At 58.6% G+C, this 55,327-nt stretch carries 60 protein-coding genes, 3 pseudogenes and 1 riboswitch (2 of these 64 running past the window's edge); of the genes and pseudogenes, 40 read left to right on the forward strand and 23 right to left on the reverse strand.

Going from position 1 to position 55,327, the window contains the following annotated elements:
* From glnT to BLP23_RS16370, 13 genes are all read left to right on the forward strand, one after another.
* A protein-coding gene (gene glnT, locus BLP23_RS16310) for a type III glutamate--ammonia ligase (RefSeq protein ID WP_092586120.1) crosses the window boundary here: on the forward strand, positions 1–107 show its end. It extends 1,201 nt beyond the left edge of the window; only the last 107 of its 1,308 coding nucleotides appear in the window; the start codon falls outside the window, past its left edge; it ends in the stop codon at positions 105–107.
* A gap of 78 nt (positions 108–185) precedes the next feature.
* Complete coding sequence (gene purU / locus BLP23_RS16315) at positions 186–1,070, forward strand: formyltetrahydrofolate deformylase (RefSeq protein ID WP_092585824.1); 885 nt, start codon at positions 186–188, stop codon at positions 1,068–1,070.
* Between the two features lie 143 nt (positions 1,071–1,213).
* Positions 1,214–1,909 (forward strand): GntR family transcriptional regulator, encoded by a 696-nt coding sequence (locus tag BLP23_RS16320; RefSeq protein ID WP_092585825.1) that lies wholly within the window; start codon positions 1,214–1,216, stop codon positions 1,907–1,909.
* Positions 1,910–2,519: 610 nt separating this feature from the next.
* Positions 2,520–3,122, forward strand: coding sequence for an amino acid synthesis family protein (locus BLP23_RS16325; protein WP_092585826.1), 603 nt, complete (start codon positions 2,520–2,522; stop codon positions 3,120–3,122).
* Positions 3,123–3,179: 57 nt separating this feature from the next.
* Positions 3,180–3,977, forward strand: coding sequence for an alpha/beta fold hydrolase (locus tag BLP23_RS16330; RefSeq protein ID WP_407691794.1), 798 nt, complete (start codon positions 3,180–3,182; stop codon positions 3,975–3,977).
* Positions 3,974–4,909: a flavin reductase family protein gene (locus BLP23_RS16335; RefSeq protein ID WP_092585829.1), complete on the forward strand. Its 936-nt coding sequence runs from the start codon at positions 3,974–3,976 to the stop codon at positions 4,907–4,909. The genes BLP23_RS16330 and BLP23_RS16335 overlap by 4 nt, the downstream gene beginning before the upstream one ends.
* Positions 4,906–5,946: an LLM class flavin-dependent oxidoreductase gene (locus BLP23_RS16340; RefSeq protein WP_092585830.1), complete on the forward strand. Its 1,041-nt coding sequence runs from the start codon at positions 4,906–4,908 to the stop codon at positions 5,944–5,946. The genes BLP23_RS16335 and BLP23_RS16340 overlap by 4 nt, the downstream gene beginning before the upstream one ends.
* 5 nt (positions 5,947–5,951) lie before the next feature.
* Entirely contained in the window at positions 5,952–7,415 is a 1,464-nt protein-coding gene (locus tag BLP23_RS16345) for an aldehyde dehydrogenase (RefSeq protein WP_092585831.1), read from the forward strand.
* A 5-nt stretch (positions 7,416–7,420) separates the two neighbouring features.
* On the forward strand, positions 7,421–7,753 hold the full coding sequence (locus BLP23_RS16350; RefSeq protein ID WP_092586121.1) for an NIPSNAP family protein: 333 nt from the start codon (positions 7,421–7,423) through the stop codon (positions 7,751–7,753).
* A gap of 39 nt (positions 7,754–7,792) precedes the next feature.
* On the forward strand, positions 7,793–8,803 hold the full coding sequence (locus BLP23_RS16355) for a polyamine ABC transporter substrate-binding protein (protein WP_092585832.1): 1,011 nt from the start codon (positions 7,793–7,795) through the stop codon (positions 8,801–8,803).
* 118 nt (positions 8,804–8,921) lie between these two features.
* Entirely contained in the window at positions 8,922–9,794 is an 873-nt protein-coding gene (locus tag BLP23_RS16360; protein WP_092585834.1) for an ABC transporter permease, read from the forward strand.
* A 1-nt stretch (position 9,795) separates the two neighbouring features.
* Positions 9,796–10,596: an ABC transporter permease gene (locus BLP23_RS16365; RefSeq protein ID WP_092585836.1), complete on the forward strand. Its 801-nt coding sequence runs from the start codon at positions 9,796–9,798 to the stop codon at positions 10,594–10,596.
* On the forward strand, positions 10,593–11,669 hold the full coding sequence (locus BLP23_RS16370; RefSeq protein WP_092585838.1) for an ABC transporter ATP-binding protein: 1,077 nt from the start codon (positions 10,593–10,595) through the stop codon (positions 11,667–11,669). Before BLP23_RS16365 ends, BLP23_RS16370 begins: the two co-directional genes overlap by 4 nt.
* A 157-nt stretch (positions 11,670–11,826) precedes the next feature.
* Here the strand turns inward: BLP23_RS16370 and BLP23_RS16375 are convergent, their stop codons facing one another.
* A complete protein-coding gene (locus BLP23_RS16375; RefSeq protein ID WP_092585840.1) occupies positions 11,827–12,522 on the reverse strand; it encodes a GntR family transcriptional regulator in 696 nt (231 codons plus the stop codon).
* Between the two features lie 152 nt (positions 12,523–12,674).
* Here BLP23_RS16375 and BLP23_RS16380 point away from each other — a divergent pair, with 152 nt between their 5' ends.
* From BLP23_RS16380 to BLP23_RS16410, 7 genes are all read left to right on the forward strand, one after another.
* Entirely contained in the window at positions 12,675–13,679 is a 1,005-nt protein-coding gene (locus BLP23_RS16380) for an ABC transporter substrate-binding protein (RefSeq protein ID WP_092585841.1), read from the forward strand.
* 75 nt (positions 13,680–13,754) lie between these two features.
* Positions 13,755–14,573, forward strand: coding sequence for an ABC transporter ATP-binding protein (locus BLP23_RS16385; RefSeq protein ID WP_092585843.1), 819 nt, complete (start codon positions 13,755–13,757; stop codon positions 14,571–14,573).
* A 6-nt stretch (positions 14,574–14,579) separates the two neighbouring features.
* Positions 14,580–15,452: an ABC transporter permease gene (locus BLP23_RS16390; RefSeq protein WP_092585844.1), complete on the forward strand. Its 873-nt coding sequence runs from the start codon at positions 14,580–14,582 to the stop codon at positions 15,450–15,452.
* Positions 15,453–15,504: 52 nt separating this feature from the next.
* A complete protein-coding gene (araD, locus tag BLP23_RS16395; RefSeq protein WP_092585845.1) occupies positions 15,505–17,241 on the forward strand; it encodes an L-arabinonate dehydratase in 1,737 nt (578 codons plus the stop codon).
* 21 nt (positions 17,242–17,262) lie between these two features.
* Positions 17,263–17,988 carry a ribonuclease activity regulator RraA gene (locus tag BLP23_RS16400; protein ID WP_092585847.1) on the forward strand — a complete coding sequence of 242 codons (726 nt, stop codon included), beginning with the start codon at positions 17,263–17,265 and terminating at the stop codon, positions 17,986–17,988.
* A gap of 401 nt (positions 17,989–18,389) precedes the next feature.
* Positions 18,390–18,635: a type II toxin-antitoxin system prevent-host-death family antitoxin gene (locus BLP23_RS16405; protein WP_092585849.1), complete on the forward strand. Its 246-nt coding sequence runs from the start codon at positions 18,390–18,392 to the stop codon at positions 18,633–18,635.
* The gene (locus tag BLP23_RS16410) at positions 18,628–19,023 is read left to right on the forward strand and encodes a hypothetical protein (RefSeq protein WP_092585851.1); all 396 of its coding nucleotides are present in this window, start codon (positions 18,628–18,630) and stop codon (positions 19,021–19,023) included. The genes BLP23_RS16405 and BLP23_RS16410 overlap by 8 nt, the downstream gene beginning before the upstream one ends.
* 994 nt (positions 19,024–20,017) lie before the next feature.
* On the opposite strand, the gene BLP23_RS16420 is transcribed toward BLP23_RS16410, so the two are convergent.
* The 3 genes from BLP23_RS16420 to BLP23_RS16425 all read right to left on the reverse strand — a co-directional run bounded on the left by BLP23_RS16420 (position 20,018) and on the right by BLP23_RS16425 (position 21,957).
* A complete protein-coding gene (locus BLP23_RS16420; protein ID WP_092585855.1) occupies positions 20,018–20,428 on the reverse strand; it encodes a DUF4345 domain-containing protein in 411 nt (136 codons plus the stop codon).
* Between the two features lie 64 nt (positions 20,429–20,492).
* A complete protein-coding gene (locus BLP23_RS33185) occupies positions 20,493–20,699 on the reverse strand; it encodes a hypothetical protein (protein ID WP_139187072.1) in 207 nt (68 codons plus the stop codon).
* Positions 20,700–20,745: 46 nt separating this feature from the next.
* Complete coding sequence (locus tag BLP23_RS16425) at positions 20,746–21,957, reverse strand: MFS transporter (RefSeq protein WP_092586122.1); 1,212 nt, start codon at positions 21,955–21,957, stop codon at positions 20,746–20,748.
* Positions 21,958–22,080: 123 nt separating this feature from the next.
* Here BLP23_RS16425 and BLP23_RS16430 point away from each other — a divergent pair, with 123 nt between their 5' ends.
* The gene (locus BLP23_RS16430) at positions 22,081–23,037 is read left to right on the forward strand and encodes a LysR family transcriptional regulator (RefSeq protein ID WP_233426726.1); all 957 of its coding nucleotides are present in this window, start codon (positions 22,081–22,083) and stop codon (positions 23,035–23,037) included.
* Between the two features lie 576 nt (positions 23,038–23,613).
* On the opposite strand, the gene BLP23_RS16440 is transcribed toward BLP23_RS16430, so the two are convergent.
* On the reverse strand, positions 23,614–24,063 hold the full coding sequence (locus BLP23_RS16440; RefSeq protein ID WP_092585856.1) for a DoxX family protein: 450 nt from the start codon (positions 24,061–24,063) through the stop codon (positions 23,614–23,616).
* A gap of 282 nt (positions 24,064–24,345) precedes the next feature.
* Complete coding sequence (locus tag BLP23_RS16445) at positions 24,346–24,690, reverse strand: hypothetical protein (RefSeq protein WP_092585857.1); 345 nt, start codon at positions 24,688–24,690, stop codon at positions 24,346–24,348.
* Between the two features lie 367 nt (positions 24,691–25,057).
* Between BLP23_RS16445 and BLP23_RS16450 the strand changes: the two genes are divergently transcribed.
* From BLP23_RS16450 to BLP23_RS16480, 7 genes are all read left to right on the forward strand, one after another.
* Positions 25,058–25,927: a hypothetical protein gene (locus tag BLP23_RS16450; RefSeq protein ID WP_092585859.1), complete on the forward strand. Its 870-nt coding sequence runs from the start codon at positions 25,058–25,060 to the stop codon at positions 25,925–25,927.
* A gap of 135 nt (positions 25,928–26,062) precedes the next feature.
* The gene (locus BLP23_RS16455; protein ID WP_092585861.1) at positions 26,063–26,395 is read left to right on the forward strand and encodes a gamma-glutamylcyclotransferase family protein; all 333 of its coding nucleotides are present in this window, start codon (positions 26,063–26,065) and stop codon (positions 26,393–26,395) included.
* 399 nt (positions 26,396–26,794) lie between these two features.
* Positions 26,795–28,528, forward strand: a complete 1,734-nt coding sequence (locus BLP23_RS16460; protein ID WP_092585863.1) for a sensor histidine kinase — start codon at positions 26,795–26,797, stop codon at positions 28,526–28,528.
* A 171-nt stretch (positions 28,529–28,699) separates the two neighbouring features.
* Entirely contained in the window at positions 28,700–28,942 is a 243-nt protein-coding gene (locus BLP23_RS16465; RefSeq protein WP_092585865.1) for a hypothetical protein, read from the forward strand.
* Between the two features lie 293 nt (positions 28,943–29,235).
* Positions 29,236–29,538, forward strand: coding sequence for a hypothetical protein (locus tag BLP23_RS16470; RefSeq protein ID WP_092585867.1), 303 nt, complete (start codon positions 29,236–29,238; stop codon positions 29,536–29,538).
* A 72-nt stretch (positions 29,539–29,610) separates the two neighbouring features.
* Positions 29,611–29,826, forward strand: a complete 216-nt coding sequence (locus BLP23_RS16475; RefSeq protein WP_092585869.1) for a hypothetical protein — start codon at positions 29,611–29,613, stop codon at positions 29,824–29,826.
* Positions 29,827–29,908: 82 nt separating this feature from the next.
* Complete coding sequence (locus tag BLP23_RS16480; protein WP_233426727.1) at positions 29,909–30,238, forward strand: hypothetical protein; 330 nt, start codon at positions 29,909–29,911, stop codon at positions 30,236–30,238.
* A 154-nt stretch (positions 30,239–30,392) separates the two neighbouring features.
* Here the strand turns inward: BLP23_RS16480 and ribB are convergent, their stop codons facing one another.
* From ribB to BLP23_RS16515, 7 genes are all read right to left on the reverse strand, one after another.
* Positions 30,393–31,019: a 3,4-dihydroxy-2-butanone-4-phosphate synthase gene (ribB, locus tag BLP23_RS16485; RefSeq protein WP_022712637.1), complete on the reverse strand. Its 627-nt coding sequence runs from the start codon at positions 31,017–31,019 to the stop codon at positions 30,393–30,395.
* Positions 31,020–31,134: 115 nt separating this feature from the next.
* A riboswitch (FMN riboswitch) is annotated at positions 31,135–31,279 on the reverse strand.
* Between the two features lie 106 nt (positions 31,280–31,385).
* Entirely contained in the window at positions 31,386–32,168 is a 783-nt protein-coding gene (locus tag BLP23_RS16490; protein WP_092585873.1) for a glucose 1-dehydrogenase, read from the reverse strand.
* A gap of 66 nt (positions 32,169–32,234) precedes the next feature.
* Positions 32,235–32,513 carry a hypothetical protein gene (locus tag BLP23_RS34560; protein ID WP_233426728.1) on the reverse strand — a complete coding sequence of 93 codons (279 nt, stop codon included), beginning with the start codon at positions 32,511–32,513 and terminating at the stop codon, positions 32,235–32,237.
* A 4-nt stretch (positions 32,514–32,517) separates the two neighbouring features.
* Positions 32,518–33,306, reverse strand: a complete 789-nt coding sequence (locus tag BLP23_RS16500) for an SDR family oxidoreductase (RefSeq protein WP_092585875.1) — start codon at positions 33,304–33,306, stop codon at positions 32,518–32,520.
* Between the two features lie 22 nt (positions 33,307–33,328).
* Positions 33,329–34,807, reverse strand: coding sequence for a sugar ABC transporter ATP-binding protein (locus tag BLP23_RS16505; RefSeq protein WP_092585877.1), 1,479 nt, complete (start codon positions 34,805–34,807; stop codon positions 33,329–33,331).
* 28 nt (positions 34,808–34,835) lie between these two features.
* Positions 34,836–35,765 carry a sugar ABC transporter substrate-binding protein gene (locus BLP23_RS16510; protein WP_040115964.1) on the reverse strand — a complete coding sequence of 310 codons (930 nt, stop codon included), beginning with the start codon at positions 35,763–35,765 and terminating at the stop codon, positions 34,836–34,838.
* A 117-nt stretch (positions 35,766–35,882) separates the two neighbouring features.
* Positions 35,883–36,863, reverse strand: coding sequence for an ABC transporter permease (locus BLP23_RS16515; protein WP_092585879.1), 981 nt, complete (start codon positions 36,861–36,863; stop codon positions 35,883–35,885).
* 211 nt (positions 36,864–37,074) lie between these two features.
* Between BLP23_RS16515 and BLP23_RS16520 the strand changes: the two genes are divergently transcribed.
* From BLP23_RS16520 to BLP23_RS16535, 4 genes are all read left to right on the forward strand, one after another.
* Positions 37,075–37,887, forward strand: coding sequence for a transketolase (locus BLP23_RS16520; protein ID WP_092585881.1), 813 nt, complete (start codon positions 37,075–37,077; stop codon positions 37,885–37,887).
* Complete coding sequence (locus BLP23_RS16525) at positions 37,884–38,840, forward strand: transketolase family protein (RefSeq protein WP_092585883.1); 957 nt, start codon at positions 37,884–37,886, stop codon at positions 38,838–38,840. Before BLP23_RS16520 ends, BLP23_RS16525 begins: the two co-directional genes overlap by 4 nt.
* 65 nt (positions 38,841–38,905) lie before the next feature.
* A complete protein-coding gene (locus BLP23_RS16530) occupies positions 38,906–40,372 on the forward strand; it encodes an FGGY-family carbohydrate kinase (protein ID WP_092585885.1) in 1,467 nt (488 codons plus the stop codon).
* A gap of 21 nt (positions 40,373–40,393) precedes the next feature.
* A complete protein-coding gene (locus BLP23_RS16535) occupies positions 40,394–41,347 on the forward strand; it encodes a sugar-binding transcriptional regulator (protein WP_092585887.1) in 954 nt (317 codons plus the stop codon).
* A 127-nt stretch (positions 41,348–41,474) separates the two neighbouring features.
* Here BLP23_RS16535 and BLP23_RS16540 read toward each other — a convergent pair whose 3' ends face one another.
* The 3 genes from BLP23_RS16540 to BLP23_RS33715 form a co-directional block, all read right to left on the reverse strand.
* Positions 41,475–43,328: an ABC transporter ATP-binding protein gene (locus tag BLP23_RS16540; protein ID WP_092585889.1), complete on the reverse strand. Its 1,854-nt coding sequence runs from the start codon at positions 43,326–43,328 to the stop codon at positions 41,475–41,477.
* Positions 43,329–44,250: 922 nt separating this feature from the next.
* Positions 44,251–44,697 (reverse strand): hypothetical protein, encoded by a 447-nt coding sequence (locus BLP23_RS16550; protein WP_233426729.1) that lies wholly within the window; start codon positions 44,695–44,697, stop codon positions 44,251–44,253.
* Between the two features lie 17 nt (positions 44,698–44,714).
* Positions 44,715–44,867 carry a hypothetical protein gene (locus BLP23_RS33715; RefSeq protein WP_167363911.1) on the reverse strand — a complete coding sequence of 51 codons (153 nt, stop codon included), beginning with the start codon at positions 44,865–44,867 and terminating at the stop codon, positions 44,715–44,717.
* Positions 44,868–45,380: 513 nt separating this feature from the next.
* Here BLP23_RS33715 and BLP23_RS16555 point away from each other — a divergent pair.
* Positions 45,381–46,091, forward strand: coding sequence for a hypothetical protein (locus tag BLP23_RS16555; protein ID WP_139187073.1), 711 nt, complete (start codon positions 45,381–45,383; stop codon positions 46,089–46,091).
* Between the two features lie 272 nt (positions 46,092–46,363).
* On the opposite strand, the gene BLP23_RS16560 is transcribed toward BLP23_RS16555, so the two are convergent.
* The 3 genes and pseudogenes from BLP23_RS16560 to BLP23_RS16570 form a co-directional block, all read right to left on the reverse strand.
* Positions 46,364–46,960 (reverse strand): mobile mystery protein B, encoded by a 597-nt coding sequence (locus BLP23_RS16560; RefSeq protein ID WP_092585894.1) that lies wholly within the window; start codon positions 46,958–46,960, stop codon positions 46,364–46,366.
* Entirely contained in the window at positions 46,957–47,418 is a 462-nt protein-coding gene (locus BLP23_RS16565; RefSeq protein WP_092585896.1) for a mobile mystery protein A, read from the reverse strand. Before BLP23_RS16565 ends, BLP23_RS16560 begins: the two co-directional genes overlap by 4 nt.
* A 441-nt stretch (positions 47,419–47,859) precedes the next feature.
* A pseudogene (locus BLP23_RS16570) lies at positions 47,860–48,369 on the reverse strand (nucleotidyl transferase AbiEii/AbiGii toxin family protein); the annotation flags it as partial.
* 62 nt (positions 48,370–48,431) lie between these two features.
* On the opposite strand from BLP23_RS16570, the pseudogene BLP23_RS33190 reads away from it, so the two are divergent.
* Positions 48,432–48,990: pseudogene (locus tag BLP23_RS33190) on the forward strand (OB-fold nucleic acid binding domain-containing protein); the annotation flags it as partial.
* Positions 48,991–49,961: 971 nt separating this feature from the next.
* Here BLP23_RS33190 and BLP23_RS16585 read toward each other — a convergent pair.
* The 4 genes from BLP23_RS16585 to BLP23_RS16600 form a co-directional block, all read right to left on the reverse strand.
* Positions 49,962–50,219, reverse strand: a complete 258-nt coding sequence (locus tag BLP23_RS16585; RefSeq protein ID WP_092585899.1) for a DUF982 domain-containing protein — start codon at positions 50,217–50,219, stop codon at positions 49,962–49,964.
* A 358-nt stretch (positions 50,220–50,577) separates the two neighbouring features.
* Positions 50,578–50,853, reverse strand: a complete 276-nt coding sequence (locus tag BLP23_RS16590; RefSeq protein ID WP_092585900.1) for a hypothetical protein — start codon at positions 50,851–50,853, stop codon at positions 50,578–50,580.
* A 318-nt stretch (positions 50,854–51,171) separates the two neighbouring features.
* On the reverse strand, positions 51,172–51,888 hold the full coding sequence (locus tag BLP23_RS16595; RefSeq protein WP_092585901.1) for an SOS response-associated peptidase: 717 nt from the start codon (positions 51,886–51,888) through the stop codon (positions 51,172–51,174).
* A gap of 238 nt (positions 51,889–52,126) precedes the next feature.
* The gene (locus BLP23_RS16600) at positions 52,127–52,345 is read right to left on the reverse strand and encodes a DUF3072 domain-containing protein (RefSeq protein WP_092585903.1); all 219 of its coding nucleotides are present in this window, start codon (positions 52,343–52,345) and stop codon (positions 52,127–52,129) included.
* A 297-nt stretch (positions 52,346–52,642) separates the two neighbouring features.
* Here BLP23_RS16600 and BLP23_RS16605 point away from each other — a divergent pair, with 297 nt between their 5' ends.
* From BLP23_RS16605 to xth, 6 genes and pseudogenes are all read left to right on the forward strand, one after another.
* Complete coding sequence (locus tag BLP23_RS16605; RefSeq protein ID WP_092585905.1) at positions 52,643–52,933, forward strand: hypothetical protein; 291 nt, start codon at positions 52,643–52,645, stop codon at positions 52,931–52,933.
* Positions 52,934–52,967: 34 nt separating this feature from the next.
* Entirely contained in the window at positions 52,968–53,234 is a 267-nt protein-coding gene (locus BLP23_RS16610; protein WP_092585906.1) for a DUF1488 family protein, read from the forward strand.
* Between the two features lie 27 nt (positions 53,235–53,261).
* Entirely contained in the window at positions 53,262–53,522 is a 261-nt protein-coding gene (locus tag BLP23_RS16615) for a BON domain-containing protein (protein ID WP_092585907.1), read from the forward strand.
* Positions 53,523–53,658: 136 nt separating this feature from the next.
* Positions 53,659–53,792: pseudogene (locus BLP23_RS34565) on the forward strand (exonuclease); the annotation flags it as partial.
* A 1,325-nt stretch (positions 53,793–55,117) separates the two neighbouring features.
* Positions 55,118–55,297: a hypothetical protein gene (locus tag BLP23_RS16625; protein WP_092585909.1), complete on the forward strand. Its 180-nt coding sequence runs from the start codon at positions 55,118–55,120 to the stop codon at positions 55,295–55,297.
* A protein-coding gene (gene xth, locus BLP23_RS16630) for an exodeoxyribonuclease III (protein ID WP_092586126.1) crosses the window boundary here: on the forward strand, positions 55,294–55,327 show its beginning. 740 nt of this gene lie beyond the right edge of the window; only the first 34 of its 774 coding nucleotides appear in the window; its start codon is at positions 55,294–55,296; its stop codon lies off the right edge, out of view. Before BLP23_RS16625 ends, xth begins: the two co-directional genes overlap by 4 nt.

The raw sequence follows: 55,327 nt of genomic DNA on the forward strand, positions 1-55,327 counted from the left end.
TCGGCTCCGAGTTCTCGGCGGCCTATCTGAAGCTAAAGCGGGGCGAGTGGAACACCTATTGCTCGCAGTTTACCGCCTGGGAGCATGAAACGACCCTCGACGTCTGATCTTTTCCCCGCTGCCCTTTGCGGCCTTCCCCCACTGCGCCCGGGTGTCTTTTTGACATCGCTGCAAGAGAGCCTGCCATGACGCAATTCATCCTGACGGTCACCTGCAAATCAACGCGCGGCATCGTGGCCGCCTTGTCCGGTTACCTGGCGGACGCCGGCTGCAACATCGTCGACTCGTCGCAATTTGACGACCTCGATACCGGTCTCTTCTTCATGCGTGTCAGCTTCCTGTCTGAAGAGGGCCTCGGTCTTGCGGAGCTTACCGAAGGTCTAAAGCCGATCGCCGCAAAGTTCACGATGGAAGCTCATATCCACGATGGCGCGCGCCGCATGAAGGTCATGCTGATGGTCTCGCGCTTTGGCCATTGCCTCAACGATCTTCTCTATCGCTGGAAAATTGGCGCGCTGCCGATCGATATCGTCGGCGTCGTCTCCAATCATTTCGATTACCAGAAAGTGGTGGTCAATCATGATATACCGTTCCACCATATTCCGGTGACCAGGGAGAACAAGCCGCAGGCGGAAGCCAGGATCATGGACCTGGTGGAAGGAACCGGCACCGAACTTATCGTGCTCGCACGCTACATGCAGATCCTTTCTGATCGCATGTGCACCGAGATGTCGGGCAAGATCATCAATATCCACCACTCCTTCCTGCCGAGCTTCAAGGGCGCCAATCCATACAAGCAGGCCTATGGTCGCGGTGTAAAGCTGATCGGCGCGACGGCTCATTACGTCACCGCAGATCTCGACGAAGGTCCAATCATCGAACAGGACACGGTGCGCGTCACCCATGCCCAGAGCCCTGAAGACTATGTTTCGCTGGGCCGGGACGTCGAGGCGCAGGTTCTGGCGCGCGCCATACACGCGCATATCCATCGCCGAACCTTCATCAACGGCAACCGCACCATCGTCTTTCCGCCAAGCCCGGGGAGCTACGCGTCCGAGCGCATGGGGTAATATGCAGCGTGCGCGAATAACCGCGCCGCCAGTTGCAATCGTCCGACCCTGTCGATAAGTATTTGGTACGCCATAATATGGTGTGGCCGGTTTCATTCCGGGCGACGCCGGGCGAGCATGACATATCAAGACAGGGGCGGACAATGGCGGTTGGTTTGAAAGATTCGACGATCAAAGTGGAACGGCCCGCTAAAACCCTGCGCGAACTGGCGCTTGACAAGGTTCGCGAGGCAATCGACAGCGGCCATTTCAAGCCCGGTGATCGTCTGGTGGAGCGAGATCTCTGCGCCCAGCTTGGCGTAAGTCGGACGATTGTTCGCGAGGTGCTACGCCATCTCGAGTCGGAAGGCCTTGTTGCAAATCTTCCGAACAAGGGTCCGATCGTGGCCCGGCTCGATGCTGATGAAGCGCGACAAATCTATGAAATACGCGGAGCGCTGGAGGGCATGGCGGCGCGCCTGTGCGCCGAGCGTCGCGATCCTACAATCGTTGAGGCGCTCGAGGCGGCGCTGGATGATATTCGCCAGTGTTACCAAAAAAAAGACATGCCGGGCGTGCTGGCCAGTACCTCGGCCTTTTACCAGGCGCTCTTCAGCAAGGTCGATCGCCACGTTGCCTGGGGTGTTGTCAATCTTCTGACTGTCCGGATCAATCATCTCCGCTCGATGACGATCAAGACGGATAACCGCGACGTAGAGGGTCCCGCACAGATGGAGCGGATCATCGAGGCGATCAGGCGGGGGGATGGTGAAGGCGCCTATCGCGCTGCGATGGACCATGTAACAAGCGCGGCAGCCATCGCCGAGGCCGTAATTTCTGCCCAATCGCCGGCTGTCTGACATCTTCGTCGTTGACGTGAAGCACAGCGGTCATTGCCGGGTGCTGCTGCTGCTTACTGATGTTGCGGAAGCAAGAGATTTGACGCGTTCGATTGGCTCAATCTCACGCGCAAAGTACATTGTTTCCCGCAAATCGGTGCGGCGCTGCACGTTCAGTCAAAATCAGGACCACTTGCCGAACACGTGCGCCAGAATGAGCGCGGTCGGAGCTGTTACCGTGCCGCGACTGTTGCAAAGCGCGTTCGCGCAGTCATCACCACCTTGTCAACTCATCAACGTCGAGATTTCCTTGAACGTCTTGAAATGACGGCTTGGTGGGATCTTCGTGCCCCGAGTGAAGCTCTCATTGCCAATCATGAGGCGTTTGCGAAACGAGCAACTTGCAAGATCGGATGGAGACGCGCCGAGGAGCGAATCTGGCTCTAAACAAGGCGGAATGTCTCGCCTCTATGAACTCGCAAATGGGGCGTGATCAAGCATGAACTCTATAAGTAACTGATCTAAAAGCAAAATCTACTGGGAAGACGCTAGAGCCGCCTGTTCCGAACAAGGCTATTGACGAATTAATATTATGGCATACCATAACACCATATGTAGCTGAGGACGTCGCATGAGCATCCAGATTCGCAAGACGCTGTTGCAAGTTGAAACTACCCTGATCGAAGGCGGAAAAGCCGCGCCGCTGCCGCTGAAACTGTATTCGGCTTTCGCGGTGGTTAAGAATCCATGGGCAGGCAAAGGCTTTGTCGAGGACCTCAAGCCGGAAATCCATGCGGGCGCCCCTGTGCTCGGAGAATTGCTCACTCGCATGATCATCGAAGCCGTTGGTTCGGGCAAAGCCGTCGAAGGTTATGGCAAGGCCGCTGTCGTCGGTCTCGACGGCGAAATCGAGCACGCTTCAGCGCTCATCCACACACTGCGTTTTGGCAATCACTACCGCAATGCCGTCGGCGCCAAGTCTTATCTTGCCTTCTGCAATACCCGCGGCCCGGCCAATGCGCCGATCATGATCCCGCTGATGGACAAGAACGACGAGGGCCGCCGTTCGCATTACCTGACCATTCAGACAGCCATTGCTGATGCCCCGGCCGCCGACGAGATCGTCGTAGCACTGGGTGCGTCCGTTGGAGGGCGTCCGCATCATCGCATCGGCGACCGCTATCAAGACCTCAAGGATCTTGGTCACGACGTCACCAATCCTGCAGGCGTTTAAGAAAGGTCAGCTGGCGCCATGCAAACGAGACACTCCACATCGTTGCAAGAGGCATCGATGCAGTTCCAACGCCAGCAAACCATCAACGGCGTCTCATACTTCGAGGCCGGTGAGGGCGAACCGTTGGTTCTGATCCATGGCGTCGGCATGCGGGTCGAGGCTTGGGCCCCGCAGATCGCGATGTTTGCCAAGACGCATCGTGTCGTCGCCGTGGACATGCCTGGACATGGACAAAGCGCCAAATTGCCGACCGGAAGCAAACTTGAGGACTTCGTTGCCTGGTTCGGCCGCTTTCTCGACGAGTTGAACATCGATGCCGCCAATGTCGCCGGCCATTCCATGGGAGCTCTGATTTCCGGTGGAGCTGCTGCTACCTTCGGCAGGCGGATCCGGCGGGTCGCATATCTTAACGGCGTCTATCGCCGCAGTCCCGAGGCAAAAGCAGCGGTCATGTCTCGCGCAGCCGCAATCCGCGCCAACGGCGTTGACCGTGACGGCCCGCTGGAACGGTGGTTTGGCGACGATGACAATAGCCTTTCGGCGCGCGATCTCACGCGTGGCTGGCTGGGCATGGTCGATCCCGAGGGTTACGCCATCGCCTATTGCGCCTTTGCCGGCGGCGACGATACCTATGCGGAACGCTGGCGAGATGTCCGCTGCCCAGCTTTGTTCTTGACAGGCTCCGACGATCCCAATTCGACGCCGGAAATGGCGGCGCAGATGGCGGCGATTACCCGAAATGGCTGGGCTCGTATCGTCGACGGGCATCGGCACATGGTTAATCTCACCGCGCCTCATACCGTCAATAGGCTGCTTGCGGAATGGCTTGAACATCGAGAGGAGGAGCGGAGATGACGCCAGAGTCCATCGATCCACGCGCACTGAGAGACGCCTTCGGCGCTTTTCCGACCGGCGTAACGGTCGTGACCACCCGCGATTGCCACGACCGGCCGATCGGCTTTACAGCAAACTCATTTACGTCGGTGTCCCTCGATCCGCCTCTCCTGCTTGTCTGCTTGGCAAAGACCTCACGCAACTATGCGACGATGACGGGTGCGAGGCACTTTGCAATCAACGTCCTCTCGGAAAGTCAAAAAGATGTGTCGAACACCTTTGCGCGGCCAGTCGAGGACCGTTTCGCCGCAGTCGAATGGTCTGAAGGCAAGGCCGGCAGTCCAATATTCGCGAATGTCGCGGCGTGGTTCGAGTGCGCCATGGAGAAGATGGTGGAAGCTGGCGACCACGTCATCCTGATGGGACGCATCACGGCCTTCGAGAATACCGGCCGCAACGGATTGGGCTATGCCCGCGGCGGTTACTTCACCCCAATCCTTACAAGCCGGGCCGTTTCGGCCGCAGCGGAAGGCAATATTGAGCTAGGTGCCGTTCTGGAGCGCGACGGCGATGTTCTCCTTCTCGGCGATGACATGCTCTTTCTGCCTGGCTGTGACGGCAAGGAAGGCAGCCCGACCGAAATTCTGCGAGATTATCTTGAAGATCTGACCGGGCTGAAGGTTACGATCGGTTTCCTGTATTCGGTCTATGAAGACAAGAGCGAGGGAAAGCAGCACATTGTCTACCGTGCCTTTGCATCGGAAGGCGATCCGGCCGCTGGACGATTCCTGAAGCCCAAAACACTGACTGCCGATCAATTCAAGACAAGTTCGACCGCCGATATCATCGCGCGTTTTGCGCTGGAGAGTTCGATCGGCAATTTCGGGGTTTATTTCGGGGATGAGTCTGTTGGAACGGTCCGCCCGGTTGCAGCGAAGGTGGCGCAAGCATGAAGTTTTCTCTCTTCGTCCACATGGAACGCCTCGACGCAAGCCAGAGTCACAAAAGCCTGTATGACGAGTTCGTGGCTCTTTGCGAGATCGCTGACAAAGGTGGCATGCATGCGATTTGGACGGGCGAGCATCACGGCATGGATTTCACCATCGCGCCCAACCCCTTCGTGACGATCGCCGACCTGGCGCGCCGGACGTCGCAAGTGAGATTAGGCACAGGAACGGTGATCGCACCATTCTGGCATCCGATCAAGCTTGCCGGCGAGGCGGCCATGACCGACATCATCTGCGACGGCAGGCTCGATATCGGGATTGCCCGTGGCGCCTATTCGTTCGAATACGAGCGTCTGCTTCCCGGTCTGGATGCCTGGGCCGCTGGCCAGCGCATGCGCGAGCTCATTCCGGCTGTCAAAGGTATTTGGAAGGGCGACTACGCTCACGACGGCGAGTTCTACAAGTTTCCGTCAACCACGTCGGCGCCGAAACCGCTGCAAAAGCCCAATCCACCGATCTGGGTCGCAGCCCGTGATCCGAATTCCCACGAATTCGCCGTTGCCAACGGCTGTAACGTGCAGGTCACCCCGCTTTGGCAGGGTGATGACGAGGTGGAAGCGCTGATGGGGCGGTTCAATGACGCCTGCGCGAAGCATCCGACGATCGAGCGGCCCAAGATCATGCTGCTGCGTCATACCTATGTCGGTTCGTCGGACGCAGACATCGCACAGGCGGCCCATGAGCTCAGCCTGTATTACAACTACTTCTTCGCGTGGTTCAAGAACGAGAAGCCGGTCGCGCAAGGTCTCATTGAGCGAATTCCCGAAGCTGAAATCAGCTCAAACGCCATGCTGTCGGACGCCGTCATGCGCACCAACAACGTTGTAGGAAGTCCACAAACCGTAATCTCGCGCCTCAAGACCTATGAGGCCATGGGCTATGACGAATATTCCTTCTGGATCGATACGGGTATGAGCTTCGAGCGCAAGAAAGCATCGCTTCAGCGCTTCCTCGCCGAAGTGATGCCGGCATTTGCGGAGTAAAGCCTATGCAGCGTTTCCAGTATTATATCGATGGTCAATTCCTGGACGGTGAAGCACGCTTCCCAAGCGTTGATCCGGCCTCCGGGAAGGAATGGGCTGACTTGCCGGAAGCGCGCGAAGGTGATGTGGATCGGGCGGTCAACGCCGCCGAACAGGCACTCTATAACGGGGCCTGGTCAAAGATGACGGCCACGCAACGCGGCAAGCTCATCTACCGGCTCGCTGATCTGGTCGCAGCCAATGCACAGAAGCTCGCAGTGCTCGAGACTCGCGACACAGGAAAGATCATCCGGGAAACGTCGGCGCAGATCGCCTATGTCGCGGACTACTACCGCTATTACGCCGGCATCGCCGACAAGATTGAAGGATCTTATCTTCCCATCGACAAGCCTGACATGGATGTCTGGCTTCGCCGTGAGCCGATCGGTGTCGTTGCGATGGTCGTGCCCTGGAATAGCCAGCTGTTCTTGTCTGCCGTCAAAATCGGCCCGGCTCTTGCGGCCGGCTGCACGATGGTCGTCAAGGCCTCGGAAGACGGGCCGGCGCCGCTTCTGGAATTTGCGCGCCTCGTTCACGAGGCAGGCTTTCCTGCGGGCGTCGTCAATATCATCACCGGCTTTGGCGCATCCTGCGGGGCAGCACTGAGCCGCCATCCTAAGATCGCGCATGTTGCCTTCACCGGTGGCCCCGAAACGGCGCGTCATATCGTGCGAAACTCGGCGGAGAACCTTGCCTCCACCTCGCTCGAACTGGGCGGCAAGTCACCATTCATCGTTTTCGCCGACGCAGACCTTGAGAGTGCTGCCAATGCTCAGGTCGCGGGCATCTTTGCTGCGACGGGCCAAAGCTGTGTCGCCGGTTCGCGCCTGATTGTCGAGCGGCGTGTCAAGGAGGAGTTCTTGACCCTCTTGAAGGGCAAGGCTGAGGCGATCCTTATCGGGGCGCCGTTGGACATGGCGACCGAGGTCGGTCCGCTTGCAACACGGCGCCAGCAGGAGCACATAGCAGCGCTCGTCGACAAGTCCGTTCAAAGCGGTGCTCGCCTTGTCACCGGCGGCCACAGGCCCGGCGGTGAAGGCTATTACTTCCCGCCGACAATTCTTGACTGCGACGGCGTCAATTCCCCTTCGCTGGTCAACGAATTCTTCGGTCCGGTTCTGTCCGTCGTCTCGTTCGAAACAGAAGCCGAAGCGCTCGCGCTTGCGAACGATACGCATTATGGGCTTGCCGCTGGCGTGTTCACCCAAAACCTGACGCGGGCTCATCGCCTGATGAAGGGGATTCGCGCCGGTGTCGTTTGGGTCAACACCTATCGCGCCGTCTCGCCGATCGCGCCATTTGGCGGCTTCGGTCTGTCCGGGCATGGCAGGGAAGGCGGCATGGCCGCAGCGCTCGACTACACCCGGACGAAAACGATCTGGCTGAGGACGTCGGACGACCCGATTCCTGATCCTTTCGTGATGCGGTGATGGCGATGTTTTACGAGATCCGGACTTACAGACTGAAGAACGGTGCGATCCCGCAATATCTGAAGGTAGTGGAAGAGGAGGGGATAGCCATTCAAAAGAGCCATCTCGGCAACCTCGTCGGCTACTTCTATTCGGAGATCGGCACCATCAACGAGATTGTCCACATCTGGGCGTTCTCGAGCCTGGACGATCGTGAGGCAAGGCGCATGCGCCTTATGGCTGACCCTCGGTGGCAGGCCTTTCTGCCGAAAATTCGCGATCTGATCGAAGTGGCGGAAAACAAGATTATGAAGGCAACCAGCTTCTCTCCAAAAAGCGGGAACGGATTGCCGGCATAGGAATGCGCATAAGACACTCGAAAACAAGGAAAAGGGAACATGAAACACACAATTGCATTCACGGCCTTGGCGGCAATCATGGCAGTAGCCATTCCTGCGAAAGCCGAAACGCTCGTCTTCTCAAGCTGGGGAGGGACGACGCAGGACGCGCAAAAGGCAGCCTGGGCGAACCCATATACGGAAAAGACCGGACTGCAAGTGGTGCAGGATGGCCCCACTGATTACGGCAAGCTGAAGGCCATGGTCGAGGCGAACCAGGTAACCTGGGACGTCGTCGATGTCGAAGGTGACTATGCCGCGCAGGCAGGCAAAAACGGACTGCTTGAGAAGCTGGATTTCTCCGTCATCGACAAGTCCAAGCTCGATCCGCGTTTCGTAACGGATTATTCCGTCGGCAGCTTCTACTATTCCTTTGTGATCGGCTGCAATGCGGATGCGGTTGCTGCTTGCCCGAAGACCTGGGCCGATCTGTTCGACACGGCGAAGTTTCCAGGCAAGCGCACCTTCTATAAATGGTCGGCGCCCGGTGTGATTGAAGCGGCGCTCCTGGCTGACGGTGTTGCCGCCGACAAGCTCTATCCGCTTGACCTCGATCGAGCATTCAAGAAGCTCGATACGATCAAGTCGGAGATTATCTGGTGGTCCGGCGGCGCTCAGTCGCAGCAGTTGCTGGCATCCGCCGAAGCACCGTTCGGAAGCCTCTGGAACGGCCGCATGACAGCGCTCGCCAAAAGCGGCGTTAACGCCGAGACCTCCTGGGAGCAGAATATTACCGCTGCGGATTCGCTTGTCGTTCCGAAAGGCGCTGCGAATCTCGAGGCGGCCATGAAGTTCATCGCATTGGCAACCTCGGCAGAACCGCAGGCAGCGCTTGCAAAAGCCACTGGATACGCGCCGATCAATCTGGAATCGGCCAAGTTGATGGATGCCGAGACGGCCAAGACACTGCCGGATCAGCAAACGGCCAGCCAAGTCAATGCGGACATGAGCTATTGGGCAAAAAACCGGGATGCCATCGGCGAGCGGTGGTACGCATGGCAGGCAAAATAGGTTGAAATGCAGCGCAATGCACGGCGGACCCATGCCCGCCGTGCTGAAAGTGCAGCGTGCTCGGTCGGCCCCGAGAACCTGCGGCGCTTGTGGGAACGTTCGGGCAGGAAGGACTGTCATGTCGACCTATAGTGATGCTTCCAGCGTGAGCGCGCCGCAGCCAAGAGCGCTCAGGCCAACAGGTTTCAGCGGCATCGTCCCGGCTCTTACCTTCGTGGCCATCTTCTTCATCGTGCCGGTGACGGCATTGTTGCTGCGAAGTGTATTGGAGCCGGCTCCCGGCTTCGGCAACTATGCTGAGCTGCTTGGATCTGCGACTTATCTCAAGATTTTCGCCAATACCTTCATCGTATCAGCGTTGGTGACCATTATTTCGCTCTTGATCGGCTTTCCCGTCGCCTGGGCGCTGGCAATCATGCCTGGACGGCTGGCATCGGTGATTTTTGCGATCCTGCTGCTGTCGATGTGGACAAATCTGCTGGCGCGCACCTATGCCTGGATGGTGCTTTTGCAACGGACCGGTCTCATCAACAAGATGCTGATGGGCATGGGGCTCATCAATCAGCCGTTGCCGCTCGTCAACAATCTGACAGGTGTGACGATCGGCATGACCTATATCATGCTGCCCTTCATCATCCTGCCGCTCTACGGCGTGATCAAGAAGATCGACCCTGCAATCCTGCAGGCGGCTGCCCTTTGCGGTGCCAGCCGGTGGCAATGTCTCACGCGCGTTCTCCTGCCGCTGGCCGTGCCGGGCATGGCTGCCGGTGCCCTCATGGTCTTCGTCATGTCGCTTGGCTATTTCGTTACCCCCTCGCTTCTCGGGGGTACGGCGAACATGATGCTGGCCGAGCTGATTGCCCAGTTCGTGCAGTCCCTGGTCAATTGGGGCATGGGGGGAGCGGCTGCCCTGGTACTGCTCGTTGTAACGCTTTCGCTCTATGTCGTTCAGCTGCGTTTCTTTGGCAGCCAGAACACCGGAGGGCGCTGACATGCTGCTTAACTTCGATCGTCTCGGCTGGTGGAAATACGCGCTTGTGGCGATCACCATCCTGGCGGCAGCCTTCTTGATGCTGCCGATCGTCTTTATCGCGGCGCTCTCCTTCGGCTCCTCGCAGTGGCTGATCTTTCCGCCTCCTGGCTGGACGCTGCAATGGTATCGGGAACTTCTGGCCGATCCCCGGTGGCTGGAATCGGCCTGGACGAGCTTTAAGATCGCATCGATCGTCACCGTGCTTTCCGTTCTGCTCGGTCTTGTGACGTCGTTCGGGTTGGTTCGGGGAACGTTCCTGTTCCGTGACGCGCTGAAGGCGCTTTTCCTGACACCGATGATCCTTCCCGTCGTCGTTCTTGCCGTCGCACTCTACGCCTTCTTTCTAAGGGTGGGCCTCGGTGGAACCTTGGCGGGCTTCGTGATTTCGCATCTCGTCCTTGCTCTTCCGTTCTCCATTCTGTCCATTTCCAGCGCGCTTGAAGGTTTTGATAAGTCCATCGAGGACGCGGCGATACTTTGCGGCGCCTCGCCGCTTGAGGCGAGGATCCGAGTAACGCTGCCTGCAATCAGCCACGGGATATTTTCCGCCGCTGTCTTTTCGTTCCTGACATCCTGGGACGAGGTGGTTGTGGCGATCTTCATGGCAAGCCCAACGCTGCAGACCCTGCCGGTAAAAGTATGGGCCACGCTCAGGCAGGATCTCACGCCGGTCGTGGCTGCCGCGTCGACGCTTCTCATCCTCTTGACGATCCTCTTGATGGCGCTTGTCGCTCTCGCACGCAAGGTAGTGAAATCATGAATGACGCTTTCCTTCAGATCAAAGGCATCCGCAAGGAGTACGGCCCCGTTGTCGCGGTTCACGATGTCACCCTGGATGTTCAGCGCGGTGAGTTTCTGACCTTCCTCGGACCGTCGGGGTCGGGAAAGAGCACGACGCTTTACATCCTGGCGGGCTTTGAAACTCCGACAAAAGGCGACATCACGCTTGACGGCAGGACTCTGCTTAAAACCCCTTCGCATAAGCGCAACATCGGAATGGTCTTTCAGCGCTACACGTTGTTTCCGCATCTGACCGTTGGCGAAAACATTGCCTTTCCACTGAAGGTCAGGCGCAAGTCCAAGGCCGAGATCGACAGCAAGGTAAAGGAGATGCTGCGTCTCGTTAGACTTGAAGGATACGAGGATCGCAAGCCCGTACAGATGTCGGGCGGCCAGCAGCAGCGTGTCGCCCTGGCCAGGGCGCTTGCCTACGACCCTCCGGTTCTTCTGATGGACGAGCCGCTCTCGGCGCTGGACAAGAAGCTGCGGGAGGAAATTCAGCACGAGATACGCAGGATCCACCAGCAAACTGAAGTGACGATCCTATATGTGACCCATGACCAGGAAGAAGCGCTGCGGCTGTCCGATCGCATTGCGGTTTTCTCGAAGGGCATCATCGATCAAATCGGCACCGGGCCGCAACTTTACGCCAACCCGCGTACGCGTTTCGTCGCTGAATTCATTGGCGACAGCGACTTCATTTCCTGCGATCTGTTGTCATGTGCAGATGGAAAGGCGACGATCTCACTGGGCGGCTCGGCGGTTTTTGACCGGATCCCGGTCCATGGCAAGGCGGTTTCCAACGGGAAGGGGGCTCTCATGCTGAGGCCGGAGCGCATTCGGCTATCGCGTCATGATGGCGGCAACGGTCTCAGTGCAACAGTCAGGGACATCACCTTCCTCGGCAACAATATCCATGTGGCAACGGCTACGGCGGCCGGTGACGCCTTGTCGGTGCGACTGCCTTTCGGGCACGAGGCGATCGCCGGCCTGAACCCTGGGGACCGGGTTCATCTTGAATTCGACCCCGGCGCCGCGCACGTGTTCTGTTGAGGTTTCCGACGCGAAGCCCGACGATCGTTCGCTCTCGCAAGAGAAGTCCGGGCGCGTCGTTCGACACTGATCTTTCGGTATAGAGCAATCTAATCTTGTGTTGGCCTGACCCTTAAAGGCCCAGACCAACATTTCCTTCCACAGGAAGCTTCACCTCTCAAAAGAAGTGAGAATGTGCCTCGCGAATTGCGTCGACGGTGGCAAGCGTGCCTGTAAGGTGGCGGCGTACGGCTTCCTGTGCCCGCCGCACGTTTCCGTCTCGCACATTGTCCATTATTTCCCGGTGCGAACACAAGATCGTGCCGGCTTTGCCGGGATCCATCAAATTGAGCTTGCGAAGCCGATCAATATGGCCGGATCGCGACTGGACCAGCATCCAGAGATCCGCAACGCCTGCACCTTCGAACAGGGTTTGGTGGAACTGGCGATCGAGAAGCGCGAAGCGTTCGAGGTCGTGATCCACGTTGAGCGCCGTTTCTTGAAGGGCCACCAGACGATCGGCTTGTTTGATGACGGCTTCGGGCTGGTTTTCCGTCAGATACCGAATGACTTCCAATTCAAGAGAGAGCCGCAGGAACTGCGTCTCGCGCGCCTGGCGCAAATCGATGCGGGTGACCTCCGTGCGGGACTGCGGATAAACGACCACGAGGCCTTCCGCCTCCAGCATTTGCAGAGCGTCACGCACCGGTGTCTGGCTGACGCCGTAGGCCAAGGCGATCTCGCTGCGTGACAGATGCATGCCCGGGGTCAGATCGAGCGAGATGATGCGACCGCGCAGCACGTCGTAGAGCTGGCGCGAGGTCGAGGTGCGTTTGAGCGCAATCGTCGGGGAAAGATCGTTCAGAGCGTCCATGAAACCTCGCTTTGACGCATATTATAGCCGGTCGGAAACGCGATCTCAAACTAATATATTAACATAGTTGACCAACTGATATTTTAGTGTTTCACTCTTGCTGTGCTGGGAGGCACGTTTCGTACGTTTAGAATTTACAGTGGGAGGATAGGATGTTGAGACTTTTGGGTGCTGCCGCGATCGCAGCTCTTTTCGCGACCACGCTTCCAGCTTCGGCTCAGGAAAAGACGGCGATCTCCATCACACGGCAGCCGGGGATTCTTTATCTTGCGAGCCACGTCATGGAGACGCAAAAGCTCATTGAGAAACAGGCTGCGAAGGAGGGGCTGGACGGCCTCAGTATCGAATGGCGAACATTCAGCGGCGGTGGAGCGCAGACCGATGCATTGCTCGCAGGCAATGTCGACATCGTCAACACAGGATCGGGTAATCTTCTTCTGCTTTGGGACCGCACGAAGGGCCGCGTAAAGGGCATCATTCCGAGTTCCGCGCAGCCGGTCATCATGGTCTCCAATGATCCCAAGATCAAATCACTCGATGATATCGGCCCGAGCGACAAGATCGCCGTTCCGACCGTCGGCGTTTCGACGCAGGCGATTCTGCTGCAAATGGCCGCCGCCGCAAAGTATGGCGAAGACCAGGTCCGCAAGCTCGACAGCAATACCGTACAGCTTGGTCATCCGGATGCAGTCGCGGCCATCGCCAACCCCAATCACGAGGTCAAGAACCATTTCTCAGCACCGCCCTTCCAGTACATCGAGCTGAAACAGAAGGGCGTGCATCGCGTCACGGACTCGCGCGAAATCATCGGAGGTTCCCTCACGCAGGCGACGTTCTTCACGACGACCGGGTTTGCTGAAAGCAATCCCGTCATCATCAAGGCCGTGCGTGAGGCAACCAAGCAAGCAGTGGCCTACATCAAGAGCGATCCACAGGGCGCCCTCGAAGCCTACAAGACGATCACCGGTGACAAAACGTCGATCGACGATCTCATGGCGATCATGAACGAGCCGGGTTTCATCGACGACTATCGCACCGAGCCGCAAGGCACGATGAAGTTCGCAACGCATTTGAACAAGATCGGGACGCTGAAGATGCAGCCAAAGGCATGGACCGACTATTACTTGCCAGAATCCGCCGACCTCAACGGCAACTGAGCAGCATCCATCCGGCAGAAGGCAGGCAGCTGTCTGCCGGATAAGCCCGCCCCATTTCATGTGAGGACGTCGTCAATGTTCCAGTCCGCAGCAACTGTTTCACCGGCGCATCAGACTATTGCGCAAGCGGCTGAACCACTCTTGAGCGTCGAGAAAGTTACGCTGCGCTACAAGACGCCCAACCTGCTGGTCACCGCCACCGAACAGGTCTCTTTCAGCGTTCGGAAATCAGACCGGTTCGTGCTTCTAGGTCCATCGGGCTGCGGCAAGTCGACGTTGCTGAAGGCAGTAGGCGGATATATGAAGCCCGTCAGCGGTTCCATCCGCATCAACGGCCGGACGGTGACGAAACCAGGTCCGGACCGGATGATGGTGTTTCAGGAATTCGATCAGCTGATGCCCTGGAAGACCGTTCTGGAAAACGTGATGTTTCCGCTGCTGGTTGCGCGCAAGCTGTTGCCAAAGGATGCGGAGGAAATCGCCCGCGCCTATATCGACAAGGTAAAGCTGACGCGCGCCGTAGACAGTTTTCCCCATACCCTATCTGGCGGAATGAAACAGCGTGTCGCCATTGCGCGCGGCATGGCGATGCAACCCGACATCCTGCTGATGGATGAACCTTTCGCGGCGCTCGACGCGCTGACGCGCCGCCAGATGCAGGACGAACTGCTTCAGCTTTGGGATGACACGAAGTTTACCGTCATCTTCGTCACGCATTCGATCGCTGAAGCGATCAAGATCTCCAACCGCATCCTGCTTCTTTCACCCCACCCGGGGCGCGTCAAAGCGGAAGTCGTGGATGTCGACAAAGCCTCCAACGAGGACGGGACCGCAGCCGCACTCGAGCGGGATATCCACAGTCTTCTGTTTTCTGAACCTGGCCATCGGGAGTAAGCCATCATGAGCGCACCACAGATCCTGCTGGCCGAAGACAGCGCCAACGCGCGCCCGGCCTATGGCAACATCGCCGCGATCGAAGAGAAGCTCGGGCCAGTTGAGCTCATCTGGGGAATCGGCGCTGTCCGAAAGGCCCTGCTGATTATCGGGCTTGCGCTCCTGTGGCAAGTCTACGCCACTTATCTGGACAACCCGCTTCTTTTTCCGACCCTCACCGACACGCTGGTGACGCTCGTCGATCGCTTCGCGGATGGCACGCTGCCGGCGCGCATCTGGACCACCTTGAAGATCCTGTTGATGGGATATGCGGCGGGAACGATCCTGGCGGCCATCCTGACTGTGCTGGCGATCAACACGCGCATCGGCACGGACTTCCTCGAGACGATGACCGCCATGTTCAACCCGCTTCCGGCCATTTCACTTCTGCCGCTGGCGCTCATCTGGTTCGGCCTCGGCGCCTCAAGCCTCGTCTTCGTGCTCGTGCATTCCGTGCTGTGGGCCGTGGCGCTGAACACCCATTCCGGCTTTCTCGGCGTTTCCCGCACCCTGCGCATGGTCGGCGCCAATTACGGCCTGTCCGGCTTCTCCTACGTCGCTCGCATTCTCATCCCGGCTGCATTTCCCTCGATCCTTACCGGTCTTAAGATCGGCTGGGCCTTCGCCTGGCGCACACTGATTGCCGCCGAACTCGTCTTCGGCGTCTCGTCCGGGCAGGGCGGCCTTGGCTGGTTCATCTTCGAAAACCGCAACCTCCTCGACATCCCGGCCGTTTTTGCCGGACTGCTGACCGTCATCGTCATCGGTCTGGTGGTCGAAAATCTGGTCTTCCAGACAATTGAACGCCACACCATCCAGAAATGGGGCATGAAGGAATGAAGACTGCTTCCTTGTCTTTCGCCTCTATTCATCATCCTTCTCGGACAATGCCATGAAAAAACGCAAAACCTACGAGCAGCTTCGCTCCGCCCGCTGGATGGTCCCCGATGATCAAAGATCCTTCGGCCACAGATCGCGCACGATGCAGATGGGCTATGACCCCGCCGACTGGGAGGGGCGCCCGATCATCGCCATCCTCAACACCTGGTCGGATGCCCAGCCCTGCCACATGCACTTCAAGGACCGAGTGGAATGGGTCAAGCGCGGCGTGCTGCAGGCAGGAGGCTTCCCGATGGAGCTTCCAGCGCTGTCACTGTCTGAAAATTTCGTCAAGCCAACGACCATGCTCTACCGCAATATGCTGGCGATGGAGAGCGAGGAATTGCTGCGCTCCCATCCCATCGACGGCGCAGTCCTCATGGGCGGTTGCGACAAGACCACTCCAGGCCTGGTGATGGGCGCGCTCAGCATGGGTCTTCCCTTTATCTACCTGCCGGCCGGACCGATGCTGCGCGGCAACTGGGCCGGCAGGCATCTAGGTTCCGGTACCGACGGATTCAAGTTCTGGGACGAACGCCGCGCCGGCACGATTTCCAAGGAAGAATGGCAAGGGATCGAAGGGGGCATTGCCCGATCCTATGGCCACTGTATGACCATGGGAACTGCATCGACAATGACGGCGATCGCCGAGGCTATGGGACTGACGCTTCCTGGCGCCTCCTCCATCCCCGCCGCCGATGCAGGTCATCAGCGCATGTCCACGCAATGCGGCCGGCGCATCGTCGATATGGTCTGGGAGGACCTGACGCCGGACATGATCGTCACGGCGGCAGCAGTGGAGAATGCCGTGACCGTGGCGATGGCGACCGGCTGTTCCACGAATGCCATTATTCATTTGATCGCCATGGCGCGCCGCGCCGGGATCCCGCTGGAACTGGACGATCTCGACCGCATCGGACGCAAAACGCCCGTCATTGCCAATATCCGGCCATCGGGCGCGACGTACCTCATGGAGGATTTCTACTACGCCGGTGGTCTCCGGGCGCTGATGAAGCAACTGGGCGACAAGCTCAATTCGTCGGCGATCACCGTCACCGGCAAGCCGCTGACGGAGGGCCTCGACTTGGTAAAGGTCTGGAACGACGACGTCATCCGGCCGCTGTCGAACCCGGTCTATCACGAGGGGTCGCTTGCCGTCCTCAAGGGCAATCTCAGTCCCGACGGTGCGGTGATCAAGCCCGCCGCCTGTGACCCGAAATTCCACCGGCATAAAGGTCCGGCTCTCGTGGCTGATAGCTACGCCGAGCTGAAGGCGATCATCGACGATCCCGACTATCCGATGACACCGGAGACCGTTCTCGTCTTGCGCAACGCCGGCCCCCAGGGCGGACCGGGAATGCCTGAGTGGGGAATGATTCCCATGCCCAAGGCGCTGTTGAAGCTCGGCCTGCGGGACATGGTCCGACTGTCGGACGCGCGCATGTCCGGCACTTCTTTCGGCGCCTGCGTGCTGCATGTGGCGCCGGAAGCCTATGTCGGGGGCCCGCTGGCGCTTTTGAAGAACGGCGACATCGTCGAGCTCGATATTCCCAACCGCAGCTTGAACATGCTCGTGCCGGACGAAGAACTCGCCCTTCGCCGACAGTCGTTTAAGCCGCCGGCTCCACGCTACGGCCGCGGCTACGGCTTCCTATTCTCCAAACATATCGAACAGGCAGACAAGGGCTGCGATTTCGATTTCCTGAAGACGGAATTCGGCCCTCAGGTCGATGAACCAGCGATCAACTGATCTTTCCAGCCGGAGATGACAATGACCGACTACGCTCTTTCCGACGAAACCCGCGAAAAATTGATGAAGGCGTCGACCGCCTCCGTTGCCACTGCGCTCTACAAACGCGGCCTGCGCAACCAGTTCATCCAGAATGTCCACCCGGTCGCCTGGAAGGGCAAAAACATGGTCGGACAGGCCTTCACCCTTCGCTACATTCCGGCGCGCGAGGATCGCAATCCCATCACTGTGTTCCGCAACGCGGACCACCCGCAGCGGGTCGCGGTCGAAACCTGCCCGCCTGGCTGGGTGCTTGTCATGGACAGCAGGAAAGACGCGCGGGCCGCATCGGCAGGCTCTATCCTCGTTACAAGGCTTGCGATGCGCGGTTGCGCCGGCGTCGTATCTGACGGCGGCTTTCGCGACGCCGAAGGCATCGGCAGGTTGGACATGCCGGCTTACCATCAGCGCCCGTCGGCGCCGACCAATCTAACTCTCCACGAGGCGCTCGACATTAACGTGCCGATTTGCTGCGGTGACGCCCCGGTTTTCCCCGGGGACGTGCTCGTCGGCGATGGTGACGGGGTCATGGTCATTCCAGCGCATTTGGCCGATGAGATCGCCGAGGAATGCGCCGGCATGGAAAGCTTCGAGGATTTTGTTCTCGAACAGGTCCAGGACGGCGCTGCCGTGATCGGGCTTTATCCGCCAACGACGGACAAAGCGCAAAACGACTATGCTCGATGGCGTAAAAGAACCGGGCGCTGAGCCCGAGCGGCATAAGCCGCACTCAATTGAGGTCAGAAGATCCAGAAACCAGTTCGCGTCCATCATTCCGACGCAGGCTCAGGCCGTTGAGGAAAAGCCGTGAGCTGTTGCCAAACGCCTAGCCGCTTTCGAGCCAGAACATGACGGGACGAAGCTGGTCGCTTTCCGCCCTTCCAAGAAAGCCGACCGCTTCGATCGTTCCCCACTCGGAGGGAGCAGGGATGCCGGATCACGCCCGTCGTGTGGCACATCCGCCGAAATAAACGTCGTCAGCAGCGAGGAGGTCGGCCGCTCCTTCCTGCTTTTGACTACCGGGACTGGTTCGCTGCAATGATCGCCATTCGAATTGCGTAAATCGCATAGAATACGTATTATAGGTAATTCAATACGGAGACTTGGGAATGAAGCAATTCACCTTCTCAGACATGAACCGGGCTTCGGGCGAAATCCTCGAAGCGGCTTTGGTTGAACCAGTCACCCTGACGAAGCGCGGGAAAGACAAACTCGTCATTCTGACCGCGGAGCAGTATCGCAAGCTCATCGGTCGTTCGCACACCGTTGCATACGGCCTGATGGATGCTCCCGAAGACATCCACCGGGAACTTATGACCGGTCTTGAGGACATTATCGAGGGCGACAATGCTTGAGCCTGGGCAGATCGTCCGCTTCTTCTACCTGTGGACGCGCCAAGCCGCCGTTGGTGAAGAGTCCGGTCGCAAGGCGAGGCCCGTTTGCGTCGTCGTTCGCACCGCGGCAGTGCCAGGAGCTGTGTTTCTGTTTCCCATCACAACGCAATTTCCCGACATGGACCGGCTCTCTCTTGCCATCAGCCAAATCGAATGCCGTCGCGCCGGGCTGGATTTTCCATGCTGGATCATCCTCGACGAGTACAATCGGGTTGAACTCGACAAGGCGTTTGACTTCGAGTCGACCGCGCCCCTTGGCAGTTTCAGTCCTGCCTTTCTCAAGAGAATCGCGCTGACCGTCAAAAATGCGGCCGCAGCCCGAAGGCTCGCTGGTATCACGCGCTCCTGACGCCTACGCCTGCGATAGGGAATGACACGCGCGGCTGTCGTACCTCGGGCGCGCCGGCGTCCGCCATTCTCGCTCCCTTCAATCTTTGCGCAAGGCATGCCCACTGCGGTCTCGATGGGGCATGTGTGATCGGAGAACGCCTCACGCTGCTCGGCTCGATCGTCCTCCCGCAACGGCCGGCTCGTTTTCTTCCCCTGATGGCTGCGCCGTCATTTCTCGCGATAGCCAAGAAGGACTCGGCCCATGAACAGGACAGATTCGGCAAGCTATGTCGCGTCGGGCCGTTTCGTCGCCCGACCGATCCACAGATGTTTTAGGAGCTAGGTAGCAAACGCTATCAGCAGGCGCAGCATTCGGCCCAAGTGGTAATTTAAAAAGTCGGCCGCAGCTAAATTACAGACCTAAGCGCGGCTCAATGGCGTTCCCCGCTGGAACGAACCTAACCTCGCTGCCTCGCCCTCGTCCGCTTGTCGCTACCAGCCCGAATTTCCCAAGGTATTTAAGGCCAGCATAGTACCTTGACGGGGGTGGCGAGCTTGGAATAGCGCTGCTAGATTCATTTGCTGGATGTATTCGAAAAGGCGGGGCGTTCCAGGATCGATATCCTCGTCAGCGGTGACAGGAGGCGGGCCTCCGTGAGATCGCCCCTGATGTAGGAGACGTGCCCGTAGGGCGCGTCGTTGGCATTGCAACGGCTTCGTCTCTGTTTCATAGCTGAGGATGACCAGCTCCGGACCAAAGGATTTCTCCCGCGCAATGGCCATATTGTGCGTGAATATGCCAAAGACGGTTGGGCCTGGAAGATCGTGAGCCGCCAAAGCGTCTACGACATGGGATCGTTCACCTTTCCACGGGGAATCGTCGCCTTCGATGAAGTGGTTTCGAACGGTCCCCCGAGAATATGCGGCGCTTGCATATGTACTGGAGAAGAGCGGTCTCCGCGTGAACCGCGTCTTCGTTACTAACTGCCTCAATGCCATACCGTAGATGTCTTTCATCGCTTTTCCGGGATCTTGCGAAGCAACGTTGTGTGCCAGGCAAGGAGTAGTGGCACACCAACGAGCTCGGCGATAATGGCGGCATTCAGCGCACCGCCGGGCAGGCCGAATTGCAACGCCGCTGCAGCGCGCGCCAGACCACTCAAGAACAGGATACCGAGAAGGCCGCGAAACCAGCCTGCATTCGCGCGAAGATCCCCGCTTGTACGCCAGAGACCCAGCCCCCAACCGATCCAAATCATACCGAAAAAACGGACCTGGCTCTCAAGGACGGGATTTTCCAGCACCCCGGGCGGCATTTTCATGCCAGCGATTGCAAGCGAATGGCTGCCGATCACGACATCGAGCAAGCCTGTCAGAACCGGGACCAGGCAGAGAATTCGGACAATCATCGTGAGCAGGGACATCCGTGTCTCCTTTTGAGGAAAATGTGGCTGGGTCCGATCACATGCGACTTACCAAGCATAGTCTTCAAGTTATATCCCAGTTGTCATATGTAATTACCCGATTTCCATGTCGCACAAGTTCTTCGGTCAGCGGATCCGTATGTTCCGATATCTGTCCTCCAACACCCTGCACAACCAGTACGGGGCAATCTTTCGGATCACCGACGCTTTTGTAAGCGGTACTGATACCGTTGGCGGCAACGGTACCGTAAGCTGCATTGGTTTTTCTCATTTATGCCCTCCTTTTCGTTATTACTGCGAGATACGAGGGGAGAGCTTCAGTGCTGATCTCCCACCGGTTCCGGCGCAACCTGCGTCTCTGCGCCGGAAAGTATCGGGCGCGGCGATAAACTCCGGTCCAGGGTCCAGCTCCAGAGCGCAACCCCCAGACCTGAGAGGGTCACAATTGCGGCGATCCATCCCAGCGCCTGCAAGCCAAGCGCACTGTCGATGACCACTCCCCCAAGGGCGGCACCGCCTGCATTTCCGACATTGAAGGCCGCGATATTGGCAGCTGAAGCAAGGCTCGGAGCTCCCTCCGCTTGCTGCAGGACGCGCATCTGCAGCGGCGACACGGTTCCAAAGGCCGCCGCACCCAGCATGAAAACGGCGGCGATCGCCGTGGCGGAGTGGAATTGAGCGAGTGAAAGAAAGGCCAGAACGAGAGCAAGGAAAGCTAGGGAGCCGGTGACTGCTGGCATAAGACTGCAATCCGCGAAACGTCCTCCAATGATATTACCCAGTATCAGTCCGGCTCCAAAGAGGATCAACACAGGCGCGACTGTCGATTCATCGAATCCGGTCACCTCGTTCAAAATCGGAGCGATATAGGTGAAGGCCGTAAAGACGCCACCATAACCAAGCACAGTCATCAACAGACCAAGCCAGACCTGCTTGCGTTTGAACGCGCCAAATTCAGCCGCCCACCCGCGCTTGGATCCTGCATCTATTGCCGGTACCAGAAAAGCAGTCGCCAGGAAGGCAACGGCGGCGATACCGGTCACAGCCCAAAACGTCGCCCGCCATCCAAAAGCCTGCCCGATATAAGTGCCGAAGGGGACGCCGAGAATATTGGCGAGGGTTGCTCCCGTGAACATGACAGCAATCGCAGTCGCCTGCCTTTCCTTGGGCACCAGCCCGGTCGCAACGACTGCGCCAACGCCGAAAAATGCACCATGCGCAAACGCTGTGACGACCCGGGCGATCATTAACGTCCAATAGTCAGCGGCCAAGGCGCATAGGAGATTTCCGAGGATGAAAAGAGCGGTGAGCCCAAGGAGGACCGGTTTCCTCGGAAAGGACGACGTCGCCAGTGTCAATAGCGGTGCGCCGACTACCACACCGAGCGCATATCCTGTGATTAGGAGCCCGGCAGCGGAAATTGACACACCGAAATCGCGTCCGACCTCAAGAAGCAGCCCCATTATGACGAATTCTGTGGTCCCAATGCAGAAAGCTGTTGCTGCCAACGCGTAAAGTGCAATGGGCAATCCTGATCGTGAGGCGGCCATCAAGTACTCCTTTTTCGGAGAAAGTGAATGCTGGGTCATCCAGCGACTTTCTCCAATTAGACGGCCCACGAATTCTTTGACAAGAATGCAAAATGGAATATCATGTTTGAATATTATTCACACATGGGACCGGTCATGATTTCCAAAAACCGCAGTGCTGAAATGGAAGTCTTCGTCCGGGTGATTGAGGCCGGCAGCCTTTCGGAGGCGGGACGCCAACTCGGTCTCAGCCCGTCGGCCGTCAGCAAGCTTATTTCCAGACTGGAGACGCGGCTTGGGGTGCGGCTGCTGGCACGAACGGCCAGAGCGCTCACGGCAACCAGCGAAGGCGAGGCCTACTACGACCGCAGTCTGCAGATTCTCGCGGATATTGACGAGGCGGACCGCGCCGCGTCACAATCAGCCATTCCAACCGGCCGTCTGAGAGTGAATGCCTCGCTCGTGCTCGGAAACCATCTCCTCGTCCCTCTGCTGCCTGAATTCTTCGGCCGCTATCCGCAGATCCTCCTTGATCTTACGTTTACCGATGATGTGATTGATATTGTCGAGGAACGCGCCGATGTGGCAATCCGGTTGGGGCCTCTCACCAATTCCGGCCTCAAAACGCGGAAGCTGGGTGAAAGCCGCCGGTATGTTGTCGCCGCCCCCTCCTATCTTGCCCGTCACGGTGTGCCCGACACGCCACAGGAACTGGCCGATCATAATTGCCTCGGTTTTAATTTCCGCCGGACGCTCAGTCCGTGGCGTTTTGCTGAAGACACCGTCCAGCGTCCGTTGGCAGGCAGCGCGGAAGTCAACAATGGGGAGACACTGCGCCAGCTCGTTCTAGCCGGCGTTGGGCTGGGCCGTCTTGCGGCCTTCCATGTCGGCGAAGATATCGTGGCTGGCCGGTTGGTGCGAGTGCTCACCGACTACGACCCGCGTGATCCGGAGGAAGTCCATGCGGTCTTTGTTGACAAGCGGCACATGTCAGGGCGGCTGCGCGCCTTCATCGACTTCCTCGTTGAACAGGTCACACCCGCACTATCCGCGGTACCCGATAAATCGGTGTCTCCTTGACCCGCCATTAGAGCCTGACAAGAAGTTTACCAAAATTCTTTCCTTGAAGCAGGCCGATAAATGCGTCCGGAGCCTGCTCCACTTCGTCGACGATATCTTCCTTATATTTGATGACCCCTCGCGCAAGCCAATCGGCCATTTCCGCATAGAAAGCGGGATGCTCGGCTGGACATGTTGTTCCTGACGATGCCGATCGCCTGCAAAGGAACTTTGGCGCAATATGTAGGCCGTTTGCATAGACAGCACGATGGTAAGCGAGACGTCATGGTCGTTGACTATGTCGATAACACCGTTCCTGTGCTGGCCCGGATGGCTGCAAAGCGGCGAGTGGGTTATCGCGCGCTCTATGTCATCGAGTGATGGCGCCCAGCTGTGAGCGGAGCGCCATCACTCAACCCCTCGGAATCATGCGGAGCGGAATCCGCCGCAAACATCGGCAAAGTCGGCCTTAAGCGACCAACGCTGCGCATGATCCCGCTCTCTGCATAAGCGACATTTTGTGGAGCTCCACATAATGTCGGGTTCGGCGGCAACGGCGATGCCGTGCCCGCTTCCCCAGATGGTTAGAATTCGGAATCAGATCTGCTTGCCAAGTTTGGCATCTACAGACTGCGAATTCGATCCCCGAACCGCGAAGAACAAGAAAATGGCAGTCCAGAGGATCGATTTCTCGGCGCCACCAAGGCCTTCACCTCGCACAACACCATGGAAATAGACAGTGACCAGGAGCACGATCATTGCAGCGAAAGCGGCTGGCCGCGTGAACAGTCCGATTGCGATCAAAATGCCGCCGAAGAATTCGGTTGCTGCAAGCAACGGCGACCAGAAAAAACCGGGATAGAAGCCGAGACCTTCCACCATGCCGACAGCTCCGAAGGGATTCAGGATCTTGCCGTAGCCATGGGTCACCAGCAGTCCGCCGGCGATAACACGCAGAGCCGTTTCAGCGATGGTGTTAAATGGCATGTAAATTCTCTGAAGTGCCGGCACCATCGGGCGGGGTCGGCTATCGGCAAAATCTGTCATGGGTGACCTTTCCGTTCATTGTGATGCAACACATCTGCCGTGAACCGGTTCAAGAGCCAAGTCCGACGGGGTTAAAATATGACCGTGTGAGTTAACAATGACGTGATTTCGACGTCACAACAGCGAATGCGCGGGCGCAGCGGGCAGACGCTGCATATGGCCTGTTGCGAGCTCTGTCCTTGACCACAAGGTTCGGCCCGAAGAGTTTCGGAAACAAAGAGCCCGCCGCTCATGACAGCGGCGGGCCTTCGAAAGCTCTTACTAAGCTTCCAGGAAACAGATTTAGATCTCGGGGCATCCGCGCACGTTGGCAAATACCATCCGTGCGGGACCACGGCGCGTAAAGCCTTGGACCACGACGCTGCGTGGCGAGACACGAACGATACGAGCTCGACGGAGACCTGCGTCGCGTGCACTGTCAAGCGCGTCGTCCGGGTCGCATGCCCGGCGAGCCGGCCTATAGCGGCGATCGTAATACCGGTCCCGATCGCGGTCGCGATCGTAAAAACCAATTCCACCTGGACCTACCCGCAGTTCCAATTCCTGCGCAACCGCAAAGGAATGGCTGATCGTCACGCAACCCAGCGCGGCGATACCGATCAAAGCCGATTTAAAAATATAGCGCATTAGTGCCTCTCAAGTTCTTCAATGTGCAAATCCGGTGAGAAACAGACTAAGGAATTTTTGCTCCGCCCTGCGGCAAAAGACCCGGCTCCTCGTCAAGCCGGGCCTCTCCCAGTCCTCGCCTGCATCTCAGCGCGGTGCCGCCGTCTAGGCCCTCTCCCTATCATCGTCAAGAGGACCAAAAGCCTCGGTGACAGGGAGAATGCCGCCAGCGCCCAACCGATATTCTGACATGAGGAAATCCACCGACGCCGATGGAAATGACCTGCGCTTGGCCGCATGCGTGTCGAGCGTCGGAGGTAAATCTGATCGCAGCTGGCTGAACTGCGCGGCACGTCAGAGCGTTTCTCGAGGGAAAGTCGAGCTCACCATGTCGAACCGTCGAGAACACCAGACATCCGAAGGTGCCTTCAAAGAGAAGATCGGGCAAACCGCGTCATTTCCCTACGACCGATTGACGGTCGAGCGCTTCCGCGCGGCTTTTCCCCAAGCGCGGTGGAGCGATGACCTCAAGGCATGGTTCGTTCCCGGGAAAACTGCCGGTCGCCGGATCGCCCGCTGGCGGGCGCGTGAGGCAACGCAGGTCGAGGCCTATGCGGACGAGAAGGGACGCGACGCCTTCCAGTTCGATCCGATCGAAAGTCCATATCTGGAGGTCGGGGAGGCGGGCTTACGGGTAAGGACGCCGTTTTCCCGGACTGTCGTCGATGAGCTGCGCGAAGTTCCCTGGGCCCATTGGGACAGCGATCTTAGGGTCTGGCATGTGCCCTTCCGGTCGTTCGACGACCTAAGGCGGCGATGGGCGACGATCGAGGCGGCGGCCCGGCGCAACGAGCCCGAAGAACGAAAGCGCAGGGCCGACGCGCGAAAGGGAACCGAGGACGACAGGCGCGCCCGACTTCGCTCGGCCGAGAGGAGGCGTCGTCGCTATCCGCTGGCGAGCAACGGCCTGCCGCCGTTGCAGCGCCCCGTGGCGACCGAACAGTACGGTGTCATCGTCTTCACGGAGATCACCGGCGAACTGGTCGAGCCAGATACCGTTGCGGATTTCTATCCGGGTGCGACGGAAGACCACGTCTGGGGACTGTGGCGGACGCCGACGCTTGACGAACTGATCAACACATGGCCCAAAAAACCGGTTCCAGAAAACCGGAGGCGAGAATGGTGGCTTCCGAGCATCGATGAACTGAGGTCCGCCCGCCGGCTGGCGCGCGCCCGGGAACGGCGCAGACGAAAGTAATTGAGTGCATTCATGTACATCGGCATAAGGGGTGCCTAAATTCGAGTTTGATGCGCGACTGCGAAGGTCTGCCTGCGTCACGCATCGCGAGCGAACCAGGTGTCTGCTCGCAGACCTATTGGACAGGGTGACACGATGACCATTGAACACCGGCTTGCAACCTACGGATCGCTGGCCCCCGGCCGGGTGAACCATCACCAGCTCGCCGGCCTTGAAGGAACCTGGCGGAAGGGGACGGTTCGAGGGACTCTCGTGGAATCGGGATGGGGAGCTGCCCTTGGTTTTCCAGGCTTGCTGCTCGATGAAGGCGGCGCGGCAGTGGACGTGCTTTTGTTCGAGTCACTGGATCTCCCGGACCACTGGGAACGGCTCGACGCATTCGAAGGCGCGGGGTATCGCCGTGAACGGGCGAAGATCAGTACGCCGGATGGGCAAATTGAGGCCTTTATTTACGTGCTCGCGCCCTAGGCGCGTCGCTCCAGCTTCCATTCGAACTCGCTCCAGGTCCGAGACCTTCGAGCGCCAATTGATCTGCATCGGCGCATGCTGGATGGATGTAAGATTTTCTTTGGTTTCCGACATGTGATCTTTGCAGCATCCACTGCAACTTCGACTGCCGTCCTCAGCCTCTTTCTCCAGCAGTCAGTTCGCCTTGGCCGTGCGCGTTGCTGATGACGGCGATTCTTTCATGAGCGGCTTCCCATTTTGGTTTCCTAAACTAAGGGCATCTCATTCAGGGCCTTCTGAAGGCGTTCCGGCATGGACGGCGATCCAGTTACGAATGACACACATGGATAGTCAGGCCTGAATAGTCATGCTATCGAAATCCGGTTGGGGAAGGATCCATACGATCCAAAGGGCGGAAGAATGAGACTGAAGCTCGTTGCAGTCGCGGTTGCGGCGCTAGCGCCAGTTGTCGCGATGCTCGTTTATAACGAAGTAGAGACACGCCTTCAGCGCAACGAGGAAATCAGGGGCAACGCTGCGCAGGCCGCGCGGCTGGCGGCTTCCGAAGTCGAACGGATCATCGAAGGGCTGCATGGTCTTCTCGTCGCCGTCGCCTCAATGCCCGCGATCCAGGATCTCGACGCGGCGGCTTGCGACCAGGCCCTTCGGTCGGTCGCCTCGAGCGTGTCCAATATTCGCACGATTTTTGTGACCGACTTGACGGGGCATCCTGTCTGCGGCAGCGTCGAGCCGCCGAGTGGCGTCCGGTTCGCGGATCGGGACTACTTCAGGCAAGCCCTGGCGTCAGGCCGGTTTGTGGTCGGAACCTACACGGACAGCCGGATGTCGAAGGGCGCAGTCCTTCCGGTAGCGATGCCGCTGATGAAGGAGGGGGTCGCCCAACGTGTGCTGGTGACGGGCCTGCGCTTGGAGTGGCTGCAGGACAGGATCGCCGAACGCGACGTAGAGGGTGGCAACGCCATAACGATCGCGGACGGCAAGGGGACGATACTGGCACGCGTGCCATATCCCGAGCGCTTTGTCGGAACCGCCATACCTGCTGCCTTTCAACACCTGATCTATGCGGATTTTCCAGGTATCATCGAGGTGACAGGACAGGACGGTATCGAACGGATCCTTGGATATCGCCCGATCAAGCTTCCAAACAGCCCGCTCTACATCGGCGCCGGCATCTCGAAGGAAGAGGCATTCGCACCGATCAACCGAGCGACGGAAGTCAACGCGCTGTCCATCATTGGCGGTGCACTGCTCGCCTTTCTGGCCGCCGTTCTCATAGGCAACCGGTTTATAGTGAGACCGATCCACCACATCGCTCGCGTTATGGGAGACTGGCGCGCCGGCAGGACCGACGCGCGCACGGGAATGAATCCGGCGAAAGATGAACTCGGTGCTGTGGGTGCCACACTAGACAGTCTTCTTGACGAGCTGGACGCCCGGCACCGGCAAGCGAAGGAGGCAGAGGACGAAAGAGACCTGCTGTCGCGGGAGATGGCCCATAGAGTCAAGAACGGCTACGCTTTAGTGCAGGCGATCGCCCGACAGAGTTTTGCAAAGAGCGATCCTTCGCGTTATGCCGTGTTCTCCGAAAGGCTAACGGCACTGGCAGGAGCCTACGACCTCATTCTCACAAGAGAGGCCCATTCGGCGGATATGTCCGAGACGATCCGAAAGTCGCTGCGTCCCCACCATGAGGTCGATGCCAGCCGAATGGAAGTAACAGGTCCACAGGTTTCTCTACCGGCGGAACTCACGCTGGCCTTGTCGCTGGTCGTGCACGAGCTCGGCACGAACGCGATGAAATACGGCGCACTCAGCACCGACGAGGGCCGGATTGTCGTCAACTGGACCCTCACGGACCGGCGGGTCCTGCTGACTTGGCAGGAATCAGGGGGGCCTGAGGTCACACGGCCCAACGCCAGAGGGTTCGGCTCGGTGCTAATCGAAAAGGCCTTCCCGGCAAAATATCAGGCAAAAAGCCTTTTCACCTACGGGACCAGCGGCCTGATATTTGAACTGGCATTTTTTCTGCCGCCAGATCCGACGGATGATCATCCGGCGACGTCTTTCCAGGTTGCCGGCGCAAAAAGCGAGGATGGCGCACTCGAGAATCCGCGCAAAGCGGGCCACGTTTGAGAAAGGCGGCTGCTCCGAGGAACCGTCAAAGGCCATAAAGCCCGTCTGCATGCAGGTTGTTTGCAGACCTGCCTGAGGTCCAGGTCGTTCGCCCTGAATAAGGAGCGCCTTCTTGCGTTGAAGAAAATTCCGCCCGACCTAGCATTTAGTCTCAGGAATGGGAGGTCAATCATGCTGCAAAGACTGGTGCGGGAACCCGATTTTGCCGTGCTCTCGCGGGCTGTCGGTGAATGGTATCACTATTATCAGGTCGCTCCTGATGAGAAGACAACGGATTTCCTATGTGCTGCTGCCCTTGCATTCTTTGATGACGGTTATCGCACCTCAGACGACATCGCGACACTGCTCATCGGCACCCACATCGGAGAGGTGGCGACACGCGTGAACGCGCGGTCTTCGTCGGCGATTCACTAGCGCCTCGCCGGCTGCTGCCTCGGCACCGAAATGATGTGAGTGGCAACTGACGAGGTTCTGTCGGTAGCGGATCTCGATCAAGGTGCTCTGCCTGATATCGACGTCGCGTGTTCAATCGGGCTGATCCGGCAAATGCGGCTCGCTTGCCAGTCGGGTGTATTTTAGCATCTTCGAAAGATTTCATTTGCTTTGCTTCCGGTGGCAGCGCATGGTTCCCGCCTCCAGCAGTCATCATCACGGGCGCTGCTGTTTGAGGGAAGCCATGCCCTTGCCCCGACCGAAAGGAGGACCTGATGTCTTCCGAATTTTCTACGAAATATCTGACGAGCCAAGACCTCGGCATGCTGCAGCAGGTGCTGAGTGATGCTGGCTATTCAGACGATATTCTGATCGAACCGCCTCGGCCCTTCAATGCAGCAGCCAAGCTGATGATCCGCCTCTTTCAACAGGGAATGACGGATCCCACCGACCTTGCCAATGAACTTGATCGGCAATTCGGGAAGTCTCGGAAGATCGAGAGGGCTTTTGCAGGTTCACCGCTTCATCGCTTCGCGATCCAAGGTCTTCCGGCACAGCTCCGTTCTGTTGTGCATTAACGCCCTCAAAGGCGAGGCTCGATCATGCGGCGGCAGAACTGGCGAACGCTTTGATAGACGAGGAAGTGGACGATGTTTGAAGGCAGCAGAAGGGAACTGGACGACTGGCAAGCTGAAAACATGGGCGCGCTAGCGCCAAAAACTGGAAAGTTGCTGGGTGACAATCCGTATGACCCCCAAACGGATCCGGTTCGCTACAGGCTTTGGAGAGATGCGTACTTTAAGGCCCAGAACGAGATCGACGGCTTTAAGCAGGACCCCGCATTGCTCCGAAGCCTGCGCTCGTGAAATCCAACTTTGATGATGGCGGTGCTGGTCGCCAGCGCGGCCTTTCCACCAATCACTGGCACAAGGAAGCTGAAAAGGACCTTTGAGCCGCACCGCCGACATTACGTCGTACGACCGAGGAAAATCAATGTCGCTTAAAATGCGCCCGAACATGCCGCCGTTCGTCACCAATGAAAACGGCCATATCCCAATGACCGACATTGCGGCGAACTGGCTCGTGATCGTGACGCGCGAGGCTTTGGAACGAGTAGCGTCGCCACCCGAAGCGTCGCTGGAGCGCCTGCTGGCATATGCCGACACCTTCGGCGAGGTCGCCACATATAAATTGGAGCACGGCCGCGCGGGCGAAGAGGAAACCATCTGGGTTCAAAGCACGGATGTTGTCGAATGGCGAAGCACACAATCTGTGTAAGTCCTTCGACTGTGCGGGCCGCAACCAGGCGTTCGCCCGCCTTTCGATGAACGATACGCTCGTATCGTTCATCGGAAGGTCGAGAGGCCGGACCAGATTCGAGCGGCGACGGAGGAAGGCCGCTCAAACCTAAAAGAAGACGGGCAACCGGCTTTCAGGCTGCCTTAACGGGAACACTCGCCGCCCTGTAAGCGATCAAGTCTTCGATGGTGATCAGATGGAGGCCATGTCGTTCAGAAAACCGTTCGAGTTCGGGAAGGCGTGCCATCGTGCCATCGTCGTTGGCCACTTCGCAAATCACGCCGGAGGGAGAGAGACCCGCAAGCTTGGCGAGATCCACCGCTGCTTCGGTGTGGCCAGGGCGGGAAAGAACACCGTTCGGGTGGGCTCGAAGCGGAAAGATATGACCTGGCCGGGCAAAATCCTCGGGGCGAGAACCTGTTCTGACGAGTGCTTGAACGGTGGCAGCCCTGTCGGCGGCCGATATCCCAGTTGTCGTTTCGGGAATGTAGTCCACGGAGACGGTGAAGGCAGTCTTCAGCACCTCGGTGTTGCGTGGAACCATCAATGGAATATCGAGCTCGTCGAGCCTGTCGCCTTCCATCGCAACGCAGATAAGGCCACGGGCGTGGTTCATCATGAACGCGATCGCTTGCGGAGTGACGGCCTGCGACGCGATCACGAGATCGCCTTCGTTTTCCCGGTCACGGTCATCGACAACGACGACGATCTCGCCCCGCGCAATAGCGGCGACCGCATCGTCGATTTTGGAAATTGCCATTTTCTTGCCTTTCAAGGGTTAGCCGTTGTGTGCGGCGTGCATGGCCTGTCAAAGCCACCATTTTCCCTTGGGCGAACAAGCATAGGAAACGCCGCGCTTGAGGCGGCGTCCGCTGCATTGCTCTCTTCCATCCGGACTGTGACCGTCGGCTCCGGCATCTCACCGGATCTGCTGACCCTCCGCATCCACGAAGGCGCTCGCGGGCTCCGAGTTGCCTCGATACCGCCGGTGGGGAATTGCACCCCGCCCTGAGAACGCATGTAACATAGAGGATCGATGCCGTATTATGCAAGAGGCTGCCGGCTGCCGTCCCATCGAGAATCTGTTTTTCGCGGTGAACGCATCGTTCCTCATTGTCGAATGAAGCTACGACATGATCAGACCGCCATCGACGTTGATCGTCTGGCCGGTGATGTAGGCCGCATCGTCGCTGGCAAGGAAGGTGACGAGACCGGCGACATCCTCGCCGGATCCTGCCCGCTTCATGGGAATCCCTTCGACCCACTCTTTCATGAGTTCTCCAGGACCGTAGTTGCCGAGGAGTTTTCCCCAGGCCTGATCGTTATAGGCCCACATGTCCGTTTCGATGATACCGGGGCAGAAGGCATTCACGGTGATGTTTTCGGTCGCCACTTCCTTGGCAAGGCTCTGGGTGATCCCGACGACGCCCATCTTTGAAGCGGCGTAGTGTGGTGTGTAGATGAACCCGTTGCGGGCTTGGCCGGAGGCGGTGTTGATGATGCGGCCGCCGCGTCGATGCCGGCGCATGCGCAGAATTGCTTCCTGCGCGCACAAGAAGACGCCCTTGGTGTTGACGGCCATGACCCTGTCCCACTCGCCTTCCGTCATGTCTTCGATGCGGGCGATGGTGATGACGCCGGCGTTCTGGATAGACACCTCGACAGTGCCGAAAGCTTTCTCCGCTGCGTCATAGAGAGCCTTCACGCTGGCCTTGTCGGTGACGTCTCCGACGAAGGAGATAGCATTGCCGGCATCGGCTTTGATTTGCTCGGCGACTGCATGGACCGCTTCTTCGTTTGCCGAGACCACGAGATTGGCGCCTTCTTTCGCAAACCGCTTGGCGATCGCTGCGCCGATCCCGCGGCTGGCTCCCGTGATGACGACGGTCTTGTTTTCGAAGCGTTTCATTCTCTCTTCCTTTCCCGTGCCAGGCCATATCGGTCGTCGACCGCAGAGGCGGCAGTTCCTGTTGCGTCATGCTGCCTTCAAGCGGCTGCAGAAATGATCTTGGCCTGGTGAGCCGCAGTGGCCGTCTGCTTTGCAGGCCTGGCGCCTTTCGCTGGCGGTGTCGGGTGACGGCCATCGCGGTCGAACCCTTCGAGCGCGCTTGGCGGAGTTTTCGATCGGCGTGAAGGGCGAGCGGACGACGATGTCGCACGCCGCCTCGCTCGTAAGTCCCTTCAGCGCCTCGATCTCGGCCAGGGAGGAAGCGAGACCGTGTATTTTCCAGCTGCCGGCAATCAGCTTTGGCATGGCATCACCAGCAGCAGAAACCGCCGTCGACAAGCAGATCGACGCCTGTCACGAAACTTGCCGCATTCGAAAGCAGGAACACGGCCGGACCGACCATCTCGTCGACCGTTGCCATGCGCTGCATCGGCGTCTGCTCTTCGAAGAGCTTGGTCTGATGGACCATCTCGGGACGCGTGTTCATCGGTGTCGCCGTGTATCCGGGCGAGATCGTGTTGACGCGGATGCCACGGCCGACCCATTCCATCGCCATGGACTTCGACATATGGATCACGCCGGCCTTGGAAGCGTTATAGTGCGCCTGGCTCAGTCCCCGGTTGACGATCACGCCGGACATGGACGCGATATTGACGATGGACCCGCGTCCGTTCTTCAACATGGCGCGGGCCTCGGCCTGGCAAGAAAGGAAGACCCCTTTCAGGTTGATGTCCATCAGCGTCTGGTACTGATCCTCTTCCATCTCTTCGGCCGGGTTGGCGTTGGCGATACCCGCGGCGTTGACGGCGAGGGTCAGTACGCCGAGCTCCGCCTCGGTGCGTGCCACCGCCGCGCTGAGGGATGACTTGCGCGTGACGTCCGCTTCGATCTGGATGGAGCGGCGACCGGCGGCCTGAATGTGCCTGGCCGTGTTGGCAAGGCCGTCGTCGGTTCGGCGGTCGAGCAGGGCGACGTCGGCGCCGCACTGTGCAAGACCCATGGCAATGCGCTGCCCAATTCCGCTGCCGGCTCCGGTCACGATGGCAACCTGGCCGCTGAGATCGAAAAGCTTCGGGGCGTTCAGAGTGATGTCGGACACCGCTCTTCCTTTCTCTGTCTATTTAGATTGTAGCGAGCTCCATGACCGAGACGTCGTTTGCCTCGTCACGATTGAGAATGCCTGCCTGCTTGCCCTGGGCAAGCACGAGAATGCGATTTGAGACGCCGAGAACTTCCTCGAGGTCCGAGCTCACGACGATGACCGCTACGCCCTGTTTTGCAAGATTGACGATGATCTCGTAGATGCCCGCTCGGGCGCCGACGTCGATGCCTCTCGTGGGTTCGTCGAGGACCACGACCTTGGGATTGCGCATGAGCCATTTCGCGATGACGACCTTTTGCTGGTTGCCGCCGGACAGGTCCGAAGCATGTTGCTCTGCGCGACCCTTTACGCCGAACTTGGCAACCGCCTTCTCCGCGAACGCGCGCTTGACGCGCGGTGTAATCCAACGCCCACCCAACATGTCGAGATTGGCGTAGATAATGTTCTCGCCGATCCGGTGCTCGACCACCAGGCCCTGGTCCTTGCGATCTTCCGGAACCATTACGATGCCTTTGGCGATCGCGTCGGCAGGATCGCGGAGCCTGAGTTCTTCGCCTTCCAGCTTGATGACGCCGGCACCGATCGGATCCGCTCCTGAAATGGCCCGCACAAGTTCCGTGCGGCCGGCGCCGACCAGTCCGGCAATTCCAAGGATTTCGCCTGCCTTTACGTCGAAGGTAACGTCGCGGAACGAATTGTCCGGAGAACTCAGTCCCGATACCTGAAGTACCGTATGGTCCCTCGCAACGGGCAGGGTCGGGAACAGACGGTCGAGCGAACGTCCGACCATGCTCTCGACAATCGTGCGCACGGGCGTCGCGCTGTCGGCGAATTCCTGCACGCGCTCCCCGTCGCGAAGCACGACGATACGGTCGGTAATCTGCCTGATCTCCTCCATGCGGTGGGAGATGTAGATGATCCCCACGCCTTCGGACCGAAGCTTTCGGACCTGTTCGAAAAGAGCTTCCGTCTCCGCGCCACCGAGTGCTGCGGTCGGCTCGTCCAGGATCAGGAGCTTGGCATTCAGAGCCAACGCTTTTGCGATCTCGATGAGCTGCTGATTTGCGGTCGAAAGGCCGGCGACTCTCCGCGTTGCCGGTATATGAAGGTTCAGGCGAGCGAGCTGCTCCGTTGCACGGCGAACCATCTGGGCGCGGTCGACGACGCCGTTCTTCATGGGCCAGCGTCCGATGAAGACGTTTTCTGCGATGGAAAGCTGCGGAAGGAGTTGCAGCTCCTGGTGGATCAGCACGACACCCTTGTCGATCGCCTCCCTTGGGGTGGCCGGGGCATAAGACTGTCCCAGCCATGTCATTGATCCTTCGGAGGGCGTGCGTGATCCGGCGATGATGCCGGAAAGCGTTGACTTGCCCGCTCCGTTCTCACCCAGAAGTGCGACAACTTCGCCCGGATAGACGTCAAGGCTGACATTCCTCAGAACCTGGAGCGATCCATATCGCTTGGATATGCCCCTCAGGGAAAGAACCGGATCGGTCACGGCACGCCTCCTCAAGACCTCGACTTTGTTACGGGTGGCTCGCGATGAAACCTGCGACGTTTTCCTTGGTCGTCAGCGTGGCATCCAAGAGCTGTACCGGCGGTACCTTCTCCCCGGCGACGAGCTTGGCGGCATTTGCGACCGCGTCGCGTCCCATCTTCTGCGTTTGCTGCGTTGCAGTCACGTCGAAGACACCCTTGCTGAGCGCTTCGAGGGCTGCTGTGTCACCATCGAAGCCGCCCACCACGATCTTCTGGGAGGGATTGGCGACCTTGATTGCCTGCGCAGCGCCAAGTGCGAGTGCGTCGGCTTGGGCAAATACGATCGAGACGTCGGGATTTGCCTGGAGCATGTTCTGCATGATCTGGAATCCTTCGTCCTGGCTCCAGATGTTAGAGTACTGCTCGGCAACAACCTTCACGTCCGGATTGGCCTTGAGGGATTCAGCGCACCCCTTGGAGCGGTCGACCTCCGGGGTCGTGCCCTTCTGGCCATGGATGATGACCATTTTGCCCTTGCCGCCGGCTTGCTTGAGAATGTAGTCGCAGACGGCCTTGGCGGACGCGACGGAATCCGTTGCAAGGAAAGTGTCGCCGGGTGCTCCGTCGGCGTTTCGGTCGACGTTCACCACCGGAACGCCGGCATTCTTGGCAAGCTTGACCGGAACGGTCGCTGCGGCCGCACCCGCCGGAATGTAGATCAGTGCGTCGATGTTCTGGGTCAGAAGGTCCTGGATCTGGTTGACCTGCGTCGGTCCGTCGCCCTTCGCGTCGACCGTGACGACTTCGATGCCATGCTTCTTGGCTTCGTCCTCGACGGACTGCTTGATCTGATTGAAGAAGTTTGCCTGAAGGTTGGCAACGGCCAGGCCGAGCTTCTTCAGCTCCGCCGCATGTACGGGCCCGAGCGTGAGACCAAGTAGTGCGGCAGACGCGAGCATGGTGCGCGCAATTTTCATCTTAATTCCTCCGTTGTTTGATGGAACCCTCGGGTAATTCCTCCCCCTCGGGGTATTGATCCGCCCCAACCCTTGGGGACGGAGTTCGTGGATCGGCCCAACTCGGCGGCCGGCTCGTCAGGCGCGACGCCGACGAATTGTCTCCGCGCCGACCGCAAGCACGATGACGATGCCGATGATCACCTGCTGAAGGAACGGCGAGACATTGAGAAGATTGAGACCGTTACGAAGGACGCCGATGATGAGAACACCGATGAGCGTCCCCCCGATGCCGCCGGCGCCGCCAGAGAGGGAAGTCCCGCCGATGACGACTGCAGCGATGGTGTCCAACTCGTAGCCAAAGCCACTGGACGGCTGGACCGAGTCCAGGCGGGCCGCGAGCACGATGCCTGCTAGTCCTGCAAGGACTGCGCTGATTACATAGACGCCGATCGTCACGAGCTGGACGTTGATGCCCGCCAGGCGGGCGACCTCCGGATTTCCGCCTACGGCGTAGAGCATTCGACCTTCGGAACGAAAGTGCAGGAACAGCCAAGCGGCAAGGACGACGGCAAGCATCAGAAAGACGGTGGCCGTCAGCACACCGAAATGCCGATCGATTGCGAGCATCATGAACCAGTCAGGGAATCCCACGATCTGCTGACCGTCGGTGATCATGTTTGCGACGCCGCGAGCCGCGGACATCATGGCCAGAGTGGCGATGAACGCCGGAACTCTGAACTGCGTCACCAGCAGGCCTACGATCAGCCCCGAAAAGGCGGATGCGATCAGACCGAAAGCGATTCCGACGGGAAGCGGAAGGCCGGCGATGTTGGCAGTCCAGCCCATGACCATCATCGCAAGGGCAAGAACCGAACCGACCGACAGGTCAATGCCGCCGATGAGGATGACGAAGGTCATTCCAACGGCCATGATGCCAAGGACTGTGATCTGATCGAGGATATTGAGGCCGTTTCGAACCGAGAGAAACGCGTCTGTGCTGAAGCTCAGGAAGACGCAAAGCGCGAGCAACCCGACGAGCGGGCCAGTGGCTCCCTTGAGCTTGTTCACCCAGGTGCCGGATGAAAGCCTCTGTTCATTGATGTCGAGCGCCACCATCGTTCCTCCCTGGGTCTAGCTGGTAGCCAATATTTGTGCAGGCAAGAATAAATATTCACGCCCGTCGGAAAATTCATTAACAAGTTGATTTGCGGCTGTCAACAGCATTTGTCCGCCGCCATCGGTGTGCGATCTTCGCGCAAGGGGCTTGACTAAACGACATCATATGCAAAAATATTGCCTACTGAATATTTATGCACATGAGGAATCCATGGATACCACAGAACTTGAGCGCCTCGCTCGCGAGATCCGATTGCGCGATCTTCGGGCAGTTTTTGAAGCAGGCGCCGGCCACATCGGCGGCGAGATGTCGGTCATCGACATCCTCACGGCCCTCTACTTCCGCGTCCTCAAAGTCTGGCCGGACCAGCCGAAGCATCCCGATCGAGACAGGTTCGTCCTTTCCAAGGGGCATACGGCGTGCGCCCTGTACGTAACCCTGGCAAAGCGCGGTTTCATTCCCGAAGAGGAGATTTCCACCTTTCTGCAGCCGCACTCGAGACTGAATGGACATCCCAACTGCAACAAGGTTCCAGGCGTCGAAACGAATACCGGTCCGCTCGGCCATGGCCTGCCGGTTTCGGTGGGCATGGCGAAGGCCGCCAAGCTCTCCGGCGCGATGTATCATACGTACGTTGTCACCGGCGACGGCGAGATGCAGGAGGGTTCCAACTGGGAGGCAATCATGGCAGCCGCCCAATTCAAGCTGAATAACCTGACGTTGATCGTCGACCACAACAGGTTCCAGCAGGGTGCGGCCCTGGCCGACACCAACGACATCGCTCCACTTCGTCCGAAACTGGAAGCATTCGGCTGGGAGGTGACCGAGATTGACGGTAACAATATGCACGAGATCGTTCCTGCGCTCGAATATCGAGGCGACCGTCCGCATTGCATTGTCGCGCACACGAACAAGGGACAAGGGATCTCGTTCATGCAGGATCGTGTCGACTGGCATCACAAGGTTCCCAACAAGGAACAATACGAAATCGCAGTGGCAGAACTGTCGGAGGCACTGTCATGAACGCCCCAGTAAACGCACCCAAGCTTTACGACTGCCGCGACGCGTTCGCAGCGACGCTCGAACGCCTGGCGAGCGAGAACGAGAAAGTTGTAGCGGTCTGCAATGACTCGGTAGGCTCGTCGAAGCTTGGCGGCTTCAGGTCGAAATTTCCCGAGCGCCTGGTCAACGTCGGCATCGCGGAACAGAACATGGTCGGCGTTGGAGCAGGCCTCGCCAACGGCGGGCACCTACCATATGTCTGCGGCGCCTCTCCGTTCCTGACCGGAAGATCGCTTGAACAGATCAAGGCGGACATCTCTTACTCGAACGCGAATGTTAAGCTCGTCGGCATCTCCTCTGGAATGGCATATGGCGAGCTCGGTCCGACCCATCATTCGATCGAGGATTTCGCCTGGACGCGAGTGCTGCCGAACCTTCCTGTCATTGCGCCCTGCGACCGCATCGAGACCGCCGCGGCCGTCGAGTGGGCGGCGACCTACCACGGGCCATGCTTCCTGAGGCTTTCGCGCGTGGGCGTGCCCGACCTTCTTGCAGAAGGTCACAAGTTCGAGCTTGGCAAGGCAAATCTTCTGCGCGAAGGTTTCGACGTCACACTCATTGCGAACGGCACATTGACTCACCGCATGCTGAAAGCTGCCGAAATCCTCACGCAACGTGGCATTCAGGCCAGGGTCCTCAACCTCGCGACGGTTCGCCCCATAGACGAGGATGCCATCATTGCCGCTGCCAAGGAAACCGGAGCGATTGTGACGGCAGAAGAGCATTCGATTTTCGGCGGGCTGGGCTCTGCAGTCGCCGAGGTGGTGGTCGATCATGCGCCTGTTCCGATGAAGCGCCTGGGCGTTCCGGGCGTCTATGCTCCGACCGGTTCGGCTGAGTTCCTTCTCGATGAATTCGGCATGGCCCCGTCGGCAATCGCGGATGCTGCCCAAGTGCTTATCAAGCGCAAGTAACCCGGTTGCACGCGATCGAGCCGGGGCGCTCAGCCGCCCCGGACTTTTCATTTGTGGAGGATACGATGCTCGCTATTCTGGCGATCGATCAGGGCACGACCAATTCAAAGGCAGTTCTGGTTTCCGAAAAGGGCGAAGTCCTCGGCAGAGGCGCGGCGGCTGTGGGGATTTCCTATCCGAAGCCCGGCTGGGTCGAACAAGAGCCGAACCGTCTCTACACGTCTGTTTGCGAGGCGATCGAGGTCTGCCTGAAAGCGGCCCCGGACGTGACCATTGCGGCTGTTGCAATTTCCAATCAGCGCGAGTCGGTCACGGTTTGGGATGCTGAGACGGGAGAAGCGCTCGGACCGGTCCTCAGTTGGCAATGCAGGCGCACGGCACCTGATTGTGAGCGTCTTCTCGCCGAAGGACATCTGGGTCGCGTGAAGGCGCTCACGGGCCTACCCCTCGACCCAATGTTCCCAGGTTCGAAATTCCGATGGTTGCTTGATCGTGTGCCGAGCGGCCGACAAGTGCGGTTGGGAACGATCGACAGTTGGCTCGTACACTGCATGACCGGCGCATGCCGGCACGTGTGCGATGCCTCGAACGCCGCCAGGAGCCAATTGTTCGACCTTGAGGAGCAGACCTGGAGCAAGGAGCTCGGCGAAATTTTCGGTGTCGATACCGCACTCCTCCCGGAGGTGCTCGACAGTTCTGCCGATTTCGGGACAACAAAGGGGCTAAAGGGTGTACCGGACGGCACCCCTATCAGGGCAGCGATCGGGGACAGCCATGCGGCCCTGTTCGGCCACGGGGCGTTTGAACCTGGTGATGGAAAGATAACCTTTGGAACGGGGTCTTCGGTGATGACGACCCTTCCGCGGTTCATCGCCCCACGCAACGGCATCACGACCACCGTCGCCTGGCGCATCGGCGGAACGCCGACTTTTGCTTTCGAAGGTAACATCCTCGTTTCTGCTGCGAGCCTTCCATGGATGGCCGGCATTCTCGGCCTTGCGGACGTCGCTACGCTGATCGACCTCGCGGCGACCGCCGAAGCAGGCGGACCAGGATTCGTGCCAGCCTTCGTAGGGCTGGGCGCACCTTACTGGAACTCTGACGCTCGCGCGCTTTTCTCTCAGATCAATTTCAGTACGACGCGTGCGCAGATGGCACGTTCGGTGACCGATTCGATCGCGTTTCAGGTCCACGACGTGATCGCGGCAATGCGAGCACAGAGTGGCGGTGAACTCGGCGCCCTTTATGTCGACGGCGGACCAAGCCAAAACCGCTTCCTGATGCAGTGCGTGTCGAACCTTGTCGAACACGCCGTCATCCAATGCGAGGCCCCCGAGGCGTCGGCCCTTGGCGCCGCATATCTGGCCGGACTGTCGCTTGGACTGTGGCGCGATCTTGAAGTCATCGCTGGATTACCCAGAAGCACGCAGATCATTGCTCCGGAACCTGTGGACCGGGCAGCGCTCCTGAATACCTGGAATGATGCTCTCGCCCGCTCGACGTCGCGCCAAACAATGGCTAAAGGTGAATAAAAATTCCCACCGGGATCAGCCATGGCTCGCCTCAACGAACTCCGCCTCATGTCAAGAGTGGCCCAGATGTACCACATCGAGGGGCGACGGCAGGCTGAGATAGCGCAGCATCTTCGCCTGTCGCAGGCCACGGTCTCCCGAATGCTCAAACGTGCCGAGGCCGAGGACATCGTTCGGACAAGCGTCATTCCTCCTGCCGGTACGTACAGTGAGCTTGAGGGCGCTCTCAGGGAGAAGTACGGACTACCCGAAGCCGTCGTCGTCGAATGTAGCGAGGATCGAGACGGCGCGGTCATGGCACGGATTGGGGAAGCAGCTGCCCATCTCCTTGAGGTCACCCTTGCCCCTGGCGAGATCATTGGAGTTTCGAGTTGGAGTCAGACCATCTTCAAGATGGTCGAAAACATTCATCCGCAGAAAAGCGCCCAGGCGAAATATGTCGTCCAGACGCTCGGGGGCATGGGCGATCCCTCGGTACAGACACATGCCACTCAGCTGACGACTCGACTGGCGCGTCTGACCGGCGCGGAGCCGAAGCTGCTTCCGGTGCAGGGCGTGACGACCTCGCGAGAGGCCAAGCTGCTCATGCAGGCCGATCCGTTCGTCCGTGAGACGATGGACCTGTTCGGCAGCATCACACTTGCAATTGTCGGAATTGGAGCGGTCGAACCCTCCGAACTCCTTGCGCGGTCGGGGAACATCTTTTCGTCGCGGGAGCTCTCCGACCTGGCTGAAGCCGGAGCCGTTGGCGATATCTCGCTCCGGTTCTTCGACAGCAACGGTAAGGCGGTTAAGACTCCGCTCGACGAGCGCGTTATTGGTATCCCGCTCGAAGACCTCGAACGTGTGGATCGCGTGATTGCCTTAGCCGGTGGGTTTAAGAAGACCGCCGCCATCGCCGGCGCCCTTCGGATTGGGGTCATCGACATGCTTGTCACCGACAAGTTCACCGCCCAACGACTCATTGACCTGTAAACCCGCGGCATTGGACGACCCGAAGCGTCGGTGCCTGCTTTGTCTGCCAACGCGCCGGGAGGCGACTGCACAGACCCTGCGCGGCTGCAGCAGTGGTCCGCCAGCTCGCAGGCGAGGCCCGCAAAGGTCAAATGATGTCTTCAGGAATGAAGCCGCCTGTCTGACGTTTCCAAAGACGGCCAAATAGGCCATCTTGTGCGACCAGTTCGTCCGGGCTGCCCTCTTCCACGATGCGCCCCTGATCGAGCACGACGATTCGATCCATCCTGGTGATGGTTGAAAGGCGGTGCGCGATGGCAATGACCGTCTTTCCCTCCATGACCAGATTGAGTTTTTCCTGGATGGCTGCTTCAGATTCGCTGTCGAGTGCGGAGGTCGCCTCGTCGAGCACCAGAATGGGCGCGTTCTTCAAGAGGACACGCGCGATGGCGATACGCTGGCGCTGGCCACCGGAGAGCTTGATGCCGCGGTCGCCGACGAAGGCGTCAAAGCCCTTGCGGCCTTCGCCGTCCGTAAGATCGGCAATGAACGCATCGGCCCTTGCCGTTCTTGCTGCCTGTTCTATTTCGTCCTGCGTCGCCTCCGGCCGGCCGTAGCGAATGTTGTCACCGACCGAACGGTGCAACAGTGAGACGTCCTGTGCGATGACCCCGATTGCGCGGCGCAGGCTTGCCTGCGCGACCGTGCGGATGTCCCGTCCGTCGATCAAGATTGCGCCGTCGCGTATGTCGTAGAAGCGCAGCAGCAGGCTAACCAGCGTCGTCTTGCCCGCTCCAGACAAGCCGACGAGACCTACTTTTTCGCCGGGCCGCACCGTCAGCGACAGCCCATCGATCACCGGCTTGCCGGTTTTATAGGCGAAGCGGACATTCTCGAAACGGATCTCCCCACTGTTGACAGTCAGTTCGGCCGCGTCCGGCCCATCGATGATGGTGGGCGGCGTCGTCATCACCGGCATGGCGTCCTTGATGGTGCCTATCGCCTGGAAGATCTGCTGGCCCATCTGCAGGAAGGTGAAGGTGTGCCCGGACAATCGGTGGAGGATGTAGACCGCCGCAACGAACTCGCCTACCGTGAGAAAGCCGTTGACGAGGCCCGAGAAACCGATCGAAAGAATCGACAGCCAGAGCGCCATGTTGAGCGCTACAACGATCAGTTCCGACGTCCGGTAGATGCGTTGTTCCTTGTGCTGCGTTTGCACGGCCTTCTGTAGGATGTGGCGGATGGCGCCCGCCTCGCTGTCTTCAGCGGCGAACTGTTTGATCGTCTGCATGTTGCTGTAGAGGTCAGTGATGGCGCCGGCGACGAGGCTGCGCTGCTTGGCGGTGCGCCGCGAGCGTTCGGCAAAGATCGGCGCAAGCCTGACGGCAAGCGCGACGTTGAGGATGATCCAGACGAGGACCGGCAAGGCGAGCTGCCAGGACAACGTGCTGAGCAGGATCATCGAGCCGACCATCTGCAGCAGGAAGCGCGGGATGGACTGGAATGCGGCAATGATCTGCTGCTGGACGGCGGACGCCACCTGCGACAGACGCGAGGCAACCTGTCCGGCAAAGAGTTCGTGAAAGAAGGCGAGATCCTGCCGTTCCACCGCCTTGTGACCCTGCCACTGGATGGCGACCGGCATGCCGACGCCCAGCGTATGCGAGGTGAGGGTGTTTACAAGGAACGAGGCAACCGGCGTGCCCGGAAAGATCAGGAGGCCGAGAAAGGCGAGCAACGGCCATTCGCTGTGGAGGAAGGCGAGGGCGCCTTGAGCGGTCACGCCGTCGACGATGACCGAAAGCCCCCAGACGATCGTCAGGCTGATGGCCTCGACCACCATCGAGGAAAGCGCCAAGACGATCAGAACGCCGCGGAACATCGAGATGAAGTGCAGAAGGACCGCGACCGGACCCTCGGAGGGCAGCGGGCGGTAGGGAATGTCGAGCGGCCGGACCAGCGTCTCGAAGGGACGGTAGATCGTATCTGAAATCGACATGGGCCGCTCGGGTTAAAAATCGAGGGAGGGCTTGGGGACACAGCTACGCGCGTTCGCATAGGACCATCTTCCGGCTGCAATCTCAACTAGAAAATCTCAGCAGGTGTCCGATATATTGAGGTCGTGAAAAACGGATCTGATATCTTTGGGACAGCAAGCGGCCACACGATCGCACATGCCAGACGGGCATGAAGCGTTCGGCGTTTCCGCCTTCTTGATCCGAGGGTGCCTTTTGAACATCCTGCCACGCACGATGGAGCGTTCGCTTGGGTGCATCGCCTTGGCGCCGGCTCCTGGCCTTCTACGGCCCGCGAAGGAAGTGAAATTAAAAGCAGGAATTCCCGCAAAATAGCAGCCTGCCGAACGCCCTCGTTAGAATTAGTAATATAAATCGGCCTGTTGGCGGAACAATCGCGGCGGTTTCCCGTTTCGGCCGCATGACATCGGAACCCGACGACCCGGCCGTGTTGCAGTATCTGCCGTACGAAACTGACAAAGCTCTTGTTCGGCAGTTGCAATCGCTGCCGACATTTGCCGTGCCTTCAGACACCGACGAGGCCTTCGGCCACTTCTTGAAGAGACTTGACGCCATTCGCGAACACCGCGACGACGACACTTCAACAGAGTAGTTCGCAGGTACGTCCGATTTCATCCGAGGAAATGAGCTGTCCCTGTTCGACTTGGCACCGTGCCAATGTCGCCGCGCCGGCATGCTTTAAAAGCCGCACCTGCAAAACCATAGCGACATCAAGGAGGATCAGGGCTGGCCCGACGGAACGTCGAGAGCTCAATTTGTTAAAAAATGCTGTCGAAACCGGCCGCGCCGATCAATTTCCATCCAAGCAAAGGGTGGCGCCGACAAGGCGGGCGAACGCGTTGCGCGTGTGCGTCGGCACCGAAGCGCCTTTTGGCGCCCGGTGCGTCATGCGGTCAGCAGGTTGGCAATCCGCATAACCCCAAGTGCGCTTGCGTCGTTGCGGGCGCCCTCCTTCGTGCCCTCGGCGCAGGTCCACACGTGGTTCTTCTTGGCCTGGAACTCCTTGCCGTCTTGCAGAACCATGAGTTCTCCTTCGGTGATATGGCAGATCATAGCGTTGGGCATGCTGCCGACAGGCAGGTTCGACCGCGGCTGAAACACGAGATCGATGAGCGAGACTGTCTTGTAGCCGGGGATCATCGCAGCCCCCTTGCCGAGCTCCACAGCCCGGACACCCGGCGCCAACTCCTTTCCCTCGTCGGCCCGGTAGGTTTGGGCTCGCGCCGGGCTACCGCCACCCACCAGTGCGGCGGCTATGGCGCTAAAGGCGGCGGCGCCACCGTAAACGAAGTGCCGTCGATCCAGGGACATTTCTTTGCTGCCGATAAACATGAAACCAACCTCCCTAGCTAGCCTTGATCGCTCTTCCAGCGATAGCGGATTTCGCCACGCGCCCTCTCTGCGACGCCGCCGATATCGGGTGATGGCGAGGTCATCTGTACCTCGCTCGGCGTTAGACAAGAATGCCGTGCAAGCGGCTTCTCGCGGCGTTGTGTTTTCAAGCGCCGCTCCGTAGGGCGACACCACCGCAATTGCAGCCAGGATACTCCTGTCTCCCGCAGCACTCCACTGGTAAGCGGCAGATTGTTGAGGAGACAATGCCTGCCACCGCTGTTCCAAGCCTGACTCTCCCGGCCGCAGGCCGCACGCCTGCGCGCTGGATCAGACCTCGCCGCCTCCATACGCTGTCCGGGGAACTCCGCAGGCGTTCCGCCCTTTCAGGAGGCCTCGGCCGTGTCGCCAGGAAGTCCGTCAAACTCGCTTGTTCATGGCGGTTGCCAAAGTGAGTGGGGGTCAGACCGAAAGTCTAGCTACTGGCTTGCCGACAATCTCGATCGGGCCGCAGCAAACGGCGGCAGACGGCGTTATAAGATCACCAATTCGCTAACGAGCGGTGTGTCATCATTGAGTCCAATCCGCTTCTGTCGACCTCGGTTCAAAACGCTATGGTGTCGCCGGTCTCTGTTAGAACTGTCGCGCAATTGGTCGCGGTGAAAGCGCGCGAGGCCGTTCTCATGCTTCTGCTCGACGGATTTACAGTGACGCTGCCAAACGGCCGGCGAGTGCTGCTTAGGAATGATCCGAGCATAGACGGCTCGGGCTGCGCAGCTATGATGTCTCGCGACGACATCAGCAGGCTATATCTCCCCAGCGGCGAATGTAGTTATTCGCGTTTCGTCCAAATGCTTCAAAACCTTATCGGCAACGGACTATCTGCCGAGCTCGTGCCTTCAACCTCGGATAAGGCTGCGACCTCAGGTGCCCCGGGGCGCTTCTGTTATGAGCCGTCAGTCGCGGGGGACATTTACCAGCTGCAGGCGACCCGTGAGTTTCAAAATATTTGCGGTTCCACCACGCCGTTAAAGCCGAAGTTCACCCTGGACTACGGGACTGTAGGGCTCGTAAAGGTCGATTTCGTCATGCGCTCGCCGATCGGCGTGTTATCGTATCTCGGGCAATATCTGCGCGACCCAAATATTCCGTTTAATGGCTATTATTCGAAACCTTCAAGGCAGTTGCTCGGCCACGATCGGCGTTACTTGAGCGTCGTCAGCGATAAGGTCGACGATTGCTACACCTCCCTAACTTACCTTGGCAAATTCTACTGTGTTCCTGCCGCGTCGACGCATACCGCGATGTTGATGGACATCGTTCAGGTGTTGAGAAACCTCAGCATAGCGCCGACGGACCTGAACACGAGCTTCACGCTCCGCGTTGCCAACTGACCGACACGTACAGGAGACAGAGCTGTCGCTATATTCGGGGTGTCGGGCAGGGTGTCGGCTCCAGCGTCGTGATTTAGAGGATTGCAAGGTTCTCTGGCAAGGGGCGCGCGATCGGCTCGACGCTTAGCGTTTCACCGCTAGAAGCAGATCGACTGAGAAATAGGTTTTATAATCGGGCCTGCGCCCAAGATTTCTCATATTTGTCAGAGGCTTGTTCGAATTGAGGAACGTGCTAGCGGTTCAGATCCTTTCAAGGCGAACGGCGCCGCCTCTCAGTTGCGCGCGAATTCTAGCAGCGGCGCGATATCATGGTTGTCTGCTGCGCGAAGGGCTGCGACGTAGCGAGTGCGCAGTTCACCGACATCGGCCAGAGTTCCGCCGCCCCAACTGAAACGCTCGCCGCCAAGGCGTTCGATCAGAAGATCGGCCGCCAAGCGAGCGTGACGGCCGTTTCCATTCGGAAACGGGTGTATTGCGACCAGGCGATGGTGGAACCTGACCGCTATCTCGTCCGACGGAAATGCCTCGTGCTCAACCCAATAGCCGACGTCGCTTAACAGGCTCGCGAGCTCCACTCCGATACGGTAGGCTTGGACGCCGATGTTGCGCTCCGTCGTTCGGAACGTGCCGGCCCATTCCCAGACGTCGCCAAACATCCGCTTGTGCAATGTTCGCATGAAGTCCTCGCTGAGCATTCGATCAATCGATACGCGCCGGCGGCCGCGCGCCCAGGCCGCACCCTCGACGATGTTTTCCTGCTCCGCCTCGTTGAGATCACGGCGGTGCGTGATCCATGTCTGAAGCAGTCCCTCTTGCTCATCCGGTTCAAGGGGTGTTGCGTCCTCAGGCTCCTGAAAAAGGTCCGTCATGTCTCTTTCCAGAGGTCGCGCTCGGAGAGTTTATCGCGAATGTATGCCTGGACGCGGGATTCGAAATCCGCCTCGTCCGTGCCCTGAGCTTCGAGCCGCATCGTATGCGCGACGCGCTGGAGTTCGCGCGTTGCGATTTTCCTCGCGCGCGCCTCGATGACAGTCTCAAGCGAACTGTTTGGAACGAGGGCGTAGACGAGGGTACAATCCAGCGCCTCAGCTGCGCGACGTAAGGTATTGAGTTGGATCGTGCCTGCGGCTTCCGACTTCTCGATGGCTTCAACAGTTTGAGGTCGCACGCCAATGCGTGTGCCGAGCTGCGCGCCGGTCATCCCGAGCGCGTCGCGTAGCGCGCGCACCCATCCCTTCGGCGGCGCCCTGAACCGGTCGATTGGTTGGAGCGCTCGAAGTCGTTCATCTAGGCGCAGGCGCCCCCTCTTTCGACTGTCGCTCTTCATCCATTGCCCTCAGACTGTAAGCTGATCATGAGACATGATGTATCAGTATACAGACTGATTATCAATGCATATGACTCAGTCTATAATATGATTGTTGGATACGAAATATCAGGCTGGATTCTGTGAATCAAGCATCCGCAATCAGGCTGGAGTCTGGCGGATATCGGTTTGTTCGAAATGACCCCTAACGGTTTTTCCTAATTTGTTCTGTGCTAATAATGGTCTCATGCGAGTTTTCAGTGAGGCGAAACCACTATTATTTGGACTCATGCGGACCCCTCGCGGTAGTTGGTGCTTGGGAACAAAGACCGTCGCCAATGCCGACGACCGCATCAAATTCTTGAGGGATTGTTCCCGGTCGGGCTCGATACCCGCGATACATTTGTCTGCAAATATTCTCGTCGATTTTGCAAGCAGTTCGATGGAATGAACAGGCGCGAAGCGATACGGGCTCACCAGAATGTCGAGTGCTTCCTTCTTCCGATAGGTGTCATAACCGAAGTCGAGCGTGAAATGCCCGCTCTGTCCGGTCTCGTCTTCGACAACGGCGATTTCCTTGCTCAGCACATCTCTAAGGGGGCCAGCGATATATTGCCGGGCAGCCTCATCGACCTGCTCGGCAAGTGCTTTCTGTTGCTGATTGACCGAGGGGAGAGCAGCGATATCGGCTTCGAGTGGTGCATTGAGGTCCGCCTTGTAGATGCCGATGTCGATATCTTCCGAGAAACGGCGGATCAGGCCGTAGGCCTTGCTGAGGCTGGTTCCGCCCTTGAAGTAAAGGCGAACGGGGTCAGCCGGACGCCGATTGAACAGGAAGTCGAGCACCCAACAGACATAGAGGTCCTTTTCAATATTCTCAGCCCGCGTTTCCAAATCGGAGGCCACGGCTGAGAAGAGCGCCCTGCGCTCATCCTCGGTCGATTGGAGGATTTCAATGAACGCCTGTTTCATGTTCTTCCAATGCTTTTGGGGATGAAACGAGGGGTGCGCGGATTATGGGATTTCCACTGAGGGGCGGCGAGGTGGTCGAAGACTACGGCCATGTCGGGTTGGCCCTGCGAAACCATCCGGTTTCGTTTCTGCGGGAGGATCTGGCGAAACGCCGGATTGTCACCTGTCGGGAAGCGATGCAGGCGCGCGACGGCAAATGGCTCGAGGCGGCTGGGCCTTGTTCTCGTTCGCCAACGCCCTGGCTCGGCCAAGGGCGTCATGTTCATCACCATCGAGGATGAATCCGGGATTGCCAATCTCGTCGTCTGGGTCAAAACCTTCGAGAAATACCGACGCATCGTGCTTGGCGCCGGCATGCTCGGCGTCTACGGCCGCATCCAGCGGGAAGGGGAGGTCGTGCATCTCGTCGCCCACCGGCTGACCGATCTCTCCTCATATCTTGGAAGTGTTGGTGACCGCGACGCCGCCTTTCCGCTACCGCATGGGCGCGGGGACGAGTTTCATCATGGCGCGCCGAGACCCGACCCGCGTGGATTGCCGAAAGGGCCGCAACCGCGGGATATCCTCGACCCTTATCTGCATCTCGACGCGATCAAGGTGAAGACGCGGGATTTCAGGTGATTGAAGACAAAGTGCAGGGCTAGCGGACTGATCCTCAGTCGCCCATCAGGCCAGCGAACACACCGGAGGGTGAAATATGTTCTGGGCCGCTCTCTTTCTCGTGCTCGGTTCGATTTGAGGATCGTTCTGCCGGCCACGGACGGTTCAATTGCACTAGTCGCCGCCGATGCTGCCCGGCTCGGAAAGCAAAGGTGCTCGGTTTTCTTGTCTCACTTGCATCACACCGTCTCCCTTTAACCGGGAGGACGCTTTCGTCTGGGAAGACAGATCTTGCGGATGCATCAAGCAGTGGTTGGACCGGACGGCATCCGTCGCTGACGGAGGTTACGACGAGGGCTCGCCTTCGGATGGGTGGGCTAAGGCGAGCCCTGGCCGTACCTTGTGCCGCTGCTGCCTTCGGGGCTTTGCGACACTTGGAGTACGCAGTACAAATTGAGGGCCCTCCCTGGCTGCACGAGGAGAGCCCTAACCTTTCGCGCGCACAATGCGCACTTCGGGTCACTCAGACCATGCATTATGCTTGATGCGGATGATATTGGACCGAAGTCTGAATATTGGCGGGACTTAGGTCCTAGCCGGGCAGTTGATTTGCATGAAACGCGACTGTGGTTCCCATATTGAGATCATGACAAGTACTCAACCTTTTGGGGAGGGTTGGGCCGTGAGCGAATTCCAACTTATCGATGCAGTGCGCCCGGCGCGCCATGGCAGACAAAGAGCCCGCCGCGGATATATTGTGTTTCTTGATCGACCAGGTGCTGGACGAAGCAATCGCCGAAGCAAGGCGGCGCGACAAAATGCCCGCGGGTGGCGAGGAAAGCGGTGAAGTACCGCTAGAGCGCCAAGCTTGCCAAGCGAAACAAAGCCGCTCGACTATCTCATTGCCGTCACCGGAAGCCTGGTTTTAGCGGCGAAACGCCGTCGTCTGATAAAGCCTAGTCAAGCGCGTGCTTCAGGATGCATCCTTTTCATTAACCGTCCATAGTGTCGAACGGAACACCTGCTTCTTTCGCTGCTGCGATGAAGCTTGCGCGGGCTTCGTCAGGCTCTCGGATGCCGGCTTCGACGTCGGAGCAGATCAGCAACGCGGCCATGAATGCCTTCCCCTCCGCCACCGGCCAAGAATTCGTAAGAACATCGAGCGCCTCGGCTGTGGATGCAATGGTCGAGAGTTGCCCGGTCCTCCTGCAGATGATCATTATGGGGTGATCCCAACGTCTGTTACTCATATCCTGCCCCTCGCCAGAAAAGTAGGTTAACGATGGACCGCCGAGCGATGCAAGCAGAACGTCTGGCATCCCTGGCAAGACGCGGACTATGAAGAGGCCCAGCCTGATTGCAACGAATTGCAGCAGCGCTCCTCATCATCGCACATGCACCGGAAGAGAAGCGGCTTTCCGCGCGGCGGACGAGTTTGGCCCTCAGCGGGCGCTCACAGATGTCTCGGGCTGCTGCCGCACCCCATTGCCGGGGGTTCGACATCTTGAAAAAATGAAAGGCGTCTGACCTGGTGGTGGACGTTTGAACTGATGGCCAATCGGCTGTGGTAGCGAGACGACATCGTTTACGAAAAGCGATCACTGATGCCTAGGGCGACGGCGAATGCGTCTTCTGGTCGAGATCGTTGCCGCTTATCCGTGGTGGAAGTCCCTGGATTGCATATCTGGGAAGGCGTTGCCATTTGGACCCAACAGTGTTCCGGTTGAGGATATCCATCAGTTCAGTGGCATTTTTTTCAGTTAGATCAGTCAGTTGCTTGCATCCTATCGTGGCGGGATAGCCGGTGACGGTGTCAAATACCGTCCATTTGCCGTCTTGTTCCGCGCGGCGGCCGTATGGCATGTAATGGATGTCGGAAGACATAGAACCTCCTTTCGCTGAAAGGCAGCGAAGCCCACGAACGGGGCGAACCTTAGAGGTTGCTTCAACATCATAAAATTAGCAAGCGCTTAATTAGTCGTTTTCGGGCACCTGGGTCAATGGGCCAGGACGAAGGGCGTGGCAGCCGCGAACTTACCGAACAGCAGAAGCGCAACGGCGGCAATTTCCTGTTGCGACGAGGGCCCGCGCCGGACATCCATTGGGTGGGTTGCGACCAAGCGCGGCCAGCCGCGGGCGTGGCAAACCTGTCGAGGTCAAACGCCCTGCATCATTGAAGCAGCCACCACGCCGTAGGAATTCTCACAACATCGGCGGTTCTGGATCAGGATTAATCTGCTCGATAATGTCCGGGGTATCGTTTTCCGGTGAGCCTACGGCTTTGCCGATCGGCCACATGGTCATCAGTTCGGAGGGGAACGGTTTCATCAGGTCATCAGGCTCCGGCTCCGGCGACAGCCAGCGCTCGTAGTCCTCTGGATGTAAAATGACCGGCATACGGTCGTGGATCGCAGCCATCATTGCATTCGCCGGGCAGGTAATGATGGCGAAGGTGCGGACATCGACGTCGGCTGCATTGCGCCAAGCTTCCCAGATGCCGGCAAGTGCGAAGGGTTCGCCTGACTTCATGGCGACGGCATACGGTTGCTTGTTCTTACCCGTGCCCAAGATGTCCTTCCATTCGAAGAAGCCGTCGATTGGAACAAGGCAGCGGCGAGCGCGATAGGCAACCTTGAATTTGCTGTTCCTGGCGATGCCTTCTGAGCGGACATTGACCTGCGGTCGCCCTCCCGGTTTCATCCATCCAGGTATCAAGCCCCACCCGGCGCTGACGAACACCGGTCCCATGACATCCGGTTCGAGGACCATTTCCCTGATGATGATCGGATAGTCGAGCGACGGGGCGCCGTTATACCGCGGGAACTGGTTGGCCAGGCCGAGCGCGCCTTTGCGATCGGCGAAAGCAAAGGCATTCATCATGCTTTCGAGATTGGTTTTGATGAATACGCGTCCGCACATGTCAGGTCTCAGCCGAAATTCTCAAGGGCCTATTTAACGCGCCATTTTGCCTTTGAGCAACGTCTGACGCTATTCAGAGGGGCCAAGCCTTGCCAGGCCGGAGAGTTCACCGATCGCCGTGTTATCATTGACCGCGATGGGTCAGCTCTTCAGGAAAATTATCGTCCTCGCGGGCAGTCATACGCTACTGGGCACCGAGACCGAAACTAAGTGTGCAACAGTGCGGTGCCTGAAGGTCTCATCGGTCCGGAAGGCCAAGTTTCGAGCGGAGTTCGTCGATCCGTTTCGAGGCTTCCGCTTTCGTCAGTTTCACCGAGAAAAGCTCCGGGGCGTTCGCCTGCTCGGACAACGTCTTCAGATAGGATTGCTGGGCTCCGGTCATAGGCTCGTCGCCACTGACCCAGTCTTCAGGATCCTTTTCCAGGTTCGAATTGGTCGTTTTTGCCGTCTTAGTCATTGTTTGTCCTCGGTTGCGTTGATGAAACGGCCCAAGGTTCCGTAGGTTCCGAGTTAGGAGATATCCGGCGACCGTTGCAGGTCGAGCGCGCAGGCAAGTGGACAGGCATGCGTCCCACAAAGCTGCGAATGCAAGCTTCCCGGCGACCGGCAATTGAACTCTGTCCGGCTCGTGCAATTTTTATTTGATCCAAGCAGTCGTTGCAATGCCGCTCGGCGTCCCCATATAAAGGCGATGGTGGCGTGTTGGAACGGGCGCCATCTTTCGGATTTTCGAAGCCCCGACAGGAGGACGGTAATGTCGTCCCCTAAATTTTCCAATCAGCTTACGACCGCCGCTATGAGCGCGATTGATCGTGTCCTCGCGAAAGCCGGCGTTTATGAACTTCACCCGATCGAAGACCTCGCGGTCATTCTGAGCGCGACAAAAGTCGGTGAGGCCGGGTTGCTGTTTGCGCTTCTCAATCGAAGCGAGCAAGCCTCCGTGCCGGTCATACGTGGTCTGAAGCCTTCGATGAATGGGGCTCGGGCCGCGGGAGCTCAAACCCAATGCCTGCCACGGCATCCCCGGCTGCTCGTAAACAAGTAACAACACAAACAAACCCTGATGGAGAGAAGTGGCAATGCCCCTCAGCTTCCCAAATAGAAGTCGCAGTTTCGACGAAAATCGGAAGGGGGTCCGCTTTTTGGGCTACGATGGAATGTTCGAAGTCCGATTTTTGGTCGAAGCGACTGCTCTGCGGTCCACGGACCAACCTAGTCGGTCCGAGATTGAGTGCCTCGATGCGTTCGACGCCGAGCGCCCATCGATTCTGGAGGCCGCGTCCAAAGCCTATAACCGCAGCCGCAGAAACAATTACACACTGACGGTAGAGGACATCCGTCGATAGCCCGTTACATCTCCTGGAGACAAGGTTATGTCAGTCGATAGAAAAGATCTGATAGATCGCGCCCCAACCGCACTTCCGGAAGCGACCGATATCGAGTCGGCCGTTTACGACGCCTTGGCAGGTGCCGCCGATATCGATCCAACCTATATTTTCGTGTCGGCTCACGGAGCTGAGATCACTCTTTCCGGCTGGGTCTCCGGCAGCGCCGAAATTTCCAGGGCCGCGGAAGTTACTCGGCAAACCAAGGGCGTGCAAAAAGTCCGCAATGAATTATCGCAAACTTTGTGACCGCCCGTCTGCACCATGACGGCGTGACCATCCTAACCTGTTTCGGCGCCGGAGTTGGTCGCCCAAGGATCGTCGTCGGTTTCATGGCAACATATATTCTTGCGACCAAGGGGCGCGCCTAAGAGCGACGGTGATCATGAAGACTGCAATCATATTTGACTGCGAATTTCTTTGCCTTGAAGGCTCGAAATACCGATTTTGGTGCGCGGCCCACGATCCCGATCCCGGTATCGCGCAGATCGGGGCGCCGTTAAGCTCGGACTAGAAGGTTTCCGGCTCCAATTTGATCCCACCGACAATCAAAACTCCGTTGACCTCGCCTCATAGTGGTGGTCGTGTCGCCGCGGGAGCGTCTTCACGCACGAAATTTCAGCGTAGCCGTCGCGTGCTGCCCGATACCGACGCGATAGGCAACAGAACAGATGCAAGCCTCACGGCGGGTATCGCCCAGCCCTTCCACTGAGGATTGATCGCTACGCTTTCAAAGCCCCATGGCTTTTGCAACGATCCAAGTTGGAACTCCTGCTGTCACAGCTGATGCTAGCACTATCGAGACGACCTTGATAGCGTAAGCCCGGCGCTCGCGGGCGTCATCCCACTCATATCCCATCGACCAACTCCCCAGCCTTTTCTTAAATAGAACCATCTCGGTCAGGGATGAGTCGAGTCACGATTCCTCAACGTCGTTAACACTGTGAGCCACGGCGCCGATGAAGCTCGGCCAGTCCGATTCCCACATCACGATGGGCCCTGCGGCGAGAGCCACCCGCAATCGTGGCTGAGGCTCAGGCTTTCATTGTTTGGTGCGGCGGGCCTCGATGTGCGATCCACCTGCCGTGGAAAACGGCTCAGCAGTTCCGTAGCCGGAGGAGCTGGATTGCGACGCTTGCGGACATCAGCCGGCCCTCGAAGGTGGGCTTGAAAACGAGACAGGCCGCATCCGCCGATGCGACCCGCCCAACTCGCGACGACTAAATACAACTGCCGCGTTAGTTTTTTCTAACATGAGAACCCGCCAAATCGAATTGCCTCTTTCGGGTAATTCTCCCCACATTTTTTGCAGCTTCACAAATGCCGGTCCTGCCCCCTCTAACGATTTCGGACGCTCTCTTGCGAAAGCGTTGTACACGAGCGTACGGTTCCGGTGGGTGGATGGCACGCGCCTCATCGGCATTGCCCAATTGAAAGGGTGTCACTTGGCGGACGCAACCTGGTCACGAGCGCAATCGGGCTCGAAGCCGTCTAGTATGTGTACAAAAAAAGGCCCGCAAAAGCGGGCGAGTGTGACGAAGAGGGACGTTAGCGACCACGTCCGACGAATGAACGCACGACAAAAACGATAGTTCCTGCGCTCGCCGATTGTGGGTATGGAGGACGGGGCATAGCGGATGAGCATATTGACCCGCCGGATTCCATTACGCCACGTTCGAACATTCAACGGTTGCCGTTCGAAACGTTGTGAAGGCGGCACCGATTCCAGAGAGCTGGATATCCTGGTCTCGCGCTTTCCAAGCAAGAACGGGCCTTTGATTCAATGCATCTTATTGTCGCGACATGCGTTGTGAATGGTACTGCAGCCAGGAGGATGAAATGACATGATCAAGCGCAAGCTCACCGATGGCAACCCCGAGGAACGCTACGCTCGACGCAGTGAGAAGGGACAGTTTGCGGGCAGCGTCGACGACGGCGGCTTGCTTTCCGCCGATTGCTGTTACGAGGCAAAGGCCGGCGACTGTGACCGCGCAACCGCCGCACCGGGCTCTGATTGGCTGTGAAAGTCGCCACCTTCAACGTCAACGGTATAA

It is taken from the genome of Rhizobium mongolense subsp. loessense (assembly GCF_900099775.1).
Taxonomy (GTDB): Bacteria; Pseudomonadota; Alphaproteobacteria; order Rhizobiales; family Rhizobiaceae; genus Rhizobium; species Rhizobium loessense.

Coding starts and splice junctions, on each gene's coding strand:
- BLP23_RS16440 (WP_092585856.1), bottom strand. CDS start 24,063: ATGACAGATTTTGCCGATAGCCGACCCCGCCCGATGGTGCCGGCACTT.
- BLP23_RS16510 (WP_040115964.1), bottom strand. CDS start 35,765: ATGAAAATTGCGCGCACCATGCTCGCGTCTGCCGCACTACTTGGTCTC.
- BLP23_RS16380 (WP_092585841.1), top strand. CDS start 12,675: ATGTTGAGACTTTTGGGTGCTGCCGCGATCGCAGCTCTTTTCGCGACC.
- BLP23_RS16430 (WP_233426726.1), top strand. CDS start 22,081: ATGTTTGAATATTATTCACACATGGGACCGGTCATGATTTCCAAAAAC.
- BLP23_RS16550 (WP_233426729.1), bottom strand. CDS start 44,697: ATGTTTATCGGCAGCAAAGAAATGTCCCTGGATCGACGGCACTTCGTT.
- BLP23_RS16410 (WP_092585851.1), top strand. CDS start 18,628: ATGCTTGAGCCTGGGCAGATCGTCCGCTTCTTCTACCTGTGGACGCGC.
- BLP23_RS16590 (WP_092585900.1), bottom strand. CDS start 50,853: ATGTCTTCCGACATCCATTACATGCCATACGGCCGCCGCGCGGAACAA.
- BLP23_RS16615 (WP_092585907.1), top strand. CDS start 53,262: ATGTCAGTCGATAGAAAAGATCTGATAGATCGCGCCCCAACCGCACTT.
- BLP23_RS16540 (WP_092585889.1), bottom strand. CDS start 43,328: ATGTCGATTTCAGATACGATCTACCGTCCCTTCGAGACGCTGGTCCGG.
- BLP23_RS16345 (WP_092585831.1), top strand. CDS start 5,952: ATGCAGCGTTTCCAGTATTATATCGATGGTCAATTCCTGGACGGTGAA.
- BLP23_RS16325 (WP_092585826.1), top strand. CDS start 2,520: ATGAGCATCCAGATTCGCAAGACGCTGTTGCAAGTTGAAACTACCCTG.
- BLP23_RS16585 (WP_092585899.1), bottom strand. CDS start 50,219: ATGAGTAACAGACGTTGGGATCACCCCATAATGATCATCTGCAGGAGG.
- BLP23_RS16600 (WP_092585903.1), bottom strand. CDS start 52,345: ATGACTAAGACGGCAAAAACGACCAATTCGAACCTGGAAAAGGATCCT.
- BLP23_RS16490 (WP_092585873.1), bottom strand. CDS start 32,168: ATGAAACGCTTCGAAAACAAGACCGTCGTCATCACGGGAGCCAGCCGC.
- BLP23_RS16350 (WP_092586121.1), top strand. CDS start 7,421: ATGTTTTACGAGATCCGGACTTACAGACTGAAGAACGGTGCGATCCCG.
- BLP23_RS34560 (WP_233426728.1), bottom strand. CDS start 32,513: ATGCCAAAGCTGATTGCCGGCAGCTGGAAAATACACGGTCTCGCTTCC.
- BLP23_RS16400 (WP_092585847.1), top strand. CDS start 17,263: ATGACCGACTACGCTCTTTCCGACGAAACCCGCGAAAAATTGATGAAG.
- BLP23_RS16530 (WP_092585885.1), top strand. CDS start 38,906: ATGCTCGCTATTCTGGCGATCGATCAGGGCACGACCAATTCAAAGGCA.
- BLP23_RS16405 (WP_092585849.1), top strand. CDS start 18,390: ATGAAGCAATTCACCTTCTCAGACATGAACCGGGCTTCGGGCGAAATC.
- BLP23_RS16340 (WP_092585830.1), top strand. CDS start 4,906: ATGAAGTTTTCTCTCTTCGTCCACATGGAACGCCTCGACGCAAGCCAG.
- BLP23_RS16535 (WP_092585887.1), top strand. CDS start 40,394: ATGGCTCGCCTCAACGAACTCCGCCTCATGTCAAGAGTGGCCCAGATG.
- BLP23_RS16525 (WP_092585883.1), top strand. CDS start 37,884: ATGAACGCCCCAGTAAACGCACCCAAGCTTTACGACTGCCGCGACGCG.
- BLP23_RS16465 (WP_092585865.1), top strand. CDS start 28,700: ATGCTGCAAAGACTGGTGCGGGAACCCGATTTTGCCGTGCTCTCGCGG.
- BLP23_RS16520 (WP_092585881.1), top strand. CDS start 37,075: ATGGATACCACAGAACTTGAGCGCCTCGCTCGCGAGATCCGATTGCGC.
- araD (WP_092585845.1), top strand. CDS start 15,505: ATGAAAAAACGCAAAACCTACGAGCAGCTTCGCTCCGCCCGCTGGATG.
- BLP23_RS16475 (WP_092585869.1), top strand. CDS start 29,611: ATGTTTGAAGGCAGCAGAAGGGAACTGGACGACTGGCAAGCTGAAAAC.
- purU (WP_092585824.1), top strand. CDS start 186: ATGACGCAATTCATCCTGACGGTCACCTGCAAATCAACGCGCGGCATC.
- BLP23_RS16375 (WP_092585840.1), bottom strand. CDS start 12,522: ATGGACGCTCTGAACGATCTTTCCCCGACGATTGCGCTCAAACGCACC.
- BLP23_RS16610 (WP_092585906.1), top strand. CDS start 52,968: ATGCCCCTCAGCTTCCCAAATAGAAGTCGCAGTTTCGACGAAAATCGG.
- BLP23_RS16370 (WP_092585838.1), top strand. CDS start 10,593: ATGAATGACGCTTTCCTTCAGATCAAAGGCATCCGCAAGGAGTACGGC.
- BLP23_RS16365 (WP_092585836.1), top strand. CDS start 9,796: ATGCTGCTTAACTTCGATCGTCTCGGCTGGTGGAAATACGCGCTTGTG.
- BLP23_RS16320 (WP_092585825.1), top strand. CDS start 1,214: ATGGCGGTTGGTTTGAAAGATTCGACGATCAAAGTGGAACGGCCCGCT.
- BLP23_RS16560 (WP_092585894.1), bottom strand. CDS start 46,960: ATGACGGACCTTTTTCAGGAGCCTGAGGACGCAACACCCCTTGAACCG.
- BLP23_RS16515 (WP_092585879.1), bottom strand. CDS start 36,863: ATGGTGGCGCTCGACATCAATGAACAGAGGCTTTCATCCGGCACCTGG.
- BLP23_RS16355 (WP_092585832.1), top strand. CDS start 7,793: ATGAAACACACAATTGCATTCACGGCCTTGGCGGCAATCATGGCAGTA.
- BLP23_RS16445 (WP_092585857.1), bottom strand. CDS start 24,690: ATGCGCTATATTTTTAAATCGGCTTTGATCGGTATCGCCGCGCTGGGT.
- BLP23_RS16455 (WP_092585861.1), top strand. CDS start 26,063: ATGACCATTGAACACCGGCTTGCAACCTACGGATCGCTGGCCCCCGGC.
- BLP23_RS16420 (WP_092585855.1), bottom strand. CDS start 20,428: ATGTCCCTGCTCACGATGATTGTCCGAATTCTCTGCCTGGTCCCGGTT.
- BLP23_RS16330 (WP_407691794.1), top strand. CDS start 3,180: ATGCAGTTCCAACGCCAGCAAACCATCAACGGCGTCTCATACTTCGAG.
- BLP23_RS16360 (WP_092585834.1), top strand. CDS start 8,922: ATGTCGACCTATAGTGATGCTTCCAGCGTGAGCGCGCCGCAGCCAAGA.
- BLP23_RS16460 (WP_092585863.1), top strand. CDS start 26,795: ATGAGACTGAAGCTCGTTGCAGTCGCGGTTGCGGCGCTAGCGCCAGTT.
- BLP23_RS16335 (WP_092585829.1), top strand. CDS start 3,974: ATGACGCCAGAGTCCATCGATCCACGCGCACTGAGAGACGCCTTCGGC.
- BLP23_RS16385 (WP_092585843.1), top strand. CDS start 13,755: ATGTTCCAGTCCGCAGCAACTGTTTCACCGGCGCATCAGACTATTGCG.
- BLP23_RS16605 (WP_092585905.1), top strand. CDS start 52,643: ATGTCGTCCCCTAAATTTTCCAATCAGCTTACGACCGCCGCTATGAGC.
- ribB (WP_022712637.1), bottom strand. CDS start 31,019: ATGGCAATTTCCAAAATCGACGATGCGGTCGCCGCTATTGCGCGGGGC.
- BLP23_RS16450 (WP_092585859.1), top strand. CDS start 25,058: ATGTCGAACCGTCGAGAACACCAGACATCCGAAGGTGCCTTCAAAGAG.
- BLP23_RS16555 (WP_139187073.1), top strand. CDS start 45,381: ATGCTTCTGCTCGACGGATTTACAGTGACGCTGCCAAACGGCCGGCGA.
- BLP23_RS16470 (WP_092585867.1), top strand. CDS start 29,236: ATGTCTTCCGAATTTTCTACGAAATATCTGACGAGCCAAGACCTCGGC.
- BLP23_RS16565 (WP_092585896.1), bottom strand. CDS start 47,418: ATGAAGAGCGACAGTCGAAAGAGGGGGCGCCTGCGCCTAGATGAACGA.
- BLP23_RS16390 (WP_092585844.1), top strand. CDS start 14,580: ATGAGCGCACCACAGATCCTGCTGGCCGAAGACAGCGCCAACGCGCGC.
- BLP23_RS16595 (WP_092585901.1), bottom strand. CDS start 51,888: ATGTGCGGACGCGTATTCATCAAAACCAATCTCGAAAGCATGATGAAT.
- BLP23_RS16625 (WP_092585909.1), top strand. CDS start 55,118: ATGATCAAGCGCAAGCTCACCGATGGCAACCCCGAGGAACGCTACGCT.
- BLP23_RS33185 (WP_139187072.1), bottom strand. CDS start 20,699: ATGAGAAAAACCAATGCAGCTTACGGTACCGTTGCCGCCAACGGTATC.